This window comes from Paenarthrobacter sp. NPDC058040 (assembly GCF_042885775.1).
Taxonomy (GTDB): Bacteria; Actinomycetota; Actinomycetes; order Actinomycetales; family Micrococcaceae; genus Arthrobacter.
The window spans coordinates 173,015-228,168 of the sequence record NZ_JBHVRN010000005.1 but is presented as its reverse complement, the minus strand read 5'-3'; the positions used below and the strand labels follow the sequence as shown (position 1 = coordinate 228,168).

Sequence of the window (55,154 nt, the reverse complement as noted above, 5' to 3'; positions counted from 1 at the left end):
ATGCAGTGTTCACCCCGGTGTTCGACCAGGCACCGTTCATCGAGAAGTCCATCAAGGACCTCACCACCGAGGGTCTCCTCGGATTGGGCTTTGCCGTTGCCGTGATCCTGGTGTTCCTCATGTCGGTCCGGTCGACGCTGGTCACCGCAGTATCCATCCCGCTGTCCCTGCTGATCACCTTCATCGGCATTTCAGCCACCGGGTACTCCTTGAACATCCTTACTCTTGGCGCGTTGACCATCGCCATCGGGCGCGTCGTGGACGACTCGATCGTGGTGATCGAGAACATCAAGCGCCACCTGAGCTACGGCGAACACAAGCTGGCGGCCATTGTGACCTCCGTCCGCGAAGTAGCGGGGGCCATCACCGCTTCCACCCTCACCACGGTTGCCGTGTTCCTCCCCATCGCATTTGTGGGGGATCTCGCAGGCGAGCTGTTCCGGCCGTTCGCTTTGACGGTGACCATCGCCTTGTTGTCTTCGCTGCTCGTTTCACTGACCATCGTCCCGGTGCTGGCCTACTGGTTCCTGGCCGCACCCGCACGGGACAAGGCGGAGCAACACGCCACGGAAAGCGCCCGAGCCAGCACGCCCCGGCAAGCCACCACGGCAGAGCAAGCCAGGGAGGCCGAGCAGCGGACCCGGCTCCAGCGCGGTTACCTGCCCATCCTTGCCAAAACGCAGAAGCACCCGGTAATCACCCTGTCCGCCGCTGTCCTGATCCTGGTGGCCACAGCCGCAGCGTCTCCCCTGCTGGCGACGGACCTGCTGGGGCGGTCCGGCGAAAACAGCATGACGGTGCGCCAGGTCCTTCCGGCCGGCACCAGCCTCGAGGCCACCAGCCAGGAAGCCGGGAAGGTAGAGGACATCCTGCGGGGCACGGAGGGCATCAAAGACGTGCAGGTAACCTCGGGCAACGCCCAGACAGGTTTCGCGGCCCTGACATCCACGGGCGCCTCGAATTCGACCTACACCATTGTCACGGACGAGAAGGCCAACCAGAAGAAGCTCCAGGACGAGGTCCGGGCCAAGCTTGCCGATGCTGCGGGCAAAATCACGGTGGGCTCCCAGCAAGGTGGCTTCGGCACCTCCTCCACCGTGGATATCACCATCAAGGCCGCCAACTCGGCCGACCTGCAGACAGCGAGCGATGCCATGGTCAAGGCCATGGAGGGCGTTCCCGGCAGCACGGAAGTCTCCACCAACCTGGCCGCCAGCCAACCGGTGGTGCAGGTCCGGGTGGATCGGGCCAAAACCGTAGCGGCGGGCCTGACCGAAGAACAAGTGGGGGGCTTCCTCGCCTCGACGGTCAGCCCCGTTCCGGCCGGCACCGTCCGCATCAGCACCAACGACTTCCCCGTCCAGATCGGCAAGGGCACCCGATTCACGAGCATCGCAGCGGTCAAGGCAGTCCAGCTCCCCACGGCGCGTGGGCCGATCGCTCTTGAGTCCATTGCCGCCGTCGAGCAGGTGGACACACCGGTGTCCATCACCAGCAGCAACGGCCAGCGCACCGCTAAGGTGACCGTGACGCCGTCGGGCTCCAACCTGGGCAGCGTCAGCACAGCGGTCCAGGAGCGCCTGGCCTCCGTGCAGCTGCCGGCCGGCGTCACGGCGGCCGTTGGCGGGGCCACCACGCAGCAGGCTGAGTCCTTCAGGCAGTTGGGCCTTGCCCTCCTGGCCGCGATCGCGATTGTCTATGTCATCATGGTGGCGGCCTTCAAGTCGCTCATCCAGCCGCTGATCCTGCTGGTCTCGGTTCCGTTCGCGGCCACCGGGGCCGTGGGGCTCCTGCTCCTGACGGGTGTTCCCCTGGGCCTTCCTTCCCTGATCGGCATGTTGATGCTGGTGGGCATTGTGGTGACCAACGCGATCGTGCTGATCGACCTGATCAACCAATACAGGAAACCGCACGACGGAAGGCCGGGAATGAGCGTTGCGGACGCCATCACCCATGGCGCCCGGCAACGCTTGCGGCCCATCCTCATGACGGCATTGGCCACTGTCTTCGCGCTGACTCCCATGGCCCTGGGACTGACCGGCGGAGGCGGCTTCATTTCCCAGCCGTTGGCCATTGTGGTGATCGGCGGGCTGGTCTCCTCCACCGCGCTGACCCTGGTACTGGTACCGGTCCTCTACAAGTTGGTGGAAGGCCGCCGCGAGCGGAAACAACTCCAGAAAGCCCTGCACCAGAAGCCTGAAGCGCCCGCCCGGGGCAATGGGGGCGACGACTTCGGCGACTGGACCACTGGCGCCGTGCCGCGCGTCACCGGCAGGCGGGCTGCCCACAACCCCGCGGAATAGCGCCACTGAACCCACTGCAGGGCCGGGAACATTTCCCGGCCCTGTCCTGTTACAGGCAGTGATAGATGCAAATGCATCTACTTTCAGGTACACTGTTGAGCAGAGCCCGGGACCACGGGCAGGGAGAAAGGCACATCATGCAGATCGGCGTTTTCAGCGTCAGCGACATCACCACTGACCCCACCACGGGCCGCACACCCACGGAGAACGAGCGCATCAAGGCCTCCGTGGCCATTGCCAAGAAGGTCGAAGAAATCGGCATGGACGTCTACGCCATCGGCGAGCACCACAACCGGCCGTTCTTCTCTTCCTCCCCTACCACCACGCTCGCCTACATCGCAGCCCAGACCGAGCGCATCACGCTCTCCACGGCCACCACGTTGATCACCACGAACGATCCCGTGAAGATCGCCGAGGATTTCGCCATGTTGCAGCACCTGTCCGATGGCAGGGTGGACCTGGTCCTTGGTCGCGGCAACACCGCCCCCGTCTACCCCTGGTTCGGCAAGAACATCCAGGACGGGATTGAGTTGGCGATCGAGAACTACAGCCTGCTCCGCAAGCTGTGGGACGAGGATACGGTCAACTGGTCCGGCAAATTCCGGACGCCGCTGCAGAACTTCACCTCCACGCCCCGCCCGCTGGATGGTGTTGCACCGTTCGTCTGGCACGGCTCCATCCGCACACCGCAGATCGCCGAAGTGGCCGCGTACTACGGCGACGGGTTCTTCGCCAACAACATCTTCTGGCCCAAGGAGCACTACCAGCAGTTGATCGGCCTTTACCGTGAGCGCTTCGAGCACTACGGCCACGGCAAGGCAGACCAGGCGATCGTCGGCCTGGGCGGCCAGTTCTTCATGAGGAAGAACTCGCAGGATGCAGTGAAGGAGTTCCGTCCGTACTTCGACAATGCACCGGTCTATGGCCACGGTCCGTCCTTGGAGGACTTCACCTCGCAAACCCCGTTGACGGTGGGCAGCCCGCAGGAAGTCATCGAGAAGACGCTCACCTTCCGTGAGTTCTTCGGCGACTACCAGCGGCAGTTGTTCCTGATCGACCACGCCGGCCTGCCGCTGAAGACCGTCCTGGAACAGCTGGACCTGTTCGGCGAGGAAGTCCTGCCGGTCCTCCGCAAGGAATACGAGTCCCGGAAGCCTGCCCATGTACCGGACGCTCCCACGCACGCCTCCCGCGTCGCCAAGGCCCTCGAGGCCAGCGTCAGCGAGTCGGCACAAGCCGGGGCTGCGGGACAGGAGTCCTGATGTCCAGCCCCTCGGCATCCTCTGCCGTCCGCCTCGCCGCCGAAACCTGGGAGTCGTTGTTCCGTTCCCAGGTGGCGGTGATGCGGAAGCTGCAATCGGGTCCCGCCTTCAAGGCCCTTCCAGTCAAGGAGTACGACGTCCTGTTCACGCTCTCGCGCTGCCCTTCGGGCCAGCTGCGCCAGAACGAAATCAACGACAAGGTCCTGCTCAGCCAATCCAGCCTCAGCCGGCTGGTGGACCGCTTGGAGAAGCGCGGGCTGGTGGAGCGGACGGCAGCGCCCGACGACGGCCGGGGAGTCCTGCTGTCCCTCACCGAAGCCGGGCGCGAGTTGCAGAAAACGATTGGACGCGAGCACGTACGGGACATCGCCCATCTTGTCGCCCCGGCCCTGACCGCTGACGAACAGCGCGAGCTGCTCCGCCTGACGGAGAAGCTCCGCGCATCCGTCGCCGGGCACCCGGCAGGGGTCAAATAGTCAACGCAACACGATGAGTTGCCCGGGGTCTTCCCCGGGCAACTCGCCGTTAACGGACGCGCTGACTTTGAGGGTCTTGAGGGAAAGGCTGCCTCCGACAGTGGACAGGAAGGCCGTATCCGAGGAGTCCCTTCCTGCCGTAATCCGGAGCATGGCGTCGCGCGGGGCCAGGCCTGTTGGATCGATGACGTGCCAACCACCGTTAAGGTAAGCCTCGGCGACGGCGTGGAAATCCATGGGGCTCAGGCCCGGAGCGTACACCGCGGCCAAACGCGCGGGCACGTCCTTGGACCGCAAGAGGGCGATGGCCAGGTGCGCGAAGTCGCGGCACACGCCGCGCCGGTGCAGGAGCGTCTCCACCGCGCCGTCAGTGCCCCGGGACGATCCGCTGACGTAGCGCAGCTCCCCGTGGACCCAGTTGCGCACGGCTGACAAGAGTTCGGTCCCGTGCAGCCCTCCGAATTCGGCGTAGGACGTGGGCAGCAACCTGTCCGATTCCGCGTAGCGGCTGGGGCGGACGTAGCGGATAAGTTCCATCGGCTCGGAGGCATCGGGCACTCCCCTGCCCACTACCGTGGCTTGGTAGTCCACCGTGACTTCGCTCGGCTCCGTGAACTCCATGTACTGGAACCGGCCGCCGTGATGGTCCGCCAGTTCGGCGAACGGGACGTCATTGCCTTCGCTGGTGATGGAGAGCGTCTCGGTCAGGGAGTCGTAACCGGGGTTGCGGGCCACGGCGACGGCCATGGCAACCTTGGTGTTCGCGACGGTCTTGAAAACGAGCTTGGCAGCTACGTTGCGTTCCATTAATCTCCGGGTTGGTTGCGGCGGGACAGCCCCCATGCCGCCGTGCGTGGATCGGCCAACAGCAGGACTACAGATTGACCTTCAGAGACAGTAGCATCCGCTGGACGTTCGCGAATTCGGAGCCATGGGCGACGTACTTCGCAGCGAGGTCCAGGGTGTCAAAGGACTTGGCGGGAGCCACCTTCTCATCCGCGGCGAACGCATCCAACGCCGTGACGTCCCCGAAGGCAATGTCCCCCTTGCCGGATGGACCGAGGACGCGGTTGCGCAGCTCACAGGATTGGCCCTCCGCGCCGGCCACCACATTGGTGATTCCATAGGAGCCGAAGAACTTGTAGCCCTGGATCACCCTGAACACCACCCTGGGGTCGATGGTCCCGGCACCGTCCGAATGCGGCACGTCGAGGGGAATGCTGCTGATCACCACATAGGGCTTGGCCTGTCCAGCGGGGCAATCGGCGGGAGCGGCAGCAGGCAAGCCTGTTTGCAGCGTTGCCACGTACTTTCCGGCTGCGTCCTTCACTTCGACCTTCAGGGCACCTGGAAGCGAGCCTGCGTCCGGAGCAACCGACTGGACGATCCACTCCTGGGGCAGCTCGAAGCTGACGCTCCTGGCCGGGTCGGTGTAGGTCTTCCAGGACGATGCCGTGGGCACGGCATCCGGAGAACCGGATCCTTCGGGAGTCGCGGAAGCCTGGCTGCTGCCGGAAGGAGGTGCCGGCGTCGTGCTTTCACCCGACGGCGTCGCCGGTACGGTGCCGGACTCCGAGCTGTTGGGCCGTGCCGTTGCGGTGTCCGAAACCTGCGGCCCCTTGTTCTGCGCCGTGCAGGCCGTGGCACCTGCCAACAAGACCACGACGGCAGCAGCCAGGGCGGTGATCCGGCCGGGGACGGTGATGGGTTTTGTCATGCCCTTCATGGGGAAAGCCTATCGGCGGAGGTCCCGCGACACGCACAGGACTAGGCTGAACACATGGCTCCCGAAAGTACCGACGAATTCTCTGGCTTCGAGGACAGCATCCCCACAATGTCCGCCGTGGACATCGCCGACTGGCGGATGCGGACCTTTGCGCTGTACCACCACGTGCGGCAGCTGGCGGCCCAGGACCCGTTCGATGCCCACAACTATTGGCGGCAGGAGCGGGACCGGATGTTCGGAACGCATCCGGCCTCGGCCCTGACGGATGCGGTTAAAGCCTCCTTCTCCGGGCTGCGGACGGCCGACTACGATCCTGCTTTCCGCCTCTATGTCCCGTTGTCGCCGGAGGGCGAGGGCCAGGAAATGAAGGTGGCCACAGGGACGGACGGCGTTGTCCCGTTCGTGCGGATGGGCACCTTTGAGCTTCCGGGACTCGGCTCACTGGCCGCTTGGCGGCTGCGCAGCTACGGTGGCGGCATCTTCGTCCCCTTCCGTGACGCCACTGCCGGCAAGGAGGGTGGAAGCTACGGGGCTGGCCGGTACCTGCTGGACACCATCAAGGGCGCGTTCCATGGAGTGCGCCGAAGTGGTGAGGAACAGGAATTCGTCCTGGACTTCAACTTCGCGTACAACCCGTCGTGCGCCTACAACGAAGCGTGGGCCTGTCCACTCGCGGGGCCGGCCAACCGTCTCGCCGCGGAGATCCCTGTCGGGGAGCTGTACACGCCTTCGGAGTAGCTACGGACTGTCCTTGCGACGGGGGCCGCCGGGGTGGTGAGGGCCGCCGGGGTGCTGCGGTCCGCCGGGTCCCGGCGGGCCTCCAGTCGGGGGTGGCGGCGGACCTGGCGGCCTCCCCGCGCTTGGCACGTGCTTGTGCAAATGCGGAGGGGGTGGAACGGGGTGGTGCTGCGCCGGCGTTTCGAATGCGCCGTCCCTGGATTCGGCATTCTCCCCGTTGGCCGTTGATGCCCCGCCATCCTCGCCCGATCCGGAAACCAGTCCAAAATAGTCGTAGAGTTCCTTTTCCTGGCTCTCACTGATGGATCCCCGGTCATTGTCGATCCGGGGTCCCTTTTCCACGCGCTCCTTGGCCACTGCCAGTTTGATGGTGGAATCCTCAACGTGGGCCCCAGCCAGTGGCGCAAACGATTCCGACATGCCAAAGAACCCCGTCCGGACCGTCACGAAGGCAGGATCGCCCGAATCACCGCTCAGGAACACCTGCTCGACGGAACCGATCTTCTCCCCGGCAGAGTCCACAACGATCCCGCCGTTGAGGACTATCTGGTCCAGGTCCTGGAGACTGAGCATGGTTCATTGTGCCGCACCAATGGCCGGAGCCGCAGCAACGGCCAAGGCCAGGGCCGCCACGGCGGCAACAATGGTCAGCGGCGCCACGATCAAGCCGAACAGGGCGTACCCCCTCCAGCTGATGAGCACGTTCATCTTGGTCAGCCGGTCATGCCACAGCAGGGTGGCCAAGGAGGCCCACGGCGTGATGAGCGGCCCCGCATTCACGCCAATCAGCAGCGCGCCCGTCCGCAGCGGAGAACCAGCCAACGGCTCGGCCAGCAGGTACGCCGGAAGGTTGTTCACGACGTTCGACCCCAAGGCTCCCGTTGCCGCCAGCCGGAGCAACTCAAGGAAACCCTCCCCCTGGCCGGCGAACTGCCCAATCAGCGCGGGCAGGCCAACGTAGCGGGTCGCCTCCACCACCAGGAACAGCCCTGAAGTGAACAGGAGCAAGGACCAGGGCACCAACTGCACGGTGAGCGAGCGGCGTCGCCGGACGGCGAAGAGAACCAGCAGGACACCTGCCGCGACCGTGGCGGAGAACCACAACGGAATTCCGGAAACCAGCGCCGGAAGAAGCAACGCCAGCACAATGGCCGTCGCAAGCAAGAGCACGCGGTCCGTCCGCTGCCCGGAAGCTGCCGGCGTTCCGGCGTCGGGCTTGATCCTGGTGACGGGAACGCGCGCGTAAGTGCGCCGCAGGTCGCGTCGGAACACGATGGCGATGAAAGCCAGGGGCACTACGATGGCCACCAGCGACGGCGCCCACATGAGCGCCGCGAAACCACCCGGGCTGATGCCGCCCAGGTTGTGCTGCGCCAGGAGGTTGGTCAGGTTGGAGACCGGCAGCAAGAGGCTTGCGGTGTTTGCCAGCCACACCGTGGCCAGCGCAAAGGGAAGAATGGGGAGCCCGGCGCGCCTGGTCACTGTCACCACAACGGGCGTCAACAGCACTGCCGTGGTGTCGATGGACAGGAAGATGGTGCACAGGACCGCGAGCACGGCCAGGAGCACCCACAGCACAGAGCTTCGGCCACGGCCCCAGTGGCGCAGCCTGCCCGCAATCCATTGGAAGACCCCTGCTTCGCTGGCCAATTCGGTGACAACCGTCATTGCCGCCACGAACCCCATGATGGGTGCCACGCGCTCCACAAGAACGCCCACCTCGGCCCACGGCAAAATTCCCGTTGCCACAGCAATTGCACCGGCCACAAGGAGGACCGCCCCTATGATCGCCAGACGCATGATCGGATTCTATGCTCCCGCATGCCGGCACCCGTGACGGCGCGGTCCACCGCAGTCGGCGTCACGGGATGGTAAGCATTGCAGGCCCCATGTCAGAGGGCCGGAGCCTAGCCTTGAAGCATGAACCGACAGGTAGGGATGGTCCGGCAGCACAGGATCATCGCGGGCGTCACCGTGCTCCTGGTGGCTGCGATGGTGGCGGTCGGAGCCGCGTTGCTGCAACCGTGGCGCCTGTTCACCAGCAGCACCCTTAACGAGGCGTTTCCCGTCGCCCCCGCTTCGGTGAAACCCGCTGCTTCCGCGCAAGCCTCAGTCGATCCGACGGCGCCGTCCACCCCGGCCGCAAACCCATCACCTGCTCCGGTGGTGCTTGGCACCGGCAATTTCCAATCCCAGGAACATGGGACCAGCGGCACCGCCCAACTTCTGCGGCTCCCCGACGGCAGCCACGTGGTCCGGCTGGAGAACCTGGCCAGCAGCGACGGCCCGGACGTTAAGGTGTGGCTCAGCAGTCTCGAGGCCGGCGGTGACTGGTTCAAATACCGCTCGGGCCGCTACGTGGATCTGGGTCCGGTCAAGGCAACGCATGGCAACCAGAATTACGCTGTCCCCGCCGGCGCTGATATTACGGGCCTGAGCTCAGTGGTGTTGTGGTGCGACCGCTTCAGTGTTGCGTTTGGCTCGGCGCCCCTTGCCTGACGCCTTGCGGGGCCCGCTCTGCGCGCCAAGACCACGACGTGGGGCGTAAAGCGGGCCCCGCAACGCATGGAAGGACGTAGGATGTCATCATGACTTCCACACTTCCCCGCCGCATCGCGCGCGTCCGGCCCGTCGAATCGCACACTCCGGACGAGCAATTCTTCGTGGCCAACGATGCCCGGGACTTCGACTCGGACGCCGGGCGGCAGTGGACGCTGGTGGAAACTCCGTTCCCGGGATCCCGGGCCAATGCCTCGAGCCCCGCCCGGCCCGGCTGGGAAACCGGTGGCGTGGTGGACCAGGCCAGCTTCGCGTTCCTGGCCCCGTCTGTGCCCGCCAACGTCTTCGGCATGGCCCACAACACCGGCCAGCCCGGACGGGACCTGCCACCCCAGGCCTTCCACAAGGCGGCCTCAAGCGTGATCGGGCCAGGGGACGCCATTGAGTTGAGCTCGACGGTTGGCTATGTGGACCCGGAAGCGGAACTGACCGTCGTCGTCGGCCGTACCGCGCGGGGACTGACGCTGGAAACGGCGCGGAACGCAGTCCTCGGATTCACGATCGGAAATGACGTCTCGGCACGCGACCTCCAAAAGTCCGACGAACTCTGGATCAGCGCCAAGAGCCAGGACACCTTCACACCCGCGGGTCCCTGGATCGTCACCGGCCTTGATGACTCAGACCTGGCTATCGGCATCGTCCACAACGGCAGGGAACTGAAGGCAGCGAGCTCAGCGGACCTCGGCTGGAAGGTGGACGAGATCCTCGTTTACCTGACATCCTTCATGACGCTCCATCCGGGCGACCTGGTGCTGACGGGATTTCCGGCGGAGTGTGCGCGTATCCAGCCAGGAGACGTCGTCGTGTGCCGGGTGGAAGGCATCGGAGAGCTGCGCAACCCGGTGATCGAGGCCACGTGGGAGAACCCGTCGCCTTAATGTGTCAGGCTTAAGGCATGGAGACAGCCGCGGATGCCACTGGACTGCGCCCGTCTCCCTCGGACAACCCAGCAACCAAACCGCCCCGCAAACGGCACCGCGGCATCCTGAAGTACCCCATGGTCCGCCAGCTCATCCGCTTCACGGGCGTGGGCATTATCTGCACCGCGAGCTCGCTGGCCATCTATGCGCTGCTCCGCCCGTGGATCGACCCCCAGCTCGCCAACGCGATCGCCTTGATCCTGACGTCGCTGATGAACACGGCCCTGAACCGCCGCTTGACCTTCAAGATCACCGGTGGCAGGAAGCGGGCGCAGGACCACCTCAACGGCGTGATCGTGATCGTCATCGCCTTGGTCATCACGGGCGGCAGCCTGGGCGTCCTGCACATCTTCCGGCCCGAGGCGACGGTTTCCGAGGAACTCTGGACCACCACACTCTCAGGGTTCGTTGCCACGGGGGTGCGGTTCACGCTCCTGCGGCACTGGATCTTCCGCCGCGCCCGCCACGTCTAGCTGCGCATTCCACGCCTGGCCCGAACCCAACTGAGTCGCATTTGTGCGCGTTTTGAGGGGTCAAAACGCGCACAAATGCGACCTAGTTGGGCTGGTTCGAGAGGTTCCGGACACGCCCGACGGCGGTTTCCACGGCTGCTGCCGCCTGATCCAGTTCAGCGTCGGTGACAGCGGAGGTAAAGCTGAACCGCACTGCCGTCTGGGCCGTTTCCGGGGCGATTCCCAGGGCCAGGAGCACGGGCGACGGCGCGTCGGAACCAGCCGCGCACGCCGATCCGCTGGAGCACACCACCCCGAGCCGTTCGAGTTCAAGCAGCACGGACTCGCCGCTGGTCCCGGGGAAGCAGAAGGACGCCACTGACGGCAGGCGCCGTTCAGGGTGGCCGGTCAGGAAGGCCCCGGGAACCGCTGCCAGGACTGAGGTCGTGAAGGCTTCCCGGAGCCCGGCGACCCGGGCAGCCACGGCGGCTTGTTCGGCGTGGCTCAAGGCCAGCGCGGTGGACAAGGCAACGGCTCCAGCCACGTTTTCCGTTCCGGACCGTCTCCCCCGTTCCTGGCCGCCGCCATGGACCAGGGGTTCCACACGCAGGCGCGCCTTCGTGAAGAGGACGCCGGAGCCTTTGGGCGCCCCAAGCTTGTGGCCCGAGATGCTCAGCGCATCCACGCCGAGTGCCTTGACGTCGAGGTCCAGCCAACCGGCCGCTTGGACGGCGTCGGTGTGGAAGGGGACGCCGGCTTCATGGGCCGCCGCGGCGAATTCAGCCACGGGTTGGATGGTGCCAACCTCGTTGTTGGCATACATGATGCTCACCAGCGCTGTTTCCGGGCGCAGCACTTTCCGCAAGGCGTCGACGGTGACCAATCCGGTGCCGTCGACGGGAACCACATCAACGGCAAACCCGTGGACCCGTTCCAGATACCTGGCGGATTCTTCCACCGCAGGATGCTCGACGGCGCTGATCACCACCCGGTTCAAGTTTCCGTCCGCGGCGTTCCGGGCAAGCGCAATGCCCTTAACCGCAAGGTTGTCCGCTTCCGTCCCACCGGAGGTAAATGTCACCTCGCCGGGGCGGCAATTCAACACTCTTGCGACGGCGGAACGCGCCTCTGCGAGCGCCGTTGCGGCCGCTTCACCCAGGCTGTGGTGGCTCGAGGGATTCCCGAAGTCGCCGCTGAGGTAGGGCCACATGGCCTCGAGCACCTCCCGGCGCACAGGCGTGGTGGCGGCTGCGTCCAGGAAGATCACGGCTGGTTCAACTCGAGCTCAACGTCCAAGCCCAAATCCAGTGCCGTGACACTGTGGGTGAGGCCACCAACGGAAATCACGTCCACTCCCGTCGCCGCGATTTCGGCAACGGTGTGGAGGTTGACGTTGCCGCTGGCTTCAACGATGGCCCGGCCGTCTACTTGCTTGACGCCAGCACGGAGTTCGTCGGTGGTGAAGTTGTCCAGCATGATGGTGTCCACCCCGGCGGCGAGCACGGGTTCGATCTGTTCGGCGCGGTCCACTTCCACCTCGAAGTGGGTGGTGTGGCCCAGTTGTTCCTTGGCCGCGAGCAGCAGTCCGGTCAGCTTGGCGGAGTCGCCGCCGGTCATGACTGCCAGGTGGTTGTCCTTGGCCAGGACGGCGTCGGAGAGGCTGTAGCGGTGGTTGGCTCCCCCGCCGCAGCGCACGGCGTAGCGTTCCAGCACACGGAGACCCGGGGTGGTCTTACGGGTATCGGTGATCCTGGCACGCGTTCCTTCAACCAGGCCGACGAACTCTGCGGTCTTCGTTGCGATGGCACTCATGCGCTGGACCAGGTTCAGGCCTACCCGTTCGGCCAAAAGGACCGAGCGGGCACTGCCGCTGACGCGCGCGAGGTGGGTACCGGCGTCGAACGTTTCGCCGTCGGCCACCAGGGGGTGGACGTCGGTATCCGGGTCGATAACTTTCATCGCGTCACGGAACACCGTTCCGCCGCTGAGGACACCCGGAACCCGGGCGTTGAGGACGGCCGTGGCGCGGGCGTCTGCGGGGATCAGCAACTGCGAGGTGATGTCCCCGTTGGGTGCGTCCTCGGCGAAGGCCCGCTCCAGGATGTCCCGGACAGCTGCGGCGGGGAGGGTCAAGTTAGTCATGGACGAGGCTCGCTTTCCGGCTCATGGTGTAACGCTTGTCAAAATCGTCGACGGCGGCTGGTTCAGCCACGCTGTCGCTGCGGTAATGCGCCCCAAGGGACCCACGCCGCTCCCGCGCGGCATGGACCAGCAGCTGCGCGGCCAGAAGCAGGTTGGAATCCTCATGTTCCCCCACGTTCACGGACCCAGCACCGACCAAAGGAAGGATCTCCTCGGCCCAGGCATCGAGAACAGCCTCGGCTTCCGCCAACAACACCCCGTTCCGCAGGACCCCGGCCTTGGCGGTCATGAGCCGCTGGAGTTCCTGGCGGGAGAACCCGCTGGACGAGGCAATGCTGGCGCGCGGACGACCTTCCACGTCAACCAGCGGTGCTGGAGGCCCCGCGGCAGGCGACCACAAGATCGCCCCTACGGCCCGCCGCGCAAACACGAGCCCCTCGAGCAACGAGTTGCTGGCCAAACGATTAGCGCCCTGGACTCCCGTACAAGCAACCTCACCTGCAGCGAACAACCCCGGGACAGACGTCCGGCCGAACAGGTCCGTCACCACGCCACCCATCCAATAGTGCGCCGCCGGCGCCACGGGAACGGGTTCGCTGGTCCAGTCGATCCCGGCCTGGCGGGTTCGGTGGCTGATGGTCGGGAAGCGTTTCTCCAGGAAGCCCGCACCCCGCTCTTTTTCGACGACGGTCGCATCGAGGTAGACATGTCCGTTGGGGTCTCCGAGGGCAGCCAGGTGCAGGGCGATGCTGCGGGACACGACGTCGCGCGGGGCGAGTTCGGCGTCGGGGTGGTAGTCGGGCATGAACCGCTGGCCGTGGACGTCCACCAGGATGGCCCCTTCACCGCGGACGGCTTCGGAGATCAGCAGCGGATCGGCACCTGCCGGGGTTCCGGCTGGAGGAACCATGCACGTGGGGTGGAACTGGAAGAATTCGAGGTCTGCCACTGCGGCGCCCGCACGCCAGGCGAGGGCCAGTCCATCGGCGGTGGCAACGGAGGGGTTGGTGGTCTGTGCGAAGAGCTGTCCGGCACCGCCGGTGGCAAGGAGTACGGCGTCGGCCATCAGCGTGAACTCGTGCCCGTCGCGCAGGTAAGTGAGGCCTGCAATCCTGCGTTCGGGCGTACCGTCCTCGGGGAGGAGCGATGTGACCTGCGCCCGGCCAATCACCGTAAGCCGCCCCTCCGCTTGGAAGGCAAGCACGGAGCGGATCAAGGCTTCTGCCACGCGGGCGCCCGTGGCGTCGCCGCCGGCGTGGAGGATACGGGGCGCCGAGTGGGCGGCTTCGAGTCCCAAGGCGGGGTCGCCGTCGTCGTCCAGGTCGAACCGGACGCCAAAGCGTTCCAAGCCGGCCATGTCGAACCGCGCCTCAGTGCACAAGACGCGGACCGCTTCCGGATCGCAATGGCCCGCGCCGGCCTTGAGGGTATCGGCAATGTGGGCAGCCACGGTGTCGCCCGGGGCGGGTTCTTCCAGGACTGCCGAGATACCTCCCTGGGCGAAGTACGTATTGCTGTCCTCCAGGGCACCTTTGGTCAGCAGCACGACGTCGCTCCCCGCCTCGGCGGCCAGCAGCGCGGCGTAAAGTCCTGCGATTCCGCTCCCGACAACGATCAAACGCTGCCGGTCGGCGTGGCCGGAAAGGGCGGCCGTGGGGTGGGTGGAGGTCATGTGGGCTCGATTCGGCTGGTCCGGTGAACCGGTGTTCCTGTGCCGCGCAGAAATGCGGCTCGTTACGCGGGCTTGGCGGCCAACATGCGCTCGAGGGCGATCTTGGCGTTGTCCTGCACGGTGTCGTCCACGGTGATGCGGTTGACGATGCGTCCTGCCACGAGTTCCTCAAGCACCCAGGCCAAGTAGCCGGGGTGGATGCGGTACATCGTGGAGCACGGGCAAATAACGGGGTCGAGGCAGAAGATGGTGTGCTGCGGGTTTTCCGCGGCGAGCCGGTTCACCATGTTGATCTCGGTGCCGATGGCGAACGTGGTGGGTTCCGTGGCGGCGGCGATGGCCTTCTTGATGAAGTCGGTGGAACCGGCCGAGTCGGCGGCGTCCACCACTTCCATGGGGCACTCGGGGTGCACGATCACGTTGACGCCCGGGAAGTCCTGGCGGGCCTTCTCGATCTGGCCTACGTTGAACCGCTTGTGGACGGAGCAGAAGCCGTGCCAGAGGATCACGCGTGAGTCCAGGAGGGTTTGCTCGTCGTTGCCGCCGAGTTCCTTGCGCGGGTTCCACATGGGCATCTGTTCCAGGGGTACGCCCAGGGCTTTTGCGGTGTTCCGGCCAAGGTGCTGGTCGGGGAAGAACAGGACCCGCTGGCCGCGTTCGAAGGCCCATTCGAGCACGACTTTGGCGTTGGACGAGGTGCAGACGATTCCGCCGTTGCGGCCGCAGAAAGCCTTGAGGGCGGCGGAGGAATTCATGTACGTGACGGGGATGACCGGAACGCGGCCCTGCCCGTCAACGTCGGTTCCGAAGATCTCTTCGAGCTGTTCCCAGCATTCCTCTACCGAGTCCTCGTCTGCCATGTCCGCCATGGAGCAGCCTGCGGCGAGGTTGGGCAGGATGACGGCCTGTTCGGGCGTCGAGAGGATGTCTGCGGTCTCCGCCATGAAGTGCACGCCGCAGAAGATGATGGCTTCGGCGTCAGGCTTGGTGAGGGCCGCGTTGGCGAGCTGGAAGGAGTCGCCCACGAAGTCCGCGTACTGGACAACTTCGTCACGCTGGTAGAAGTGGCCCAGGATCACGGCACGGTCTCCCAGGGTTTCTTTGGCGGCCCGGATGCGCTGGTCGAGTTCGGCCTCGGACGCCAGTTTGTATTCCTCGGGCAATTGGCCTTGGCGCGGCGTTGCTTTCGGGGCGACGTCGCCGCTGGAGGCACCGGGACCGTAGGCGGGCGCCCCTGCGAGGGCCTCGGCGAGGTCGTACTCCCACGGGCCCTTGGCCAGGGCGGGGCTGCAGGTGGCTCCTGCGCGGGACAGGCCGTTCTCGGCTTCCTCGCGCGTAATCAGCTGGACGGCAGTGTTGACGCTGCTCATGGTGTACTCCTGTTATCTGGCCCGAGGCCGGGCGTGCCGGTGAAGCGGTAGAGGCGTGGCGGACGATGCTTTCCGCCCTGCAGGTATTCACCGGTTTCTTCGATGTCCGGTGTGGCTTTGATCTGCCGGCGGAAGTTCGCCGGGTCGAGCTGGCGGTCCAGGACGGCTTCGTAGACCTCCCGGACCTGCGCCAGGGTGAAGAATTCGCCCAGCAGGTGGTAGGCGATGGAGCCGTAGGCCATTTTGTTGCGGAGCCGCCACAAGGCGTAGTCCACAATCGCGTTGTGGTCGAACGCCAGTTCCCCCAACCGGTCTGCCCGGAACCACTTCACGTTCTCGGATTCATCTGCGAGCGCAGCCTCCGTCGGTTGGACCAGGGCCCAATAGACGATCGAGACAACGCGCTGACTGGGCGAGCGGTGCAGGCCGCCGAAGGCGTACAGCTGCTCAAGGTACTCGGGCGCCAGGCCGGTTGTGTCCCGCAGGTTGCGGGAGGCCGCATCCTGGAGGGATTCGTCGTGGGCCAACGGCCCGCCTGGCAGGGCCCACTGGTCCTTGTATGGTTCGCGGATGCGTCGCACCAGCGGCAGCCACAGCGTGGGGCGGCCGGTCTTCTCGCTGGGCCTCAGGGCGAAAATCACCGTGGATATGGCCAACGACGGCGGTGCGAGCCGCCGCTCGGCGACGTTGGCTGAGTTGACGTTCACGGCGTTCACCTCGCTTCATCGCCGCTGGAACCGTTGGATCCCATTTAGTTAAAGTCAGATTGACTAGAACTAATGGTACGACTCGGCAGGCGCAGCGCAAAATGCTTTTCGTCACACAGGCTTGGCGGCCGACTCCATGAGCGGCAGCGTGCGGCCCTGGATGTGGCTGTTGAGGACGATCACGGAAGAACACCGGACCACGGATTTGGTGGCGATCATGGCATCGAGCACCCGCTGCATATCCGGGTTGGAACGGGCCACAATCCGGACCATGAGGTCCGAATTTCCCGTGACCGTGTGGACCTCGATGATCTCCGGTATGGCACTGAGGCTTTCGATGATGGCGTCGTGCCCGATCTCCTGGGTGATGGTGACCGAGCAAAAGGCCACAACGGGAAATCCGAAGTTCGCCGGGTCCGGCTGGGGCACCCACGAGCCAATGACGCCGTTCTCGATCATGCGGTCAATGCGGGACTGCACCGTAGCCCGCGCAACCTTCAGGACCCGGGACGCCTCCAGGACGGAGGATCGCGGTGAATCCGTGAAGAAACGTACAATTTTTGCATCAAGAGCATCGACCAGCATCAAAGTTCCTGTCCCCGGGGAGCCTTACCCATCACATCGCCACAGCAAAAAGTGATGTATCTTACAAACTGCGAGAATTATTCCACGGCTCTTGCTGCGTCGTCGACGCCCTGCGCGCCCAGCCCACAAAGCGGGTACGCCAACGCCAGTATGAAATCCATAGAAGGTAGACACGTATGACAACGAAGTCCATCGCGGCTCCTGCACCAACTTCCGGCCTCGGCCATTCCCTCAAACCCCGCCAGCTCACCATGATGGGCCTTGGCAGCGCGATCGGTGCGGGCCTGTTCCTGGGTTCCGGCGCAGGCGTGCAGGCAGCAGGCCCGGCGGTCCTGATTTCCTATCTCGTCGCGGGCACCCTGATCATCCTGGTGATGTGGGCCCTCGGCGAAATGGCCGCGGCCAACCCGAACAGCGGCGCCTTCTCTGTCTACGCCGAGAAGGCCATGGGCAAGACCGCAGGCGGCACCATCGGCTGGCTCTGGTGGCTGCAACTGGTGGTGGTGATCGCGGCCGAGGCGCTCGGGGCAGCCGGGCTGCTCTTCTCCGTCTGGCCGGTCATTCCAGTGTGGGTCCTCGCCCTCGTGTTCATGGTGGTCTTCACCGGCATCAACCTCGTGGGCGTGCGCAACTTCGGCGAATTCGAGTTCTGGTTCGCCATCCTCAAGGTGGCCGCAATCGTGATCTTCCTGCTCATCGGAGCCGCGCTGCTGTTCGGCTGGCTGCCAAACGTTCCCACCCCCGGCTTGTCCGCCTTTGGCAACTTCGCGCCCAACGGCATCGGCGGCATCGCTGCGGCACTCTTCGTGGTGATCTTTGCCTTCGGCGGCACGGAAATCGTCAGTGTGGCCGCAGCCGAAACAGAGAACCCCGCCCACAGCGTCGGCAAGGCGATCCGAACCGTCGTATGGCGCATCCTCGTGTTCTACATCGGATCCGTATTTGTCATCGCAGCCGTGCTCCCTGTTGGCTCGGACGGACTGAAGTCGCCGTTCGCCGGCGTCCTGGACCTGGCCGGAATCCCCGGTGCCGGTGCGGCAATCACCCTTGTTGCCGTCGTCGCGCTCTTGTCCGCCCTCAACGCCAACCTGTACGGCGCGTCCCGCATGGTGTTCTCACTCTCCGAACGCGGCGAAGCACCCCGCTTCCTTTCGCGCCTCAGTGTGTCCAAGGTGCCGGTTGCCGCCGTCGGGGTTTCTGTCGCTTTCGGCTTCATCGCCACTGTCCTGGAGCTGCTGTTCCCGGACCGCGTGCTGCCCGCCCTCCTGAACCTGGTGGGCTCCACGTGCCTTGTTGTCTGGGGCACGGCACTGGTATCACAACTCATCCTGCGCCGCCGGGCCGACCGTGAGGGTACGGAACTGCCCCTGCGCATGAAGGGCTTCCCCGCCCTGACGATTGTGGGACTGGTACTCCTGGGCATCATCTTTGCGGTCGGCTTCGCCAACCCGGAGAGCGCAGGACAACTGTTCGGCACCCTGGTACTGATCCTCGTCATCGCCCTCGGCTGCTTCCTGAATGCCCGGGCGAAGTCGGCCAAGGCAGGCCACCCGGCCCGGTAGCGGCTTGCCATGCGAAATGAAGAGGCTCCTTGCAGTTTGTATTGCAGGGGGCCTCTTTTTCTATCCAGTTTGTACAAAGTGTTTGGTTGGAACTGAGCTGATTGCGCAGCACCGAACCGGGTGATTACTGTCACAGCCATGACAAGTACTCCAGTGATTGCCGCCGTCGAGGATGACGCGGCCCCACTCACGCACCAGCAGCTGCGCGAGCTGTACACACTCATGGCTTCGGTCCGCCATCTGGACACCGCGGCCGTAGCCTGGCAGCGGCAGGGAATCATCCCCGGCTACGCTCCGGAGCTCGGCCAGGAAGCTGCCCAGGTCGGCAGCGGCTACGCCGTGGACCGGAGCCGGGACTTCGTCTTCCCCACCTACCGCGAGATGGGCGTCGCCCGGGCCATGGGGCTGGACATGGTGGGCTACATGGCCACGCACAAAGCCACGTGGCACGGCGGAATGTACAACGCGCTCGAGTCCCGCTTCGCCCCCATCCAAGCCGTCGTGGCCGGCTCGGTCCTGCACGCTGTCGGCTGGGCTCACGGCCAGACGCTCTCCGGAAAGCCTGCCGGTGAACTCGGCGTGGCCATGACGTACTTCGGCGACGGCGCCTCCTCCCAGGGCGACGTCCATGAAGCCATGAACTTTGCGGCGGTCATGAAGGCACCCGTGGTCTTCTTCATCCAGAACAACGGCTGGGCTATTTCGGTGCCCACCGAACGGCAGGTGGCGGGCGGTTCCGTGGCGGCACGGGCTGCCGGATACGGCATCCCGTCAATCCAGGTGGACGGCAACGACGTCGTCGCTGTGTTCGAGGCCACGCGCTCGGCGTTGGCGCACTGCCGCGGTGGTAACGGTCCCGTGGTGGTGGAAGCCATGACGTACCGCCGCGGACCGCACTCCACCGCGGACGACCCCGGGCGTTACCGGACCTTGGACGAAGAACGGCTCGACGCCGGCGAGGATCCTTTGGAGCGATTCCGCCGCCACCTCCTCGCAGCGGGCGTAGCGGACCAGGAATTCTTCGACCAGGCACAGCGCCAGGCCGAAGGAGAAGAAGCCGCCATCCGCGCCGGCGTCGAAGCCTTGGGACCACGGCCCGGCGCGGAGATGTTCAGCCTGGTTTTCCAGGAACCCACCCCCTCCCTGCAATCCCAGGCCACTGCGTGGCGAGAGGAGTCGGACCATGTCTGAGGCGCTGATCGAAACCAGCAGCGAAACCCGCGTGGAGCAGTTGTCCATGCAGCAGGCGCTCAACCGCGCCCTGGACGATGTCCTGGCGGAGAACCCGAAGGCCGTCATTTTCGGCGAGGACTGCGGGAAGCTCGGAGGCGTCTTCCGGATCACCGACGGCCTGCAGGCCAAGCACGGCGAAGACCGGGTCTTCGACACCCCGCTGGCCGAGTCCGGCATCCTGGGCATGTCCGTAGGCCTGGCGATGGCAGGCTTCCACCCGATTCCCGAGGTCCAGTTCGACGGCTTCGCCTACCCGGCCATCAACCAGATCGTCTGCCAGATCGCGCGAGTGAACTACCGCAGCCGCGGAACCCTGGCCATGCCCATCACGCTGCGTGTGCCCAGCTTCGGCGGCATCCGCGCCCCCGAGCACCACGGTGAGAGCCTGGAGGCGCTCTTCGCGCATGTGCCCGGGCTCAAGGTGGTCTCGCCCTCCACACCGCATGATGCTTACCACCTCCTCAGGTACGCGGCTTCCCGACCGGATCCGGTCATCTTCATGGAGCCGAAGTCCCGTTACTGGCAGAAGGGGCCGGTGGACCTCACCACTGACGCTCCGGACGAAGAAGCGAACGACGGCGGCAGGCTCACCGGCGCCCGCGTGGCGCGGAGCGGCCGCCATGTAACCCTCGTGGCATGGGGCGCCATGGTGGCCCGCTGCCTGCAGGTGGCCGAACTGGCCGCAGAAGACGGAATCGACGTCGAAGTCCTGGACCTGCGGTGGCTTAAACCCATCGATGCCGAAGCCCTGGCGACGTCCGTCGCGAAGACGCGTCGCGCCGTCGTCGTCCATGAAGCGCCACTGACCTCGGGCCTTGGCGCCGAAGTCGCCCAACTCATCACGCAGCACTGCTTTGGCACGCTGAAAGCTCCGGTGGAACGCGTGACCGGCTTCGACGTGCCCTACCCCTCCGGCGACCTGGAAGACGAATACATCCCCAACATCGACCGCATCCTCTATGGGATCCAACGCGTACTGGAGTACCGCCGTGGCTGAACTTTCCTTCCCTCTCCCGGACCTGGGTGAAGGCCTCATCGAAGCAACCGTGCTGGACTGGCTGGTCGAACCCGGCCAGCAGGTGGAACGAAACCAGCCTTTGGTGGAGCTGGAAACCAGCAAGTCGTCCCTCGAATTGCCCAGCCCCCAGGCGGGTAAAGTGGTGCGTATTCACGGGGAGCCGGGTGAGACCATCAACGTCGGCGAGCCGCTGATCGTGTTCGAGGTACCGGATGACACCGCCGGGATCGTGGGCACAGTTCCAAAGGACGAAGCACCCAAGCGCCGGGTCCGCCTGAGCGCCGTACTCGATGAGGACTGACATGATGACCGGCAGGCACACCGTGGAACAGCGACACACCGTGGAAGGCACTGATCCCGAATTGTTCGTGGAAGTCCATGAACCTGCCAACGACGCCGGCTTGCGGCCCGTCCTGCTGATCCATGGCTTCTCCTCCTCCAGCAAGCTCAACTGGGCTGACAGCGGCTGGATCACCAGGCTTCAGGACGCCGGCCGCAGGGTGATCACCGTGGACTTGCCGGGACACGGACGGAGCCACTCCCCCGAAGACCTGGACTCGTACACGCCCAGCCGGATCCGCGCGGACCTCCTCCAGATAGTTTTCGACGCCGGAGCGCGGCCACTGCGCGACGGCGATCCGTCAACGGGCCTGGACATCATCGGATACTCGCTCGGTTCGCGGCTGGCCTGGGAGTTCGCTGCCACCCAGCCGGATCTGGTCCACCGTGTGGTGCTCGGCGGACCCAGCGCTGCCGACCCGCTCGCCGCCTTCGATCTCGCGGCCGCCCAACGCTACCTGGCCGACGGAACGCCTATTGAGGACGAGTCCACGGAAGGGCTGCTGAAGATGGCCCGTTTGCTGCCCAGCAACGATCTCTTCGCCATGTTGTCCCTCATCGAAGCGATCAAGGGTGAACCCTTCGATCCCGCCGAGGCCGCGCCGCATGTTCCCTTGTTGCTGGTGGCCGGCGAGAAGGACGAGCGGGCTGCCACGATGCCGCAACTGGCAGAACTCGCAGGCAAACGCGGCGGGTTGGTGGAGATCCTGGTAATTCCCGGGCGGACGCACACAAACGTCATCACCAGCCGCGCCTTCAAGGAAGCAGCCGTCGGGTTCCTCGGAGTGTAATGCGCCGTCTTAGCGTGCGAGCCGTTCAGCGTTCACGCTCATCCGCTCCAGGACGCTGACGGCCATGGCGTATTCGTCAATGCCAATGCCCATGGACAAGTCCAGCCGGGCCTCTTCAACCAGGCGTTGTGCTTGGTGGAAGGTCTCGCGGCCGCGTTCGCTGAGGGTCAGCCTGTCATCAATCATGGTGATCAGCCCACGGCCAACCAGGGAGGCCAATTCCCGCTCGCGCAAACGGACATCATTGCCCCAGAACGGGCGCAACACCTCCTCGAGTTCCTCCGGCTTCATGGTTGCCTCAGCCAAGGTGTTAAGCGTCTGCCACTGGCGCCGGCTCAGCTTGACCCGCGCAAGCGTACTGTCCAGCTGCACTTCCAAGGCGGCATCGAGCCTTTTGATCCAATAACCGATTGGCTTGTTCACAAGCCCATGCTTCCAGTGTGACAACCCTCCGGCAAGGATGAACTGTAGGCTTGAACCAGCGCCGGACAACATGGGAATGGGAGCAAATGGGCATGCGTTTCAGGGACCGGGCTGAGGCCGGGCAACGCCTGGCCCAGGGACTCCCCCAGTTCAGGGAACGGCCGGACACCATAGTGCTTGGCCTCGCCCGCGGCGGCATCCCCATCGCGGCCGCGGCGGCAGCTGAACTCTACTTGCCCTTTGGAGCCGTGTTGGTGCGGAAGCTAGGCATTCCCGGCAGGGGCGAGACCGCGTTCGGAGCGCTCGCCTGGTGCCAGGGAGACGTGGTCCGGATCGTGAACAGGCAGTTGAAGGATCTCCTCCTGGCCCGCGGCATGGGCGAAGCCGCCCTCGATGCCGTGGAAGCTGCCGAACGCGCCGAACTGCACCGGCGCGCCGCAGAGTATCCGGGCATCGACCAGGACCTCCGCGGCAAGAACGTCATCCTGGTAGACGATGGCCTGGCCACGGGCGCAACCATGCGGGCCGCCGTCGAATCCGTCCGCGCGGCGGGCGCGGCCAAGGTTGTGGCCTCCGTGCCCGTTGCCTCGCTCGAAGCCTCGACATCCCTGTCCCGCGTGTGCGACGCCGTGTTTTGCCTGCACATTCCGGGCAAGTTCCACGCAGTTGGCGCTTTCTACCGGCACTTCGAGCAATTGGCCGACCAGGATGTGATGGAGTTGCTCAAGGGCGCGGGACCAGGGAGTAGACCCCAAGGGCATAAGGGAGGCGCTGTCCCTTGAGGAACAGCGCCTGCCTTCCCGGAGCCGTTAGTTAGTGGTGCGTGCTGAAGCCGAGCGGGCGGCCCTTCGTTTCCTTGGCAAGGATCACGCCGACGGCGGAGATGACGCAGAGGGCCATGATGTAGATGCCCACGGAGCCGGACCACTTGGTCTGGTCGAGAAGGGCCTGTGCGATGGTCGGTGCAAAAGCACCACCCAGGATCGCGCCGAGGGCATATCCGATGGAAATACCCGAGTACCGGACCTGCGGCGGGAACATTTCGGCGTACATGGCGGACATGGGTCCGTAAGAAAGACCCAGGCCGATGGTCAGCACGAACAGGGCAATGCCATACAGCAGGATGTCCTTGCTGTCGATCAGGGCGAACAACGGGATCATCCAGGCGAAGACCAGGGCGTAGCCAAGCAGGAACGTCTTGACCCGGCCGATCTTGTCCGAGAGCCAACCGCCCACCATGGTAAAGATGAGCCAACCGAAGGAAGCAACGGTGGTGGCCAGGAGGATCTGCGGAGTGGGCATCTTCAGGGCCTTGGTGGCATAGGAAATGAAGAACGCGATCAGGAGGTACCCGGCAGCGTTGTTGGCGATGAAGATCAGGGCCGCAAGGACAACTTCCTTGGTGTTGTGGCGGAACAGTTCACCCAGGGGCGCCTTGCTTTCGGCCTTGCGCTGGGCGATCTCCTTGAAGACCGGGCTTTCACCAACTGCGCGCCGGATCAGGTATCCCACCACGATCAGCACCACGGAGAGCAGGAACGGAACGCGCCAGCCCCAGGCCGCGAAGTCTTCCTTGGACATGCCCGACTGCAGGAAGAACAGCAGGCCGGTCGCGAGGATCATGCCAATGGGAACACCGATCTGTGGGTAGGCGCCGAAGAGCCCACGCTTGGTGATGGGAGCATGTTCCACGGCCATCAGTGCGGCACCGCCCCACTCGCCTCCGGCGGAGAAGCCCTGGACGACGCGCAGGAAGATCAGGAGCACGGGAGCCCACAATCCGATGGTTTCGTACGTCGGCAACAGGCCGATCAGTGCGGTGGCAGCGCCCATCATCACCAGGGTCATGACCAGGACTGCCTTCCGGCCGACCCTGTCCCCCAGGTGGCCCGCAATGGTTGCCCCCAGCGGACGGAACAAGAAGCTGATACCGATGGTGGCGAACGACAGGAGCTGCGCGACTCCGGGGTTGGACTTCTCCAGCGGAGTCAGGAACAACGGCGACAGCAATGTGGCCGTGAGCTGGGCAAAGATGAAGAAGTCGTACCACTCGATGGTGGTGCCTACCAGGGTCCCGGCAAGGACTCGGCGCTCTTCGCGCTTACTGCTGGGACCTGACAGGGAGTCGACAGAGGAAGTTGCGGTCATTGAAACTCCAGTGGGTGTGAGTGTCTGCTCGGCGTTTGACTTGCATTAACCGACAGAACGGTCAGTTAGGAAACTGTACTACACGCTGTGACCGGAAGCACAGACCTCATGGGACATAGGATTGGTGGCATGGATTCCCGCAGCGACGTCAAAGGCCCGACGGAGGCACCAACCCAGGCTCCGCCGTCGCAAACCCTCTCCCGGGGGATCCGCGCCCTGGAGATCCTGGCGGCGGCCGACCGCCCGCTCACCATCGCCGAACTGGCCGAAGCGCTGGGCGTCCACCGCTCCATCGCGTACCGCATCCTTCGCACCCTCGAGGACCACTCGCTGGTATTCCGCGATGACTCGGGCCGGGTGCAGCCCGGGGCCGGACTGGCCGTGCTGGCCCGCGGCGTGTCACGGAATCTGCAGTCCGCCGCGCTCCCCGAGCTCACCCAACTGGCCAATTCGCTGCACATGACGGCCTTCGTCGCGGTGTGGGACCACCAGGAATGCGTCACCCTGGTCACCGTGGAGCCCCGGCAATCCGGGGCAGCGCTCGCCCAGCACCCCGGCACCCGCCACCCCATCAGCACGGGCGCACCGGGAATAGCCATCCAATCCACCATGACCGAGGAACGCTGGCAGCAGGTGGGTCCGGGCGTTCCTTACCGGCCCGAAGCACACGAAGCCAAGCGCGTGGGCTACGCCATCAGCCACGACGAAGTAATTGCCGGGCTGTCCTCCTTGGCCGCACCCATCCACGTTCCCGGCGGACGGCCGGCCGCGATCGCCGTCGTCTATATCCGCCTGGACCAGGACGCCGACGCCGTTGGCAAGGCGCTCGCGGCCAGCGCGGGGCGGATCGAAAGCCAACTCGCCTGAGGTCATTCCTTCCACGGCAAGGAGTGTGCCCCAGCACACAAGACTGGGGGCCAGCGGATCTCGAATACTCGAAGAAGGACAGGACCGCTTTGGCCTGGCCTTGCCGACTTTCGGAAGGAACCCCATGAGCCTGAATCTTCTTGACACCTCCAACTGGCTGCCCCTGGACGGCCTGGCGCCCGGCTTCGATGCCAACAAGGCGCCCACCGTCCAGGATTTGGCGGGCAGGGAACTGACGGTAGTCGGCGACGGCGGCCCCATGACTTTCAGCTTCGACGACGAAGAAGTCACGTGGACAGCCGCAGGCTACTCAGGCACCTCGGCCTACGAGGCCTTCAAGGTTGCCGAGGACCTTTACTATGCGCAGTGGCACAGCAGTGTTGATGCTGGACTCGCGGTCTCGCTCATAGCGGACCTGGCCAACGGCCGCGCCCTGTACGTTGGTGCGCACCTGGGCCGGGCAACCCCGGGGGCCACGGCCGTGCAGCATGATTTCCGGGTCGGCACGCTGGAGGGCTTCACAGCCAAGGGTGACGCCATCCAGGAAAGCACCGGCCTGATCGGGCGCCGCGTCGAATGGATTTACAGCCCGGTCCACGCGTACGAGCACGTCTACCTCAGCCCCACCTGGTACACGTGGCAATGCCTGGCAGGTCCGGAGCGTGGCTTGGCAGACACCGATTCCAACACCGTTTTCCAGGTCAGGCCGGGCATTTTCGTGTTCACGTGGCGCGAGAAGGTGATTCCGTGCGGATCGGTGACCATCGCCGATCACCGCGACGTCAACGCCATCCGTTCCCACGGCAGCCTGTTCGGTTGGGACGAATCCGGCGTCGATCCCGTCCATTTCACGTTCGGAGCGCATGGCCGCCTGATCAGCGTCAGCCACCACAGCCCCGAATTGAACCCCGCGCTCTAAGCGCCCTCAACGCAGAAGCGTCCCCGGCAGAACCTGCCGGGGACGCTTTTTTGCGGAACGGTTCAGTCTTCCGAGCCGTGCCCGATCCGTGCATAGAGAGCCGGCTGCGAGCGCCTCAACCGCAAGCCCCACAGAACGCCAATCACACCGGGAAGCAGCACGACGAGCGGCAGGACAAACGTTGCGGAGGTAGAGTCCGTTTGCCCCAGGAGAACGTTGAAGTTGGCCAGGATCAACACGAAGACCACGGCCAGGAGAATGAACCCGAGGCCCGGAGCCACCACCCGGACCCAGAGGCTTGCACCGTGCGACTCCTTGCGGAAGAAGCCGATCACGGCCAGGGACACGACGGTCATCAGCAGCACCAGCCCCATCGCGCCGCTGTTGGTCAGCCACGTGAACATGGTCAGGACGGGGTACAGTTCGCCGAGTTCGGAACCGTTTCCGGCGATCGCGAACGCCACGGTGACGACGACGGCGATCAGCGTCTGGGCGAGCGAACCGGCGAACGGCGCTCCGCTGCCTGGACGGACGGCGGCGAGTGCCGACGGAATGACCTGCTCGCGGCCCAGGGAGAAGAAGTACCGGGCCACCGCATTGTGGAAGCTGACCAGTGCGGCGAATAGACTGGTGACGAACAGGACCTGCGCGATGTCGCTGAGCAGGACGCCGCCGTTGGCGCCGAGGAAGGAAAAGATCATGTCCGGACCACTGGTGGTGGCGGTTTCAACGACGGCGGACGGCCCGGCTCCGACGGTCATGGCCCAGGCGGAGACGGCATAGAAGAGGGCAATGATGGCGACGGCGGCAAATGTTGCCCGGGCAACAGTGCGCTTGGGGTCCTTGGACTCCTCGCCGTAGATGGCTGCCGATTCGAACCCCATGAACGCAGCAATACCAAAGGACAGCACCGCCCCGATTCCCGGAACGAAGAGGCTCTCCGGGCTGAACGTCGCAGCGTTCACGCCTTCCGGCGCGACGGCCAGGCTCATGATGTCGTAGACAATGACCACCAGGAATTCGAGGGCCACCAGGATGCCCAGGACTTTGGCTGAGAGATCCACCCGGTTGACGCCGAGCCAACCCACGATGGCGATGCAGACAAGCACGGGGATCCACCACGGGACAGCGATGCCCAGCCGCGCAGAGAGCAGGGAGGATACGGTGAATCCGAAGAGTCCGTAGATGCCTACTTGCATGAGGTTGTAGGCCATCAGGGCAACCAGCGAGGCACCCACGCCTGCCGGGCGGGAGATGCCTTGCGCGATGTAGGCGTAGAACGCCCCGGCGTTGGTGACGTAGCGGCTCATGGCGGCGTACCCAACGGCAAAGAGGGCGAGGATACCCCCGAGGATGAGGAACGAAAGTGGTACCCCGGTGACGCCAGTGACGGCGAACGTGGTGGTCACGCCACCCGCCAGGACGGTCAACGGGGCCGATGCCGCGATGATCATGAAAGTCACGGCCGGGACGCCGAGACGCCTCTTGGTGCTGACGGACCCAGTAGTCCGGCCCTTCACGGGATTGTCCACGCTCATAAGTGTGCTCCTGCCTCGGTACCGCGGGAGATGGCGCGGTAGGTGTCGGTCATTCCGCAATCTTCCATCGGGCGGGGCGCGCGTGACTTGTCTCACACGGCAAGGTGTTTGTCTGTCCACGCACGCCGCAGCGCCGCAAGGCCGCGGTGTAGAATCGTGGGCAAGCTCACGTCCCCCTGGTGCCCTCCACCACCAGCGCCAAGCGGCACGGCGGGCCCTTGAAAAGGAGTTTGATGACCGTCGCGGCTGAGACCGGGCCCGCTACCGTGCAAACCATCGTCGCGGAGTCGTTCCAGGAATGGAGCCGCGCTATTTCCGCGTCCTTTGTGCCGTTGCTGGCCCAAGGTCCCCGCGGTGCAACGTTCCACGGCACCATGCGGGCCAGGGTCCTGGGACAGATCTCGGTGGTTGAAGTCACCGCCGGCCCCCACACCGTGCTGCGCACTCCAGAGTTGATTGCCGGATCCACGGGACGGTTCTTCAAGCTGAGCATCCAGCTTTCCGGCACCGGGAGACTTGTCCAGGATGAGCGCGAGGCACTGCTCAAGCCGGGCGACCTGTCGATCTATGACACCTCCCGCCCCTACCAGTTGACGTTCGACGACGACTTCCGCACTTTGGTGCTGATGTTTCCGCACGTCCTGCTCGACTTGCCGGCCGAAGCCATGGGCCATGTGACAGCCCTGCGGATTCCCGGCGATGAAGGCCTGGGCGAACTGATCAGCCCCTTCCTTGTCCGCCTCGCCGACAACCTTGAAGCGCTCAGCGGCACCAACGGGCTCCGATTGGTCCACAACGCCCTGGACCTCGTGACCACTCTCTTCAACGGCGAGCTGGACCAGTTGATTGAAACCGGCCGTGATCCGCACCTTCTGCTGCTCGGCAGGATCCACGACTACATCGAGGCCAACCTCGGCGATCCCGAACTCTCCCCCGGAACCATTGCTGCCGCCCATTACATCTCCACGCGTCACCTCCATGACCTGTTCCAGGAAATCGGCACCACCGTGGCGGCCTCCATCCGGCAGCGCCGCCTGGAACGCTGCCGGAGGGACCTGCTGGATCCCGTCCTGGCGGACCGCGCCGTGACCACCATCGCGGCCAAATGGGGATTCACCGACGCGGCCCACTTCAGCCGGATCTTCCGTGCCGCCTTCGGGAACTCCCCTACCGGCTACCGCAGCAGCCACTGAGGTTCCACGGACCGCCGTCGGAGGCTGCCGCCGTCGAGCGTCCCGGCCGCGTTACTGCTACGCAGCGGCGGTGGGCGCCGTCCCTTCGTCCGCCACGCCGGCCATCTCCTCCAGCATGGTCCGCAGCAGCCTGTCTTCCAGCCCGGCGGCTGATGGATTCCCGGAAAGGTTCACCAGTTCGCCCGGGTCGGAGCGGTGATCGTAGAGTTCCATGATGTCCGTCCCGAAATAGCGGGTCAGTCGCCCTTCCTTGGTGATGACCGTCCGCATGCGGACAGGGCCGGGCAAGCCGTCCAGGCCGAAGGGCTGTTCTTCCTCGACGAGCAGAGCGCTGCGGTGCTGGGCGGTTGCGCCGGTCAGCAGAGGTACGAGCGAGCGTCCCTGGATGCCACGGAACCCCGCGGAACCGGTCAGTTCCAGCAAGCTTGGCGCGATGTCCGCGCTGGAAACCAAGGCATCGGTGCGGCCCGGGATCCCACCGGGGACGTGCACCACGAGCGGCACATTGGTCACCGCACGGTAATGGACAAAGTGCTTCAGCATGAGCCCATGGTCACCAAACAGATCGCCGTGGTCACTGGTAAACACGACGATCGTGTCCTCGGCCAGGCCTTGCCGCTCCAGCTCATCGAGGATCCGGCCAATGTGTTCATCCATCATGGTGATGAGGCCGTACTGCGCGGCCGCGGCGTGCCGGTACTGCTCCGGCGTAGCGGCCCACGTCATGGTCGGATCCGGGTTGGGCGTTCCCCGGTGCTCAATCATGGTCCGGATGTGCTCGGGCGACCGTCCATGGTCCTGCTCGAAGCCGAGAGGCAGCGGCAGTTCGGCGGGATCGTACAGCTCCGAATACCCGGCGGGCGGGGAGAACGGATGGTGCGGATCCGGGAAGGACACGAACATGAAGAACGGCTGGTCCTGCCCCGCCGCGTCCTTGAGGTGCTCGATGGCCTTCTCGCTCACGTAACTCGTGGGGTGGGCTTCGGCGGGGATTGCTGTTTGGTACACCTGGTCCCAGCCGCCGTACAGGCTCCCGGATTGTTCAGGTCCACCCAACGCTTCCGGATCCACGCCGCGTTCGCGTGCCCAATGGACGTAATGTCCTCCGGGCCGGTCCCCGTGGCCGATCACCAGGTCAACCTGCTGGTAGCCGTAATAGTCCGCCGGGAGGGCAATGAAGCGCTTGTCGTGCGCTTCCCGGTTCTCCCATTGGTCCCAGCCCGGTGCCAGGTTGCGAATGTGCGCGTCTCCCACCGCCGTGTCGAGGAGCAGGGGATCCGTGGACCGGATCTCCTCGGCCTGGTGCGGCTCGAACTCCCAGCCCATGTTCTGGTGGTGGAGCTTTCCCACTCCCACTGTCCGGTAGCCGGACGAGGCCAACGAGCCCGGGACCGTCTGCGTGAGCGGGTCGAGGGTGATGCCGTTGCAGCGGGTGCCGTGGGCCGAAGGCCACCGGCCGGTCATCAGGCTCGCGCGGTTGGGCATGCAGGTCGGGTTGGCCACAGTCGCGTTGGTGAACACCGTGCTCTTGGCTGCGAGCGCATCCAGGTTGGGTGTGCGGACAATGTCGTTGCCGCCGAAGCCTACGTGGTCTGCCCGCAGTTGGTCCGCGATGAAGAACAGGACATTGGGCCGACGACGGGCACCGGCCGGGTTGGGGGCCGTCATGCGGGCCTCTTGATCATGGACAACACCTCGGTGCGCTGCTGGGCGAACCCTGGCAACGAGCGCGTGGTGATCTGGTCCCGCGGGGAAGGCAGGTGGACGTCGACAATCCGGTGCACGCGCGCCGGACGGGAGCCCAGGACCACCACACGGTCCGCAAGGTAGACGGCCTCGTCGATGTCATGGGTCACCACCAGGATGGTCATGTTGAAGTCCCGGCGGATCTTGAGGCATAGGTCCTCCAGGTCGAACCGGGTCTGCGCGTCCACCGAGGCAAACGGTTCATCCATGATGAGGATTTCCGGCCGGTACGCCAGTGCTCTGGCGATCGCAACGCGCTGCTGCATGCCGCCGGACAATTGCCACGGGTACTGGTTGTCGGCGTGGGAAAGCCCGACGGCGGCCAGCGCACTGTCGCAGCGCTCCTTCAGTTCCGCTGCGGGCAGCTTGAGGTGTTTCAGGGGCAGGACGAGGTTCTTCCGGACGGTCAACCACGGCATGAGGGAACGGTTGTAGTCCTGGAACACCAGGGCCATCTCCGGTGGTGGTCCGCTGATGGTCCGCCCATCAATGGCGGCCCGGCCACTGCTGGCGGGGTGCAGGCCGGCGAGGCACTTAAGCAGCGTCGTCTTGCCCACCCCCGAAGGCCCCACAATGCAGACAATCTCGCCGGCGTCCACCGTGAACGTGAGGTCCTCAATGACCGTGCGGGCTTTCTCGCCACTGCCGTAGGTCTTGGCCAGGTGGGAAACATCCAGCCTCGGGATGGCGGGGCGTTCCTGCTGCTGGGCGGTTCCTTGCCGAGGGGTAGCTTCTGGTTGCTGGGCAGCTTCGGATTGCCGTGTTGATTCTGAATGCTGGGGCATGACGGACTTTCTGTTCTGGAGGGGAAGCTTTGGTGACTGCCGGATGCTCACGCGGCACGCGCCATGGCCCGGGAACCGATGTACCAGGACAAGACCTTGCGTTTGATCAGCGCAAAGGCCACGTTGACAACGAAGCCGATGACGCCCAGGAGCAGGATCCCCGCCCACATATCGGCCGTCATGAAGCTTTGCTGGGCCAGGAGCGTCATGGCCCCGATGCCTTGGGAGCTGCCCAGCATTTCGCTGGCAATCATCACGATGAACGCCACTTGCAGGCTGACCTGGAGGCCCGAGAAGATCTGCGGTGCAGCCGCGGGAAGGAGGACGTTGAGCAACCTTTCCTTCCGGGTGAGCCGGTATACACGGGCCACATCCTTCAGGTCGTTGCCCACACCGCGGATGCCATCCACGGTGGCGATCATGGTGGGAAACAGTGCGGCCAAGGCGATGCTGGTGACGCGCATCTGTGTTCCGAATCCGATCAGCGAAATGAAGATCGGAACCAGGGCTACCGGTGGAATGCCACGCAGGAAGTGGATGAGCGGATCAACCATCCACCGGACCTGCGGTACCAGCGCGGTGGCAAATCCCAGGGCGACCCCGCCTGCGGCCGCAATCACGAATCCGATGAACAAGTTGCCCAGGCTCAGCAGGACGTCCGACTGGAAATGGTCAAAGAGCCAGAGTTGCTGGAACCGCAGCAGGATGTCCTGCAGGGGTGGAAAGAAAGGGTCGATGGACCCGGCGGACAAGAGCCACCACGCCAACAGCAGGAGTACCGGGGTACCGGCGCCAAGCAACCAGTTTCGAAAGGTCAGGGATTTCATCAGGGCACCACTTCCCGGTAGGACTCATGCCAGTGCAGCACCCGGCGTTCGGCAAGCCGGGTGGCACCTTGGAACAACAGGCCGAGAATCCCCAGCACGATCACCAACCCGTAGAGGGTGGCGTAGTCGCCGGCCGCCTGGGCTTGGTAAATGCTCTGGCCGAGGCCGGGACCACCCCCAAGCAGCCCAGCCACTACCGTGACCACCAACGCTGCCGGAGCGGCCACGCGCATGGCCGTCCCGATGTATGGCAGGGCACTGGGCAGGGTCACGCGGAACAGGATTTCGGCGCCGGACATCCCATAACTTCGGGCGGTATCGCGGGCCACCGGATCCGTGCTTTGCACCCCGTCGACCGTCTGCATGACGATCGGCAGGAAGCAGCCGAACACCACCAGGAAAAGGGACATTTCCGCAGTGGGGCCAAGGACCAGCACGGCCAGCGGCAGCACCACGATTGGCGGCACGGGTTTGAGGAACTCAAGGACCGCCAAGGTGGCGTACCGGATGGTTTCGAAGCTGCCTACGAGCAAGCCAAGGACGACGCCCGCCGCGGCAGACAATGCCAAAGCAAGGAGGGCTATGCCGACGGTGGAGCCCAGCGCGAACCAGAACGTGCCCGTTCCCAGGATTCCCGCCAACGTGGTGAACACTGTGCTTGCCGCCGGCAGGGCGTTGCCGGCAACCTTGGCCGTGGCCAGGACTTGCCAGGCAAGCAAGGCTGCTGCAACTCCGGCGGCACTGAAGGCCAACGGACGCATCGACATTTTCATGGTGAATCTCCCATGGTCAGCCGGCACCTACTTTCCGAAAATGAGGTCGCCCGGCAGCTTCACCGGCGAGTTGAGGAACCCGAGGTCGGCGAGGTTCTTGTTGGCCCTGTCGATGTCCTCGATGCGGACTTCTTCCGGCCAGTAGTTCACTGCCCCGGACTTCACCACGTCCAAGGGAGTCTTGGTGATCTCTGCGCTGACTTGCTGGGCTTCGTCGGTGTGGCCGTTGGCGTAGGCGTTGGCCTTGTAGATGGCGGTCCGGAAGCCCTCCAAAGCCTTTTCCTTGCCTTTCACCGTGTTTGCCCCGGCCACCCAGAGGCCGATTGCACCTTGTTCGAAGAACTTGACGCCGGGCGAGGCAAGCAGTCGGTTCCCGTCAGAGACGGCTTTCGACGTGAACGGCGCAATGAGCGAGGCCGCGTCAACACGGCCGGAGTTCAGGGACTGGAGTGCGGAAGAAGGATTCAGGACCATCCAGTTGACCTTGGCGGGATCGCCGCCGTCGTCCTTGATGAGCTTGCTGACCGTGACTTCAAGCTGCGCCTTGCGCGCCGGAACACTGACATTCTTGCCTTCGAGGTCCTTGGGCCGGGAGATGGCCGAAGCCTTCTGGACAAGGAGTCCGGTGTCATCCACGCGGTTCAGCTCAGCGCCTTCACTGGCACCGTCCTTGTACCCGTCGGCCGCTGCCACCACCTTGAGCGGCACGTTCTGGCTCAGCGCGTTCAGCAGCGGAATCGATGGCGTGTAGGTGAGGTCGAGCTGGCCGCTTTGGGCTGCCGCGATGCCGGCGGGCGGGTTGGCAATGACAGAGAGCTCCACGTTGAGTCCCTGTTCCTTGAAGTAGCCCTTGTCGATGGCGAGCTTGATTCCGGCGTCCGATCCAATGCCGATGGTGCCCACTTTGAGGGTGATGGTCCCGTCGGCGGCGGCCGTTGCCGACGAGCCGGACGAATTGCCGCACGCAGCAAGGGAAAGAGAGAGGACGGCGGCCAAAGCCAACGGAAGAGTGCGTTTCATAGGGGTGCTCCTTGGGTTACGAACGGTTGGAGGAACTGGTGTAGTGGTCAGAATGGGAGTCTGACGTGGAGGCCTGGTGGACGATGCGTCCGCCCGCCACGGTGAGCCTGATCCCGGTGTGGAGGAGTGCTTCGATCTCCCCATCACTTGGCCAGGGCTTGGACAAAAGGCAAAGATCCGCCACCATTCCGGGCAGCAGGGATCCTTTGAAGTGTTCGGCGTGGTCCTGCCAAGCCGCTTTACATGTCATGGAGGCAAGGGCCTGAAGTCCGGTGATCCGTTCCGGGTCGGCTGGATCTCCGGGAGTGGAAGCTGTTCCCCTGCGGACAGCGGCAACGATGGTGCGGCGCCAGTCCGGGCTGGTGACGGGCGCATCCGAAGCCAGGTTGAACTCCACACCGGCTTCCAGTGCGGAGCGGAGGGGCTGGTGGCGGATGAAGCGTTCCTCACCCAGGACGGCGCGCATGATGTCCCCGGCCTCGGAACGGATGAGCGGATTGGTGCTGTAGCCGATGCCGTTGTCCGCCATGGTGGCCAGCGTTGCCGAATCGTTGAAGGATCCGTGGATGATGTAATGCCGCGGATCGCCCGTGCTGGGACCAGCGGCCAGGATGGCCTCGACGGCGGCGCCGGTGGCTGCGTCCCCCGTGGCATGGATGCCGGCCTGGAGCCCAGCGCCGTCGATGAGGCGAAGGATCCTGTGCAACTCGGCGACCCTCTCGGCGTCGCTGCCGCCCTGGATCACCAGCCGCCCATGCGTGCAGGCCTTTCCATACGGTTCAGTCATCCAAGCAGTGCCGCTGCGGGGAATGCCGTCCGCGAAAACCTTGACGCCAGCAATCCGCAACTGGCGGGGGTCGATCCCCCTGGCCGAGTAGGCATCGGCAAGCCCGCTGGCCAAGCCTTCCTCGACTGCCCGCGCTGTGGCCCCACCCGTCCCCGCGAAGAGCATGAGGACGTTGATCCGCAAGGTGAGCAGCTCCGCGGCGGCGAGGTCGCCCAGCAGGCGGAGGGCCGCCGTCGACCCTGCCCCGTCCATCAACCCCGCGCTCGCGGGACCCAGCCCGGGGTCTGTAAGGGAGGTGATGCCGAGTGAGTGCAGCTGTTCCTGCAACTGAAGCAACGCGGGGCGGAGTGTCTCCTCCGGAACCGGTGGCAAGGCCCGGGAAACGAGTTCCATGGCGCCATCCTGGAGCAGGCCAGTGGGACTGCCCTCCGGGTTCCGGACCACTACGCCGCCGTCGACGTCCTCAGTTGCCGCAGTGACTCCGGCCAGCCGCAGCGCTTCCCGGTTGGCCAGCAGTTGGTGGCCGGTTTGGTCGAACGCCACCACGGGCGTCCCGGGGCGGACGTCAAGCAACTGGTCGCTGGCTGCTCCCAGCGCGACTTCATCCCAGCCATGGGCACGGACCCACCCGTCGGCGCCCACCGGCGCAGCCTCAATGACACCGACGACGGCGGACCAGTCGGGTGCCGCGGTGGCGTCGAGCCGTACGTAGCCGTAGGAAGCCATTGCCGCGGACACGAAGTGCAGGTGGGCGTCGTTGATGCCGGGGAGCAGTGCGCCACCCTGCGCATCCACAACCTGCGTGGCCGGGCCTGTCAGCCGGGCAGTATCTTCAGCTCCGAGGCCCACCACCACGCCGTCCTTGACGGCAACAGCATCGGACATTCTTCCGGGGTTGCTGGGGTCCATGGTGTGGACCTCTGCATTCACGATCACCAGATCGGCGAATTCTTGCATGGGGTCTCCTCAGGTATCTGCGTCCACAAATGTGATGCAGGCAACGTTCCTGAAAGAAGTATGTCGCTTGACTAGGTCACTTGACTAGGTTTTCGGCTAAAATTTCTTTTGGAGGTCATTTCCACCCTCCCCGGCGGCGCCGAAAGCGGCCCCGGGCGGACACCGCCTAGGATCGATGGGACCGGCATGACCGGTCAGTACATAAGGAGAGGTGCGCGGATGGCCAGGGTTCCCGCCGAGGAACGGCGATTGCAATTCGTGGAAGCAGCAGCACGGGTCATAGCCCAGGATGGCCTCGCCTCGGCAACCACACGGCGGATTGCGAGCGAGGCCGATGCCCCCTTGGCCGCGCTGCACTATTGCTTCCGGAACAAGGACGAACTGCTCGAGGAGGTCTACAACTTCCTCAGCAGGGACTACGCCAAGGCCCTGGAACCCGTAGCGGACCCGGGGTTGGGCCTGCGCCACATGATTGGCGCCCACGCCCGCCGGATTTGGAGCCGGATGTTGGAAAACCCGCACGAGCAGGTGACCACCTTTGAGCTGCTGCTCAGGCGGTACCGCGTGGAAGCGGTGGATCAACCGCAGGCGCTCCTGATGAACCGGTCAATGTACGACGGCTGGGTCAATTCGACGTTGGAGTTGTTCCGGAACGCCGCCGACGCCTCCGGCGAGCCCCTCCCCCACAACCTGGAAGACATTACCCGGCTCTTCATCTCGGGCATCGACGGCATCAGCATGCAACATCTGGCGGATCCTGACGAGGACCGCTCCTTGCGGCTGGTGGAACTCATGGCCCGTTCGTTGGCGGCCGGGCTGGACTACAGCTGAGTCAGGCCTTGCCCTTGCGGCGCATGACCAGCCACGTCACCAATCCCAGCACCAGCAACCCCAGTGCCGCGGCCATGGATACCAGGAACGCTCCTGCAGGTCCCTGGTCCTGCGCCAACTGCCCGCCCAGGTAGGCACCCAAGGCCGTACCGGCAACGATTCCGCTCGCGAGCGCCGTCATGACCGTGGCCATCCGCCCGTTGGGCGCCACCACTCCACCGATGCTGAAAACGGTGACCATGACCGGTCCTACGGGGATACCGAGGACCAGCAGCGCGAAGACCATTGACCAGATACCGGCGGGGAGAAGCAACAAAAGCGTCAGCAGGGACATGGCGGCTGCCGCTGCCACCCACCGGGCAGCAAGGCCAAACCGTTGCGGCCAAAACGCCACCGACAACGCGGCCACTGCCGAGCTCAGACCCATCACGGAGTACAGCAGACCTGCGATCTCGGACGTGGCAAACTCGGCACCAAAGGCACTCAGGCCATTCTGCGTCGCCCCGAAGAAGGTGCCCATGCACACCATCGCCAGCACGGGAACCGCCACCACTGCCATCGCCGAACGCCCTTTGCGTTCCCGAGGTTCAGAACCAACGACGCCGGACCGCGGCTTCCGCGGATGCGGAACCACCGTGTGGTGGCTGGGGTGGATGGCGAACGCCGGTACCAGGGTGATGGTCATGAGGGCCGCGATCGCCAGGGGAAGCCATGGGGCCAGCAGGCTCGCGAGGAGGCCTACGAGGGCCGGGCCAAGGACGAACGTGATTTCGTCAGCTGTTCCTTCGTAGGACAACGCGGTGTCCAGATCAGCACGGTTGGCTGCAACGCTTCTTTGGCCCGCTCCGGCGGATTGCAGGTTGCGGGTGGTGAGGGCCATCCACCGCACGCGGGCCATGGGTCCTACTTGGGGACAACTCGCACCGGCGATGAAGGCCGTCACCAGCACAGTCAGAGCATCTGCCGGCGAATCGTAGGTGCGAGTGAGATAGGCGGCGGCCAAGAGACCTGCAACAGCCAGGGTATTGATCACCGCGGCGATAAGCAGGACGGTCCGTTGGCCTGCGCGGTCAGCCAATGAACCCAACACAGGCGCACCCACGGCCGAACCGATGCCCACGGCGCCGGCAGCCATCCCGCCGATGGCATAGGAATGGCTCACCGCAGTCATCAGGGTCAGCGTTCCCACCGTCAGCATGGCGAGGGGAAGCCGGGCAAAGAGAGCGATGGGCAGGAAACCGGGACCGGCAAGCTCGGGGAGCCGGGCAAAACGGCCCGGCAAGCGGGAAGGCCGCGACGTGGGAGTGGTGCTTGGAGCGGGCATCGATTGGGAGGCCAAAGAAGATTTTTCCATCATTCCGGGTTCGCTAAAGTTTGCGCATCGTCCCTCCTCCCGATGCGCGCGACCCGGTGTAACGAATCAAGTCTATCGGATGGCTTTCAGACAGGCACAGCTTCCACGATCTTCACGGTGGATCCGTGCCTGCCTTTGACCACCTGCAGTTGCCTGGTGATCCGTTGCTTCATTTCGGCCACGTGGCTGACCAGGCCCACTACCCTGCCACCGTCCCGAAGGCCTTCCAAAGCGTCCATGACCTGCTCCAACGCCTGTTCGTCCAGGCTGCCAAAGCCCTCGTCAACGAAGAGCGTTTCAATGTCCACTCCACCGGCCTCGTGCTGCACGACGTCGGCCAGGCCGAGCGCCAAGGACAGCGACGCCATGAAGGATTCACCGCCGGACAACGTTGACGTATCGCGTCGTTGGCCGGTCCACTCGTCCACCACCTCAAGACCCAGCCCGGACTTGGCGCCTCTCGCTGCCTTGGCGTCGGTGTGGTGAAGGGTGTACCGGCCGTCGCTCATCATCACCAAGCGCTCCGACGCCGCGATGGCCACTTGCTCCAAGCGCGCGGCCAACACGTAACTGTTCAGGCTCATGTTGAAAGTGTTGTCACCGGCACCGCGGGCCGTGTCTGCCAGGTCCTTGAGCAAGCGTGCCCGCTCACGGGGTTCCTGGCCCGTCCGGGCAAGCGCCACGTAGTCGGCCCGGATCCGGACCAAGGTGCTGACGGTTTTCCCTGCGAGGCTGGCCGACAAAGCCAGATCCTTCGCAGCTTTGGCTGCGCGTCCGGCCTCCGCAGCTGCCTCGGCCAACTGCTGTTGGTTCATGGGGAGTTCACCGATGCCGGCTTCCTTGCCCGCCAGGATGATGTCCTCCCCGGCAAACAATTCCTCGAGCTTGGCGGCTTCATTCTCATAATCGGTGAGCGACTTCTCCAAGGCTACGACGTCGGCGGCCGGGAGAATTTCCTGGCGGGCTTCGTCCGCAGAAACGAACCCGGATTCCGGCAGGGCAGCTTCCAACGCGGCAAGGGCTTCGTGGCTGGCCTGCTGTGCGTGTTCCGCGTCCTGCGCGGCATCCACTGCCGCCTGCAGGAGGTTCCGTTCCTCCGTCAGCGCTTCAAGCCGGGCGCGCAGGCTGGGAAAGTCCAGCCTGAGGCCCGCGAGCTCCGCTTCGAGCCCCGAGTGCTGTTCCTGCAGCAGCTCCGCGAGGGACGAGGCCTGCTCCGCAGCCGCGGTAGACGTCGCGGCTTCCTCACGGAGTGCATCCTTCCGAAGTGTGAGCTGATCCATCCTGCCCCGCAGTGCAGTGAGGTTCTTCTGGGCTGCCCGGGCGGCCAGGGCTTCTGCCTTTGCCGACGCTGCGTGGACTTCGGCTTCTGCTGCATCCGCGGCACCGCCACGGGCGGCCAGGCCGGCCAGAACTTGTTCAGCGGAAGACAACTCGGTGGCCAGGCGCGCAAGGACCTTCTCGCTGGCTTCAAAACGCCGGCTTGCGTCCTCCTCGTCGTGGGCAAGGGACAGTGCCGAGTGGGCGGCTACCGCCGGGTCCGGGTGCTCCGGGCTGCCGCACACGGCGCACGCCTGGCCATCCACCAAGGCTGCGGCCAGCTCGCCCGCCGCGTTGGCCAGCCTGGCCTCACGAAGGTCCAGCCACTTTTGGCGCAGGTCCTGGGACGCCGTCCGTGCTTCGGCATGCCGCTCGGCAACGCTGTCCCGTTCTGTCGCCGCACGGGCGTAGAGCGAAACCAGTTCCACGACGTCGGCGGCAGCAGCTGCTTCGCGTTCAGCGTCCTCCAGCCTTGCCGCTTCGGGCTCCAGCGGATTCATGTCCGCGAGCAGGGCGGCTTCCTCCGAGGCCAGCGCTTGGAGGATTTCCTGAGCCCTTTCTGCTGCGGCTTTGTTAAGGGCCCCCTCGGCGAGCCGGGCAGCGAGCCGGGCAGCGATCCCGTCCAGGCGCTGCTCGTCCGGAACACGTGCCTCCACCGTGGCCATGGTGGTCCTGGTGGTTTCGAGCGCCACCTCCGGAACCGAGCCTCCGATGCCGGCCCGGTGGAGCCGCTCACGGATCTCTTCCAATCCTGCCCTGGCAATGCGGTACTTGCGCGCCGAGGAGTCCACAGCATCGAGCTGCCCCTTCAGAACGGTGGCCCGGCGGTGTCTTGCGAGCTTGTCCTTATCCTCCGAGGCCCGCGGCGCAGCCAGTTCCAGAAGCACGCGACGCTGCGTGGCCGAGGCAAGCCGCCCATGGCGGCGGGCCTTGTCCTGGTCCTCCTGGAGCCTTTCCGCCAAGCGCGCGGACTGCGCCTCAGCGGCGTTGGCGTCGGCTTCGCGGCGGTCACGCTCAGCGGCAATCTCCGCTTCCAACACTGCCAGCCATTCCTCCGCGTGGCCGGTGGCCGGATCCGGCACATCGGCGGCGGACGCCGATGGATCCCCGGCCTCGGCAAGCTCCAGACCGAAGTTCTGCCGCTCGGAGGCGGCTCTGCCCAGCAACAGCCTCAGTTCGGCCGCGTTGTCTTCCACGGCGCGGGCTGCTTCCGCGGCCTGGCGGGAAAGCTGCTTCTCCACGGCTTCAAAACGCTGGGTGCCAAACAGTTTCTGGAGCAGTTCCAGGCGGTCCGTGGCTTTTGAACGAAGAAAGGCGGCAAAGTCGCCCTGGGGCAGCATCACCACGCGGGTAAACTGCTCCCGGTCCATGCCCAGGACATCCGAGAGCTCGGCACCTGCCTCGTCATTTCGCGACGACTTCTCCAGCCATGCTCCCCCCACGCGTTCCCGCAGGAGGGTTTTGGCCTGCTGGTTGGTGAACCCGTTCCGGCCGCGAGCACTCGGCCGGTCCCACGCGGGCGAGCGCGTTACTTCGAAGCGGCGGCCACGGGCGGAAAACTCGCAGACCACACGGGGTTCGGCCCCCGGCGTAGCGTGATCGCTCCGGAGCCGTTTGCCTTCCTGGCGGGCACCGGGCACGGAACCGTACAGGGCAAAGCAGACGGCATCGAGGATACTCGTCTTGCCCGCACCCGTGGCACCGTTCAGCAGGAACAATCCCTGGGCACTCAAGTGATCGAAATCGATGTGCTGGGGTTCCGCGAACGGCCCGAAGGCTTCGATCTCCAGTCGATGGATTCTCACAGTTCCGCCTCCTCAAGACGCACAGCTTCAAGAGCTTCGCGCAGGGCAGCGTCCTCGACGCTCCCCGGACCGCGGCCTCGGACGTGCTCCAGGAAGCCACAGCAGACACCAAGATCGTCCTCGGCAGCTGCCAACCGGCTGCTATAGGTGGCAGAATCCGCCGCTTTGGCGCCTTGCGGATCGAAGGCCAGGACCAGTGTGTCCGGGAAACGCGTGCGGAGTTGCTCCATGGCCTGGGCCGGACGCTGGGCATCCGTCAGGGTGATCTGGCAGAACGCGGCTTCCGCCCACTTGTGGTCCACGGACTCCAGCAATTCGGCCAGCGTGCCACGAAGCACCGCGAGAGTCCGCGGAGCTTCCCAGACCACCTCCCGGACCTCCAGGCGTCCCCCGGCGTCCACGTCAACGAGCCAGGCCCCCTTGCGGTGATTGGCCTCGGAGAACGAGTAGGCAAGCGGCGAACCGGAGTAGCGGACATTCGGCGCAAGCTCCTGCCTGCCGTGCAGATGGCCCAGCGCGGTGTACCCAAAGTCCTCGAAAAGGTCCAACGGCACGGCACCGAGACCGCCGATGCTGAGGTCCCGTTCGCTGTCCGAGGTGATGCCTCCGCTGGCAAAGGTATGCGCCAACACCACCGGGAAGACGCTGCCTGCTTTCCGGCGGCGTTCAACGTCCCGGCGGATCCGGTCCGTGGCTTCCTTGGTCACGTCAAAGTGGTTGGCACCCTCCACGCCGAGCCTTTCGGCCACCAGCCGGGGCTCAAGATAAGGGATGCCATAGATGGCAACGAAGCCGTCAGCACCGCTTGGCAGCACCACGGGGACATCCAGGTCCTCGACCCGCGTCCGCAGGTGCACTCCCCCGCGCTCCATCAGCCGTGAAGCGAAGCCGAGCCGGATGGCGGAGTCATGGTTGCCGCTGGTCAGCACCACACTGGCTCCGGCCGCGGTGATACGGACCAGGGCCTCATCCAACAAGCTCACGACATCGAGCCCGGGCAGCGCACGATCGTAGACGTCGCCTGCGATCAGGACGACGTCCACGGACTCCGACTCGACACAGGCCACCACTTGGTCGATGAAATGACGCTGGGACTCGAGCATCCCTACGCCATGGAACGAGCGCCCGAGATGCCAATCCGAGGTATGAAGTAACCGCATATTTTCAAGCTAACGGTGGGCACCGACAATAAAGCGAAGGCTGGCCGCCCCGCCGTCGAACCCGTCCGGTACCTAGCCCTTCTTGCCGTCGAAAAAGTCGCGGGCATCATCGGCCGGCGCCGTCTTGCGGACCGGTTCCGCCGGAAGCTCAACGGGTGCAACCGCGGCGGCGTCGTCGATGTCCGACTCCTGCTCAGCGTCCTCGAGGTCCGCTCCATCGTCGCCCGCCGGGCGGGCAGCAGTGGCGTCGCTGAAGCCCCGGAAAACGAATCCGGCGAGCGCGGCACCCAGCAGTGGGGCAACCCAGAACAGCCACAAACCCTCAAGCGCCCAGGAGGGGCTGAAGAACGCCACACCAGTGGCGCGGGCGGGGTTGAAGGGGAGGTTGCCCACAACCTCGCCGAACTGGAGCAAGACGGCCGTGGCGAGGCCAACAGCGATGGGCGCAAGCGCCAGGATCGCCCGGCGTCCGGCGGTGGCTCCCAGGAAAACGCCTACCAAAATGGCCGTACCGATGACCTCCACCAGCAGGACACCGGCCAATTGGGTTTGCGCAGCGGAGTGCTCGCCGAAGCCGGCCGCCACAGTGCCAAGCGCGGCGCGGGGATCGGACAAGACCGGAGTAGCAAGCACCACGAAGTAGACCAGGGCGGCACCAATCACGGCACCCAAAACCTGGGCCACCACATAGGCCAATGCCGCGACAGCCCGGATGCGTCCTGCGATGAGGTTTCCGAGGGTGATGGCCGGGTTGAAATGGCCACCCGAAACGTAACCGAAAGCGATCATCGCGGCGGCCACGGCGAGGCCGGTAGCAAGGCTGGCCGGCATGGGTCCGGACTGGGGGTTCAGGAAAATCTTCACACCCGCCGCCACCAGCACCAGGAACAGGCTTCCCAAGGCTTCGGCACCCAGCCGGGCTATCAGACCGGGTGAATGCTCTGCAGGGACTTGGACGGAGGAGGACATGGCGAAGGATTCCTTACGGTTGGGGGCAAAACCTTGAGTATCTTGCCAATGAAAACTGGGGAGTTGCTGGATCCCGGCTGGGTGGTCCGGGCCATGGTGCCGTTTTGAGCCTACCCGCCCAGGGCAATGGCGGCGATGGCAGAAGCGCCAAGGCCCACCACGGCTGCCGTACTCGCAAGCATCAGCCAGGCAGGAGCGGCCGTGTTGCCCGCATGGAGTTCCCGTGAGCGGACCCACACCGCGCAGCCCCAAACGATGGTCGCCGCGGCGGCCATGAGCGCGCAAATGCCCTCGTAATCGAGGCCGGGAATTCCGGGAACATGCGGGCCGGGGGCAGCGGACAGCCAGCGGCGCCAAATGAACAGGTCCACCACCACCAGCGAGATCAACGTCCGCCGCCATGCCAGGGTGGTCCGCTCGGGCTGCAGGCCGGGGTCGCGGGTGTCCATGCTCACAACAGCGCCCTCGGGGCAGCAGTCACCGTGCCACCAGGATCAGAACGGCAAATGCGAAGGCTGCAACCGCAACCACGATGGTCATGAAAAGCATCACGCGGGAAAACGGCAAGGCTTGGTCGTTCCGCATGGCGGCTTCCATCTGGCCCCACCGGCGGTAGGACAGGACGGCGAGTCCGGCTCCGATCACGGACAGCAGGACGCAGAGCACAAGCCGGACAGGCTGCGGGGCGATGTTGGGCGCCAGCTGGTCGATCGCCACAGCGCCGGCAAGGAGGGCCAGCGACGTCCTGATCCATGCCAGGAAGGTGCGTTCGTTGGCAAGGGAGAACCTGTAATCGGGTGTTTTGCCTGTCCGTCGCCAAGCCGGTTCTCGCACGTTGTTACTCCAGTTTCCCTAGTGCTGCGCAGCCTCCCCACCATATCAGCGGCAGTTCGCGGGCACGGTAAGTTACTGGCATGACTGTTGAAGCCCCCTCCTTCGAATCCCGCGTCCACGCCACCCTGTTGGGAGGAGCCCTGGGCGACTCCCTGGGCTATGCCGTGGAATTCGACGCCATTGGCGCGATCCGCACCAAGTTCGGCGAGGCGGGCCTCACCTCATTCGACCAGCTCGACGGCGGCAGCCACTTCTCGGACGACACGCAAATGACCCTGTACACCGTGGATGGCCTGGTGGAAGCCCTGGAATGGGCCAACGACGGGGTTGCCGCCGACGAGATCGCGTGCCTCTGGCTGGCCTACCTGCGCTGGCTGGCCACGCAGGATGTTACCGTGTCTGCAGCGGCGCCGGTCCCCCAGCCGCGGTGGATCGATGGCCAAGAGGTTCTCCGGCACCGGCGCGCTCCGGGCAACGCCTGCCTCAGCGGCCTCGCTTCCGGGGAAATGGGAACCGCGGCCCGGCCCGTCAACCCTGATTCCAAGGGCTGTGGCACCGTGATGCGCTCAGCCCCGTTCGGCTTGATCCCCCACATTTCGCCCGAGGCCGTGGCCAAGCTCAGCATGGACGCTGCCTCCCTGACCCATGGCCACCCGTCCGCCCGGTTGGGCGCTGCCGCCTTCAGCCTCCTGATCCACAACATCGTGGCCGGGCAGGATGTCAGGTCCGCCGCCACCATGGCCCTCGCCCACGTGGACGCATTTCCCACGAAAGCGCCTGAACTCCCGGAACGCGTGCAACTGGCGCTGCGGCTGTCCGCCGATGGCACCCTGCTCAGCCCGGAAGACCTGACTGCGACACTCGGTGAGGGGTGGGTGGCCGAAGAAGCCCTCGCCGTCGGGCTTTACTCGGTGCTGGCCACCGCGGGCGGTGCTCCGGCGGAGCACTTCCGCAAGGCCATTAGGGTGGCCATCAACCACAGCGGGGACAGTGACTCCACAGGTTCCATCGCAGGCAACATCCTTGGCGCCCTCTATGGCGAAGAATGCCTCCCGGCGGAATGGCTGGAAGCCCTCGAGGCGCCGGAAGTCGTCCGAGGCATGGCCGCACGCCTGCTGGCGGTGACTACCGGCTGACGTTGCCTTGCGGCTGGCGGAGGCTGATGTTGTTGCAGGCTTCGCAAACGTCGTCCGGGATCAGCCCCCGGTTCTGGAGGAAGCCGAAAATCACGCACCCCAGGCAGAACCCCACAAACGATTCCAGCGACGCCGCCACAATCAGCAGTCCCAGCAAAATCCAGGCTCCCAGCGGCAGGCCAAGGAAGAAAAGCACGACGGCGGCACTCGTCAACGCGGCGCCCATGCCTTGGGCAAAGCGCTTGGGTGGGCCCGCCACGAGTTTGGCATGGCCGATGCGCGGGGCCAGGACTTTGACGGACAGCACGGCGAACGGGGAGATCCTCGGCCCGAAGAGGACACGGAGCCAGAACCCAATGGCCAACGCCACCAGCCCCAGGCCCGAGCCCGTCACCAAGGTCACTACGGCAAGGGCCACCACCAGCCCTGCGGTGATGCGGGCCGCGTACTCGTTGACGGGGTTTGGGAAAGCGAAAACGGCCCGCCAGTCGATGCCCGGAGATTGTTCCTTGGTCATGTCCCAAGGCTAGGAGGGCGCCTCGCGTCGCCGGAAGCATTGTTGCGCACTATGACCCACGGGAGTCCTAGCGTCCGCCCACCATCTGCAGGAATTCGCCCTCGGAGACCACTTCGATCTGCTGGCCTTTGGCGTGCAGCTCCAGCACGCGTTTGGCTTTGCCGGTCAGCCGCCCGGCCCGCAGGTCGCCGGCGTCGAACCCGTCGCCCACCACCAGCACGGTGGTGCGGGCCGTGACCCGGCTTTCGGGGCGGGCGCCCATGTCCGCAGCCCGTGATTTGGCCTCGGGACGGGTCATGGCGAGGTCGCCGGTGAACACCACGGTCTGGCCAAACAGCGGATGTCCGGGCTCGGCGACGGGATTGGGAAGCGGGTTGGGGCCTTCCTCGGGCCACGCGGACCAGGCCCGGCCGCCATTCAACGCTTGTTCGGCCGGACTGCCGCCTGCTGCCTTGCCTGCGAGCGCCGCCAAAGTTGCCTTCGAAAGGGTCTTGGCGGGATCGAACGCCGGCTGCTTGGGCAATGCCAATCCAAGGGACAGATACAGCTCGGCGATGCTGTTGGCGTTGTTGCGCCGGGCAATATCGATCAGGATCCCGGCGCAGGCCCGGGCGTCCTCCGTGGCGTCGTGGTGGTTGACCAGCGGAACGCCTGCCTCTTCTGCCGCATAGGGCAGTGAGTTGGAGACGAGCGAGTAGCATCGGCGGGACAACATGACGGTGCAGACGTACTCGTAGGCCGGTCCGGGAAGGCCCGAGACTTCCAGCCCCGAGCGGATGACGCCCAGATCGAACGCGGCATTGTGGGCGGCGAGGACATCGTTCCCAATGAATGCGCCGATTTCGGGGAACAGTTCACCGAACCGCGGCTTGCCGGCAACATCTTCGGCACGGATCCCATGGATGCGGGTGTTGTGGAACTCGAAGTGGTCATGGTTCTCCGGGGGACGCATGAGCCAGGAGGCTTCTTCCACCACCACACCGCCGCGGACTTTGCTCAGTCCCACCGAGCAGGGCGACCCCCTGAAGCCGTTGGCTGTTTCGAAGTCGATCGCCGTAAAGTCCAATGCCACTGGTCAAGGTTACAGGCGGATAGGGCCGCCCCCTGCCGTGTGACCCGCGGGGGCGGCCTTTCCGCCGTGACTGTGGTGAACGCTACATTCCGCTGCTGTACCTAGGGGGTGGCGCGCCGCAACGTTGAGTAGGAACCTGCGGCCAGCACAATGCACAGCAGCGCTGCCCAGCCGCTGAGGGTCAACGGGGTTTGCTGCATGAACCAGGAGCCGATTCCGCCCCACCACTCCAGGACCGTGGACAGCGCCGCGATGCCGATCAGGACCACCACTGAGCCCAGGGTGGAAACCAGCACGCCTGTGGTCCCCCAGCGCTTGAAGATCGTCGCGAACCAGAAACCAATGATGAACATGAACATCATCACCACGAAGAAGAATGCGGCCGTCGAATACCAAGGCCCATCGGTGACCCAGGGAATCGAGAAGAAGAAGCCATAGACGCCCCAACCGTTGGTGGCCTTCTCGATGATCCCGCCCACCAGGTACAAGACGGTCATCCCGAGGGCGATCAGCGAGAACAGGCCCAGCGAGCCGAGGTAGAACGCGCGTCGGCTGATGCTCAGGCCCTGGGAGAACGGGAACACCAAGGTCATGCTCTGGATCCCCAGGACCAGGAAATACCACAGGGGCGCCTGGCTCCCGCCGCCGTATTTGCCTTCATTGACGGGGATCAAGGCAAAGATCGCCAGCGACATCAGGAAGGAGGCACCCAGGATGGTCAACGGCCACCCGATGAAGGTCCACTTGTTGATCAGTTGCATCCTGGCAACTGCAATTGCCCGGCTCATCGCGTTGCCTCCATGCTGCCATCGGCGAAATCTGTGGTGCCCGGCTCGGTGCCGGATTGGCCTGCCCCGGCCATGGTCTTCCGGACCACCAGCTGCTGCAGGGAAACCGGCGCCAGTTCCAGCCCCAGTTCCTGGGCTTCTGCCCGCTCACGGGCACCCAATGCTTCGTCCACCGTGACCGATGCCAAGGAACCGAGGGTCTCGCGGTGGAGGATCCTGCGTCCGGAAAGGAAGGCGTCAACCTTGTCCGCGGATCCGGAGACGGTCGCTGCCGAGCCACGGATGTCATCGGCGTCGGCGTCCATGATGATCCGGCCCCGGTCAATGACCACCACATGCTCCAGGAGGTTGGCCACCTCGTCGATCAGGTGAGAGGACAAGATGATGGTGCGTGGATGCTTGGCGTAGTCCTCCACCAGCCGGTCGTAGAACAACTGCCGGGCCACGGCGTCCAGTCCCAGGTACGGTTCGTCGAAAAATGTCAGTTCAGCGCGTGAAGCGAGTCCGATGATGACTCCGACGGCGGACAACTGGCCTCGGGACAGCTTCTTGATCCGCCGCTTGACCGGCAACTGGAAGTCCTCCGCCAAGCGGTCGGCAAAATCCTGGTCCCAGTTCTTGTAGAACAAAGCGGCCGAGCGGAAGGCGTGGCGCGGCTGGAAATCGTCAGGATACTTCTGCGACTCGCGGATGAAGCAGAGCCGGGAAAGGACGGCGTCGTTCTCGTACGCGCCGGCACCGAACACGAGGGCTTCCCCGGAGGTGGCGAAAGCCTGGGCCGTCAGGATGGACATCAAGGTGGTCTTGCCGGCGCCATTGCGGCCCAGCAGGCCGTAGATCCGGTTGGCCGACAGCTTCAAGTCGACGTTGTCCAGGGCGTTGAGATCTTTGTAGCGTTTGTTCAGGTTACGGGCCTCGACGACGATCTCGTTCACAGGGCCGCGCTCCTTTCCTTATCGGTTCCGGCGTCCGGAGCCAGCCCCGCGCCTCGTTCGATCATGCTGTTGAGCTGCTGCGCGGAGATTCCGAGCTTGCGGGCTTCGGCGGTCAGCGGCCTGACGTACTGCTCGAAAAATTCCTCGGTGCGCCGGGCCACCACGTGGGCGCGCGCTCCGGTGGCAACAAACATGCCTATCCCCCTGCGTTTGTAGAGAATTCCTGAATCCACCAGCACGTTGACTCCCTTGGCCGCAGTGGCCGGGTTGATGCGGTGGAAGGCGGCGAACTCGTTGGTGGACGGCACCTGGGATTCCTCGGGCATGCTGCCGTCCACTATGCCGTTCTCGATGAGTTCGGCGATCTGCATGAAGATCGGCTTGCTGTCGTCGATCATGAGCACCACCGCCTCACTGGTTCATTACTCATGTAACTAACCATACAAGCAATCAACGTGACGTCAAGGTTTTTCCCAGGATTTCCGACGGCGGCAGTCCAGTAGGCTTAACGGGTGATTCTTTCTGCGATGAGCGACTTTGCCGTATCCACTTTTGGGGGCGCGGGACCGGTGCGGCCGCCCATGGCCTCGTTCCTGCCGGACTGGCTGAACCCCCAGATCTTCCTGGCGGACCCAGCCCTTGCTCCGTGGGTTGTCCTGCTGGTCTGCGGGATCGTCTTTGCCGAGACGGGCCTGCTGGTGGGCTTCTTCCTGCCGGGCGACTCGATGCTCTTCACGGCAGGACTGCTCGTCGCCACCGACACCATCAAGTTCAACATCTGGGGACTCGCCGGCCTCATCATCGTGGCCGCCATCATCGGCAACCAGACCGGCTACCTCATCGGCTCAAAAGCCGGCCCTGCCATCTTCAACAGGCCCGATTCCAAGCTCTTCAAAAAGGAAAATGTTGAAAGCGCCCACGCTTTCTTCGAGAAGCACGGCGGCAAGGCGCTCATCCTGGCGCGCTTCGTTCCCATCATCCGCACGTTCGTCCCCGTGATCGTTGGCGTGGCCCAGATGGACAAGCGGAAGTTCTTCCTCTTCAACGTCATCGGCGCCGTACTTTGGGGCGGCGGCGTGACCCTCCTGGGCTACCTCCTGGGTGACCGGGTTCCGTGGGTCCGGGACAACCTGGACATCATCTTCATTGTGATCGTCCTGATCTCCGTGATCCCCGTGGGCATCGAGGTGCTCCGCGGCATCATTGCCAAGCGCAAGGCGGCCGCCCAGGGCACGGACCCGGTGGAGGAATTCATCGACGAACACGAAACCGAAAAGCACGGCGAGCACTAAGCACCGCCACCACAGAAGCAAAAGGCGCCCCGCGTGATCACGCGGGGCGCCTTTCCTGTGTGGTTCGCCTGCTTAGCCTGCAGCCTCGGAGAGGGCCGCGATGACCGACGGGAGCAAGGCACGGAAGGCCTGCCCCCTGTGGCTGATCGCGTTCTTTTCCTCGAAGCTCAGCTCGGCGCAACTGCGGTCCATGCCTTTGGGCCGCAGGACGGGGTCGTAGCCGAAGCCCCCTTCACCGCGGGGCTCGCGCAGCAGGGTTCCTTCGAGCTCGCCATACTCCACGGTTTCCCGGGCAATCCCATCAACACCTGGAACCGCCAGGGCGGCGGCGCAGACGAACGCAGCCCCGCGCGAAGCGTCGGGAACATCGGAAAGCTGGGCGAGCAGCAACTGCAAATTCGCCGCGTCGTCACCATGCTTTCCGGACCATCGGGCGGAGAAGATGCCGGGCGCGCCACCCAGGACGTCAACGGCAAGGCCGGAGTCATCCGCAATGGCAATCAGCCCGGTTGCCTCGGCAACTGCGCGAGCCTTGAGGAGGGAGTTCTCGGCGAAGGTCACCCCGGTTTCCGCGACGTCCGGGGCGCCGGCCGCAGCTGCGTCCACCACTTGGGTGTCGACGTCGAGCCCTGGAACCTGGCCCCGCAGCAGTTCCCTGAGCTCCTTCAGCTTGCCTTGGTTGTGCGTGGCGAGAACCAGGCGTGCGGCACCCGTGGAGGCGCTCACGGAGCCTCCGCCAGCGTCTCGCGCTGGATGGCTGCCAACTGGCCCGTGCCAATGAGGGCGAGGTCCAGCAGCGCGTTGAGTTCGTCACGGTCAAAGGGAGCGCCTTCGGCAGTGCCCTGGACTTCCACGAACTTGCCCGAACCCGTGACCACCACGTTCATGTCCGTCTCCGCCCGTACGTCCTCAACGTAGGGCAGGTCCAGCATGGGTACGCCGTCGATGATGCCAACGGAAACCGCGGCGATGGTATCAACCAGGGGCTCCGCGTTGCGCGAAATCAGCTTGTTGTCCCGGGCGAAGCGGATCGCCTCGGCGAGGGCCACGTAGGCCCCGGTGATCGCGGCGGTGCGCGTACCGCCGTCGGCCTGCAGTACGTCGCAGTCCAGGACGATCGTGTTCTCACCAAGTGCCTTGGTATCGATGATCGAACGCAGCGAGCGACCGATCAGCCGGGAAATCTCGTGCGTGCGTCCGCCGATCTTGCCCTTGACGGATTCGCGGTCCGAACGGGTGTTGGTGGCGCGGGGCAGCATGGCGTACTCGGCCGTCACCCAGCCGCGGCCTTCGCCCTTGAGCCAGCGCGGCACGCCCTCGGTCAGCGAAGCGGTGCACAGGACCCGGGTATTGCCGAACTCGATGAGGGCCGAACCTTCGGCCTGCTTGGACCAGCCGCGGGTGATGCTGATGGGCCTCAGCTGGTCGGGGGTGCGGCCATCGGCTCGGATCACGGGTGTTGCGGTTGCTTCTGAAGTCATGGCACAAGCTTATCGATGATGGCCAGCAGTCCGGCTCCCGGCTAGATCGTGTAGTGGACTCCGGCGACAGCCACGGCAACATCACCGGCGAAGACAGGTTTCGCTTCCGACATCACCTTGGTTTGCGAAGTCCACACCGGGATGTGCGTCAGGAGCAATCTCTTGGCTCCCGCGTTGGTGGCCGCCTCGCCTGCTCGCTTGCCCGTCAGGTGCACGTCCTTGATGGCGTCATCGCGGCCTTCCTCGAAAGCCGCCTCGCACAGGAACAGGTCGGCGCCCTTGGCAGCGTCTTCGAGCCCCTGGCAGGAATCGGTGTCGCCCGAGTAGGTCAGCACCCGGGTCACCGGCGTCCCGTCCTTGCCCGGTTCGGTGGCGGTGACCCGCAAGGCGTAGGCCTCCTCCACGGGGTGGTTGACGCCGTAGGGGGTAACTGTGAACGGGCCGACAGTGACGGGCTTCTGTTCCGCCCAGTTGGTGAAGTCGAATTCCTCATGCATGCCCGGGTCCAGGTCCAGCCCGTAGGCGGTGGCCATCCTGTCGGCAGTCGCCGCGGGACCCCACACGGGGAGACGGTCGCGGCCCCAACCGCCCGGCTTCCAACGGACTGCGACGTGCAGGCCGCAAAGATCCATGCAATGGTCCGGGTGCAGGTGCGTGAGGAAGATCGCGTCGATGTCCTCAAGATCGGTGTAGCGCTGGATGGCGCCCAAGGCACCGCTGCCCAGGTCCATCACGATCTTCCACTCGCGCTCACCGTCGTGCGCCGTCACCAGATAGCACGACGCCGGGGAGCCGGGACCGGGAAAAGAGCCGGTACAGCCCACGATGGTCAGCTTCACAGTCCACGCTCCGCGTCTGCCCCGGTGCCGGTTTCCGGCTGGACGAAATAGGAACGGCGGGACAGCCCGGTGCCGGCGCGCGCGGCTGCCAGCATCTCCGGGGTGATCCGCGCCAGGCTGCCGGTAGGGTACTGCGCCGAGACGTGGTCAACATGTTTCACGGACAGCACCTCTGGGCCCAGGAAGCGCCGGGCGAGGGTTTCAAACTGTACCGCGTCGCCGGTGGCTATGAACTCGTGGCTGGGCGCAGAGGGCTCCGTCCGCTGGATGCCGCCGTTGGCCAGGGCACGGTAGACGTCCTTGGCCGTTTCCTCGGCGCTGGACACCAGCGTCACGTCCTCGCCCATGACGAAGGAGATGACCCCCGTGAGCAGCGGGTAGTGGGTGCAGCCCAACACCACGGTGTCCACACCGGCTTGCTTGAGCGGTTCCAGGTATTCGTTGGCTGCGGCCAGCAAGTCCGGCCCGGTGGTGATGCCCGCCTCGACGAAGTTCACGAACGCGGGGCAGGCCACGGAGGTGATCGATAGGTCCGGGGCGGCAGCGAAGGTGTCCTCGTAGGCACGCGATCCCACTGTTGCCGAGGTTCCAATGACGCCGATCCGGCCGGACCGTGTGGCGGACACAGCGCGGCGGACCGCAGGCTGGATCACTTCGATCACGGGAATGCCGTACCGCGCGGTGTAGCGTTCACGGGCGTCCCGCAAGACGGCCGCGGAGGCGGAGTTGCACGCAATGGTCAGCAGCTTGACGCCCGAATCAACCAGTTCGTCCATGACGCCGAGCGCGTTGGCCCGCACCTCGGCAATGGGGAGGGGTCCGTACGGCCCGTTGGCGGTGTCACCCACATAGAGGATCGACTCGTTGGGCAGCTGGTCGATGATGGACCGGGCAACAGTGAGGCCCCCCACGCCGGAATCGAAGACTCCAATCGGACGCGCGCCCATGAGCTCATTGGAGACGCCTGTTGAGTTGGCCGTGGCTGTTGTCATGATTATTCGAGAATAAGGCTTCCCTTGGGTTGCGGCCATTAGCTGCGTCTCCCCCATCGTGTCTGATTTGTCACACGGCAGGGGCCAACGGCGGGCGGCCGGATCAGGATTTTGCCTGCCTGGCCGCCATCATGGACTGCACCAAGGACTCCTGCAGCCACGTGGTGAAGTTGTACACGAGCGCCAGGTAGCTTTCCACATCCTCCGCCTGGCTCCAGTCCTGCATGCTGTGCACGTGGTCGGCATCGGCTTCGTCGCGGATATCCAGGCGCTCCGAAAGGACCAGCCGCACATCGTTCAGGGCCATGGCCCAGCGGTTGGCATCCTCGGGAGTGAGGACCAGTTCGTCCTTGTCCAGGCCCATGGCTGTGGCCCTCAGGGCGCCGATCTTGCTCTCCCTGACGGAGCGTTCGGTGAGCTGACGGAACTCCAGTGAGCCGGCGTCGTCGTCCTTCATGACGTTGGGCAGCAAGCGCAAAAGGGCCCGGTCCGTGGGCTGCTTCACGTCCATGTCCAGGCCGATCAGGGCCGCCAGCGGATCCTCGTTTTCCCGGGCATCGGAGTCGAGCATGGAGATCACATCGGCCAGCAGCCCCCGGAGGAGGTCCCGCTCGGCCGGTTCCAGGTAGCCGCTGATTCCCTTGAGTCCGTACTTGAATGCCTTAGCCACTCTGGCGGCCGCCCTTTCCGGGTGTCTGGTTGCCGCTCGCGGCCTTCTCCACGGTGGCCCACAGCCCGAAGCCGTGCATGGCCACGGCGTGCTGCTCCACTTGCTCCTTGCTGCCGTGCGCCACAATGGACCGGCCCTTCCGGTGGACCTCCATCATGAGCTTGTGCGCCTTGGACTCGGAGTAGCCAAAGTAGCTCTGGAACACATAGCTGACGTAGCTCATGAGGTTCACGGGATCGTTCCAGATCACAAGGTTCCAGGGAATGTCCGGGGCGGTCAGGACATCGGTGGAGGTCAGCTCTGCAGCTTCCGTCCGCTCGTCAATGTCCGTACCAAACGCAACGCTAGGGGTCATCTGTCCATTCTATGGCGGCTCGCACTAGAGTGAATTCGTGAGTAGAGCCACGTCTTGGGATCACCCCGCCACTTCCTTGTATACCGACCACTACGAGCTGACCATGCTTCAGGCTGCCCTGCATTCGGGCGCCGCGCACCGCCGTTCGGTGTTTGAAGCCTTCGCCCGCCGGCTGCCGGACGGCCGCCGCTACGGCGTTGTAGGCGGCACGGGACGCCTGCTGGAGGGCATTGCCGATTTCTCTTTCGGCGAAGCCGAACTGGAGTTCCTTGCGGAAAACAAGGTGGTCAACCAGGAAACCCTCGACTACCTCGCCAACTACAAATTCAACGGCGACATCTGGGGATATGCGGAAGGTGACGCCTACTTCCCCAATTCCCCCATCCTCATCGTGGAGTCCACGTTCGCCGAGGCCTGCATCCTTGAGACGTACATCCTGTCCGTCCTGAACCACGACAGCGCCATTGCCTCCGCGGCCTCAAGGATGACCTCCGCGGCGGGCAACCGCCCCTGCATCGAGATGGGCTCCCGGCGCACCCAGGAGGAATCGGCGACGGCGGCCGCCCGTGCCGCTGTCATCGCCGGCTTTGCCAGCACCTCCAACCTCGAAGCCGGCCGCCGGTACGGCATCAAGACCGTCGGTACGGCTGCGCACTCCTTCACCCTGCTGCACGACACCGAGCGTGAAGCCTTCGAGGCGCAGATTGCCGCTTTCGGCCCCGGAACCTCGCTGCTGGTGGACACCTACGACGTCGAAACGGCGGTGCGTACCGCCGTCGAACTCGCCGGCAACAAGCTCGGCGCGGTCCGCCTGGACTCCGGCGACCTCATAGCCCAGGCGCAGTGGGTCCGCCAGCTGCTCGATGACCTCGGCAACGTGGACACCCGGATTGTGGTGACGTCCGACCTTGACGAGTTCGCCATCGCGGCGCTGCAGTCGGCCCCCGTCGACTCCTACGGGGTGGGTAC

Annotated in this window: 56 protein-coding genes (2 of these 56 running past the window's edge); 20 read left to right on the top strand and 36 right to left on the bottom strand. The window is 65.0% G+C overall.

Features of this window, described 5'->3' with window-relative positions; genetic code table 11:
• From ACFVSJ_RS08860 to ACFVSJ_RS08850, 3 genes are all read left to right on the top strand, one after another.
• A protein-coding gene (locus ACFVSJ_RS08860; protein WP_387435999.1) for an efflux RND transporter permease subunit crosses the window boundary here: on the top strand, window positions 1–2,303 show its 3' portion. Its footprint begins 931 nt before the window's first position; only the last 2,303 of its 3,234 coding nucleotides appear in the window; its start codon lies beyond the left edge, outside the window; the stop codon is at window positions 2,301–2,303.
• A 137-nt stretch (window positions 2,304–2,440) separates the two neighbouring features.
• On the top strand, window positions 2,441–3,565 hold the full coding sequence (locus ACFVSJ_RS08855) for an LLM class flavin-dependent oxidoreductase (RefSeq protein WP_387435997.1): 1,125 nt from the start codon (window positions 2,441–2,443) through the stop codon (window positions 3,563–3,565).
• Entirely contained in the window at window positions 3,565–4,041 is a 477-nt protein-coding gene (locus tag ACFVSJ_RS08850) for a MarR family winged helix-turn-helix transcriptional regulator (protein ID WP_387435995.1), read from the top strand. Before ACFVSJ_RS08855 ends, ACFVSJ_RS08850 begins: the two co-directional genes overlap by 1 nt.
• Here the strand turns inward: ACFVSJ_RS08850 and ACFVSJ_RS08845 are convergent, their stop codons facing one another.
• Both ACFVSJ_RS08845 and ACFVSJ_RS08840 read right to left on the bottom strand, forming a co-directional pair.
• Complete coding sequence (locus tag ACFVSJ_RS08845) at window positions 4,042–4,848, bottom strand: transglutaminase family protein (protein WP_387435993.1); 807 nt, start codon at window positions 4,846–4,848, stop codon at window positions 4,042–4,044.
• A gap of 67 nt (window positions 4,849–4,915) precedes the next feature.
• A complete protein-coding gene (locus tag ACFVSJ_RS08840; protein WP_387435991.1) occupies window positions 4,916–5,767 on the bottom strand; it encodes a hypothetical protein in 852 nt (283 codons plus the stop codon).
• A gap of 54 nt (window positions 5,768–5,821) precedes the next feature.
• Here ACFVSJ_RS08840 and ACFVSJ_RS08835 point away from each other — a divergent pair, with 54 nt between their 5' ends.
• Complete coding sequence (locus ACFVSJ_RS08835) at window positions 5,822–6,505, top strand: DUF1684 domain-containing protein (protein WP_387435989.1); 684 nt, start codon at window positions 5,822–5,824, stop codon at window positions 6,503–6,505.
• Here ACFVSJ_RS08835 and ACFVSJ_RS08830 read toward each other — a convergent pair whose 3' ends face one another.
• On the bottom strand, window positions 6,506–7,078 hold the full coding sequence (locus ACFVSJ_RS08830) for a PRC-barrel domain-containing protein (RefSeq protein WP_387435987.1): 573 nt from the start codon (window positions 7,076–7,078) through the stop codon (window positions 6,506–6,508).
• Window positions 7,079–7,081: 3 nt separating this feature from the next.
• On the bottom strand, window positions 7,082–8,305 hold the full coding sequence (locus tag ACFVSJ_RS08825; protein ID WP_387435985.1) for an SLC13 family permease: 1,224 nt from the start codon (window positions 8,303–8,305) through the stop codon (window positions 7,082–7,084).
• Window positions 8,306–8,425: 120 nt separating this feature from the next.
• Between ACFVSJ_RS08825 and ACFVSJ_RS08820 the strand changes: the two genes are divergently transcribed.
• The 3 genes from ACFVSJ_RS08820 (at window position 8,426) to ACFVSJ_RS08810 (ending at window position 10,457) form a co-directional block, all read left to right on the top strand.
• Window positions 8,426–9,004 (top strand): DM13 domain-containing protein, encoded by a 579-nt coding sequence (locus ACFVSJ_RS08820; RefSeq protein WP_387435983.1) that lies wholly within the window; start codon window positions 8,426–8,428, stop codon window positions 9,002–9,004.
• A gap of 89 nt (window positions 9,005–9,093) precedes the next feature.
• The gene (locus ACFVSJ_RS08815) at window positions 9,094–9,942 is read left to right on the top strand and encodes a fumarylacetoacetate hydrolase family protein (RefSeq protein ID WP_387435981.1); all 849 of its coding nucleotides are present in this window, start codon (window positions 9,094–9,096) and stop codon (window positions 9,940–9,942) included.
• Window positions 9,943–9,959: 17 nt separating this feature from the next.
• Complete coding sequence (locus ACFVSJ_RS08810) at window positions 9,960–10,457, top strand: GtrA family protein (RefSeq protein WP_387435979.1); 498 nt, start codon at window positions 9,960–9,962, stop codon at window positions 10,455–10,457.
• Between the two features lie 82 nt (window positions 10,458–10,539).
• Here the strand turns inward: ACFVSJ_RS08810 and ACFVSJ_RS08805 are convergent, their stop codons facing one another.
• From ACFVSJ_RS08805 to ACFVSJ_RS08780, 6 genes are all read right to left on the bottom strand, one after another.
• Entirely contained in the window at window positions 10,540–11,703 is a 1,164-nt protein-coding gene (locus ACFVSJ_RS08805) for a cysteine desulfurase family protein (protein WP_387435977.1), read from the bottom strand.
• Complete coding sequence (gene nadC / locus ACFVSJ_RS08800; protein ID WP_387435975.1) at window positions 11,700–12,578, bottom strand: carboxylating nicotinate-nucleotide diphosphorylase; 879 nt, start codon at window positions 12,576–12,578, stop codon at window positions 11,700–11,702. Before nadC ends, ACFVSJ_RS08805 begins: the two co-directional genes overlap by 4 nt.
• Complete coding sequence (nadB, locus tag ACFVSJ_RS08795; RefSeq protein WP_387435973.1) at window positions 12,571–14,250, bottom strand: L-aspartate oxidase; 1,680 nt, start codon at window positions 14,248–14,250, stop codon at window positions 12,571–12,573. Before nadB ends, nadC begins: the two co-directional genes overlap by 8 nt.
• 62 nt (window positions 14,251–14,312) lie before the next feature.
• Window positions 14,313–15,620 (bottom strand): quinolinate synthase NadA, encoded by a 1,308-nt coding sequence (nadA, locus tag ACFVSJ_RS08790; RefSeq protein ID WP_387435971.1) that lies wholly within the window; start codon window positions 15,618–15,620, stop codon window positions 14,313–14,315.
• Window positions 15,617–16,336 (bottom strand): NUDIX domain-containing protein, encoded by a 720-nt coding sequence (locus ACFVSJ_RS08785; RefSeq protein ID WP_387435968.1) that lies wholly within the window; start codon window positions 16,334–16,336, stop codon window positions 15,617–15,619. Before ACFVSJ_RS08785 ends, nadA begins: the two co-directional genes overlap by 4 nt.
• A gap of 102 nt (window positions 16,337–16,438) precedes the next feature.
• Window positions 16,439–16,912 (bottom strand): Lrp/AsnC family transcriptional regulator, encoded by a 474-nt coding sequence (locus ACFVSJ_RS08780; RefSeq protein WP_387435966.1) that lies wholly within the window; start codon window positions 16,910–16,912, stop codon window positions 16,439–16,441.
• Between the two features lie 176 nt (window positions 16,913–17,088).
• Here ACFVSJ_RS08780 and ACFVSJ_RS08775 point away from each other — a divergent pair, with 176 nt between their 5' ends.
• The 5 genes from ACFVSJ_RS08775 to ACFVSJ_RS08755 all read left to right on the top strand — a co-directional run bounded on the left by ACFVSJ_RS08775 (window position 17,089) and on the right by ACFVSJ_RS08755 (window position 21,855).
• Window positions 17,089–18,474: an amino acid permease gene (locus tag ACFVSJ_RS08775; RefSeq protein ID WP_387435964.1), complete on the top strand. Its 1,386-nt coding sequence runs from the start codon at window positions 17,089–17,091 to the stop codon at window positions 18,472–18,474.
• A gap of 138 nt (window positions 18,475–18,612) precedes the next feature.
• A complete protein-coding gene (locus ACFVSJ_RS08770) occupies window positions 18,613–19,665 on the top strand; it encodes a thiamine pyrophosphate-dependent enzyme (RefSeq protein ID WP_387435962.1) in 1,053 nt (350 codons plus the stop codon).
• The gene (locus tag ACFVSJ_RS08765; RefSeq protein WP_387435960.1) at window positions 19,658–20,704 is read left to right on the top strand and encodes an alpha-ketoacid dehydrogenase subunit beta; all 1,047 of its coding nucleotides are present in this window, start codon (window positions 19,658–19,660) and stop codon (window positions 20,702–20,704) included. Before ACFVSJ_RS08770 ends, ACFVSJ_RS08765 begins: the two co-directional genes overlap by 8 nt.
• Window positions 20,697–21,026 (top strand): biotin/lipoyl-containing protein, encoded by a 330-nt coding sequence (locus ACFVSJ_RS08760; RefSeq protein WP_387435958.1) that lies wholly within the window; start codon window positions 20,697–20,699, stop codon window positions 21,024–21,026. The genes ACFVSJ_RS08765 and ACFVSJ_RS08760 overlap by 8 nt, the downstream gene beginning before the upstream one ends.
• 1 nt (window position 21,027) lies before the next feature.
• A complete protein-coding gene (locus tag ACFVSJ_RS08755) occupies window positions 21,028–21,855 on the top strand; it encodes an alpha/beta fold hydrolase (protein ID WP_387435956.1) in 828 nt (275 codons plus the stop codon).
• 9 nt (window positions 21,856–21,864) lie between these two features.
• Here the strand turns inward: ACFVSJ_RS08755 and ACFVSJ_RS08750 are convergent, their stop codons facing one another.
• Window positions 21,865–22,278 (bottom strand): MarR family transcriptional regulator, encoded by a 414-nt coding sequence (locus ACFVSJ_RS08750; protein WP_387435954.1) that lies wholly within the window; start codon window positions 22,276–22,278, stop codon window positions 21,865–21,867.
• An 86-nt stretch (window positions 22,279–22,364) separates the two neighbouring features.
• On the opposite strand from ACFVSJ_RS08750, the gene ACFVSJ_RS08745 reads away from it, so the two are divergent.
• Entirely contained in the window at window positions 22,365–23,060 is a 696-nt protein-coding gene (locus ACFVSJ_RS08745; RefSeq protein ID WP_387436167.1) for a phosphoribosyltransferase, read from the top strand.
• A 31-nt stretch (window positions 23,061–23,091) separates the two neighbouring features.
• Here the strand turns inward: ACFVSJ_RS08745 and ACFVSJ_RS08740 are convergent, their stop codons facing one another.
• Window positions 23,092–24,426 carry an MFS transporter gene (locus ACFVSJ_RS08740; RefSeq protein ID WP_387435952.1) on the bottom strand — a complete coding sequence of 445 codons (1,335 nt, stop codon included), beginning with the start codon at window positions 24,424–24,426 and terminating at the stop codon, window positions 23,092–23,094.
• Window positions 24,427–24,555: 129 nt separating this feature from the next.
• Here ACFVSJ_RS08740 and ACFVSJ_RS08735 point away from each other — a divergent pair, with 129 nt between their 5' ends.
• Window positions 24,556–25,293: an IclR family transcriptional regulator gene (locus ACFVSJ_RS08735; RefSeq protein ID WP_387435950.1), complete on the top strand. Its 738-nt coding sequence runs from the start codon at window positions 24,556–24,558 to the stop codon at window positions 25,291–25,293.
• 124 nt (window positions 25,294–25,417) lie between these two features.
• On the top strand, window positions 25,418–26,212 hold the full coding sequence (locus ACFVSJ_RS08730) for a MoaF C-terminal domain-containing protein (RefSeq protein ID WP_387435948.1): 795 nt from the start codon (window positions 25,418–25,420) through the stop codon (window positions 26,210–26,212).
• Window positions 26,213–26,274: 62 nt separating this feature from the next.
• Here ACFVSJ_RS08730 and ACFVSJ_RS08725 read toward each other — a convergent pair whose 3' ends face one another.
• Window positions 26,275–27,750 carry an APC family permease gene (locus ACFVSJ_RS08725; RefSeq protein WP_387435946.1) on the bottom strand — a complete coding sequence of 492 codons (1,476 nt, stop codon included), beginning with the start codon at window positions 27,748–27,750 and terminating at the stop codon, window positions 26,275–26,277.
• A 233-nt stretch (window positions 27,751–27,983) separates the two neighbouring features.
• Between ACFVSJ_RS08725 and ACFVSJ_RS08720 the strand changes: the two genes are divergently transcribed.
• A complete protein-coding gene (locus ACFVSJ_RS08720; RefSeq protein WP_387435944.1) occupies window positions 27,984–28,943 on the top strand; it encodes a helix-turn-helix domain-containing protein in 960 nt (319 codons plus the stop codon).
• Window positions 28,944–29,000: 57 nt separating this feature from the next.
• Here ACFVSJ_RS08720 and ACFVSJ_RS08715 read toward each other — a convergent pair whose 3' ends face one another.
• From ACFVSJ_RS08715 to ACFVSJ_RS08690, 6 genes are read right to left on the bottom strand one after another with little or no spacing between them, the layout of a single operon-like run.
• Entirely contained in the window at window positions 29,001–30,611 is a 1,611-nt protein-coding gene (locus ACFVSJ_RS08715; protein ID WP_387435942.1) for a sulfatase, read from the bottom strand.
• A complete protein-coding gene (locus ACFVSJ_RS08710; RefSeq protein ID WP_387435940.1) occupies window positions 30,608–31,525 on the bottom strand; it encodes an ABC transporter ATP-binding protein in 918 nt (305 codons plus the stop codon). Before ACFVSJ_RS08710 ends, ACFVSJ_RS08715 begins: the two co-directional genes overlap by 4 nt.
• Window positions 31,522–32,301, bottom strand: coding sequence for an ABC transporter permease (locus ACFVSJ_RS08705; RefSeq protein ID WP_387435938.1), 780 nt, complete (start codon window positions 32,299–32,301; stop codon window positions 31,522–31,524). Before ACFVSJ_RS08705 ends, ACFVSJ_RS08710 begins: the two co-directional genes overlap by 4 nt.
• A complete protein-coding gene (locus ACFVSJ_RS08700) occupies window positions 32,301–33,074 on the bottom strand; it encodes an ABC transporter permease (protein ID WP_387435937.1) in 774 nt (257 codons plus the stop codon). Before ACFVSJ_RS08700 ends, ACFVSJ_RS08705 begins: the two co-directional genes overlap by 1 nt.
• A gap of 27 nt (window positions 33,075–33,101) precedes the next feature.
• A complete protein-coding gene (locus tag ACFVSJ_RS08695; protein WP_387435935.1) occupies window positions 33,102–34,094 on the bottom strand; it encodes an ABC transporter substrate-binding protein in 993 nt (330 codons plus the stop codon).
• Window positions 34,095–34,110: 16 nt separating this feature from the next.
• The gene (locus ACFVSJ_RS08690; protein WP_387435933.1) at window positions 34,111–35,838 is read right to left on the bottom strand and encodes an amidohydrolase; all 1,728 of its coding nucleotides are present in this window, start codon (window positions 35,836–35,838) and stop codon (window positions 34,111–34,113) included.
• Between the two features lie 219 nt (window positions 35,839–36,057).
• Here ACFVSJ_RS08690 and ACFVSJ_RS08685 point away from each other — a divergent pair, with 219 nt between their 5' ends.
• Window positions 36,058–36,669, top strand: a complete 612-nt coding sequence (locus tag ACFVSJ_RS08685; protein WP_387435931.1) for a TetR/AcrR family transcriptional regulator — start codon at window positions 36,058–36,060, stop codon at window positions 36,667–36,669.
• A gap of 1 nt (window position 36,670) precedes the next feature.
• On the opposite strand, the gene ACFVSJ_RS08680 is transcribed toward ACFVSJ_RS08685, so the two are convergent.
• The 6 genes from ACFVSJ_RS08680 to ACFVSJ_RS08655 all read right to left on the bottom strand — a co-directional run bounded on the left by ACFVSJ_RS08680 (window position 36,671) and on the right by ACFVSJ_RS08655 (window position 44,108).
• Complete coding sequence (locus tag ACFVSJ_RS08680; protein WP_387436165.1) at window positions 36,671–38,023, bottom strand: MFS transporter; 1,353 nt, start codon at window positions 38,021–38,023, stop codon at window positions 36,671–36,673.
• An 86-nt stretch (window positions 38,024–38,109) separates the two neighbouring features.
• On the bottom strand, window positions 38,110–41,145 hold the full coding sequence (locus ACFVSJ_RS08675) for an AAA family ATPase (protein WP_387435929.1): 3,036 nt from the start codon (window positions 41,143–41,145) through the stop codon (window positions 38,110–38,112).
• Window positions 41,142–42,305, bottom strand: a complete 1,164-nt coding sequence (locus tag ACFVSJ_RS08670; protein WP_387435927.1) for an exonuclease SbcCD subunit D — start codon at window positions 42,303–42,305, stop codon at window positions 41,142–41,144. The genes ACFVSJ_RS08675 and ACFVSJ_RS08670 overlap by 4 nt, the downstream gene beginning before the upstream one ends.
• A 72-nt stretch (window positions 42,306–42,377) precedes the next feature.
• Window positions 42,378–43,274 (bottom strand): MIP/aquaporin family protein, encoded by an 897-nt coding sequence (locus ACFVSJ_RS08665; RefSeq protein WP_387435925.1) that lies wholly within the window; start codon window positions 43,272–43,274, stop codon window positions 42,378–42,380.
• A gap of 110 nt (window positions 43,275–43,384) precedes the next feature.
• Complete coding sequence (locus tag ACFVSJ_RS08660) at window positions 43,385–43,723, bottom strand: DUF202 domain-containing protein (protein ID WP_387436163.1); 339 nt, start codon at window positions 43,721–43,723, stop codon at window positions 43,385–43,387.
• Between the two features lie 28 nt (window positions 43,724–43,751).
• Window positions 43,752–44,108, bottom strand: a complete 357-nt coding sequence (locus tag ACFVSJ_RS08655; protein WP_387435924.1) for a YidH family protein — start codon at window positions 44,106–44,108, stop codon at window positions 43,752–43,754.
• An 80-nt stretch (window positions 44,109–44,188) separates the two neighbouring features.
• On the opposite strand from ACFVSJ_RS08655, the gene ACFVSJ_RS08650 reads away from it, so the two are divergent.
• On the top strand, window positions 44,189–45,244 hold the full coding sequence (locus ACFVSJ_RS08650) for an ADP-ribosylglycohydrolase family protein (protein ID WP_387435923.1): 1,056 nt from the start codon (window positions 44,189–44,191) through the stop codon (window positions 45,242–45,244).
• Here ACFVSJ_RS08650 and ACFVSJ_RS08645 read toward each other — a convergent pair.
• The 5 genes from ACFVSJ_RS08645 to ACFVSJ_RS08625 all read right to left on the bottom strand — a co-directional run bounded on the left by ACFVSJ_RS08645 (window position 45,234) and on the right by ACFVSJ_RS08625 (window position 48,954).
• The gene (locus tag ACFVSJ_RS08645; protein WP_387435922.1) at window positions 45,234–45,761 is read right to left on the bottom strand and encodes a DUF4395 domain-containing protein; all 528 of its coding nucleotides are present in this window, start codon (window positions 45,759–45,761) and stop codon (window positions 45,234–45,236) included. The genes ACFVSJ_RS08650 and ACFVSJ_RS08645 overlap by 11 nt on opposite strands.
• Window positions 45,762–45,828: 67 nt before the next feature.
• Window positions 45,829–46,833 carry an exonuclease domain-containing protein gene (locus ACFVSJ_RS08640; RefSeq protein WP_387435921.1) on the bottom strand — a complete coding sequence of 335 codons (1,005 nt, stop codon included), beginning with the start codon at window positions 46,831–46,833 and terminating at the stop codon, window positions 45,829–45,831.
• Between the two features lie 101 nt (window positions 46,834–46,934).
• Complete coding sequence (locus ACFVSJ_RS08635; protein ID WP_387435919.1) at window positions 46,935–47,621, bottom strand: hypothetical protein; 687 nt, start codon at window positions 47,619–47,621, stop codon at window positions 46,935–46,937.
• Window positions 47,618–48,556, bottom strand: coding sequence for an ABC transporter ATP-binding protein (locus ACFVSJ_RS08630; RefSeq protein ID WP_387435918.1), 939 nt, complete (start codon window positions 48,554–48,556; stop codon window positions 47,618–47,620). The genes ACFVSJ_RS08635 and ACFVSJ_RS08630 overlap by 4 nt, the downstream gene beginning before the upstream one ends.
• Window positions 48,553–48,954 carry a GntR family transcriptional regulator gene (locus ACFVSJ_RS08625; RefSeq protein ID WP_387435916.1) on the bottom strand — a complete coding sequence of 134 codons (402 nt, stop codon included), beginning with the start codon at window positions 48,952–48,954 and terminating at the stop codon, window positions 48,553–48,555. Before ACFVSJ_RS08625 ends, ACFVSJ_RS08630 begins: the two co-directional genes overlap by 4 nt.
• 129 nt (window positions 48,955–49,083) lie before the next feature.
• On the opposite strand from ACFVSJ_RS08625, the gene ACFVSJ_RS08620 reads away from it, so the two are divergent.
• Window positions 49,084–49,848 (top strand): DedA family protein, encoded by a 765-nt coding sequence (locus ACFVSJ_RS08620; RefSeq protein ID WP_387436161.1) that lies wholly within the window; start codon window positions 49,084–49,086, stop codon window positions 49,846–49,848.
• Between the two features lie 72 nt (window positions 49,849–49,920).
• Here ACFVSJ_RS08620 and rdgB read toward each other — a convergent pair whose 3' ends face one another.
• The 6 genes from rdgB to clpS form a co-directional block, all read right to left on the bottom strand.
• Window positions 49,921–50,574, bottom strand: a complete 654-nt coding sequence (gene rdgB / locus ACFVSJ_RS08615; RefSeq protein WP_387435914.1) for an RdgB/HAM1 family non-canonical purine NTP pyrophosphatase — start codon at window positions 50,572–50,574, stop codon at window positions 49,921–49,923.
• Entirely contained in the window at window positions 50,571–51,329 is a 759-nt protein-coding gene (gene rph, locus ACFVSJ_RS08610) for a ribonuclease PH (protein WP_387435912.1), read from the bottom strand. Before rph ends, rdgB begins: the two co-directional genes overlap by 4 nt.
• Before the next feature lie 41 nt (window positions 51,330–51,370).
• Window positions 51,371–52,168 carry an MBL fold metallo-hydrolase gene (locus tag ACFVSJ_RS08605; RefSeq protein ID WP_387435910.1) on the bottom strand — a complete coding sequence of 266 codons (798 nt, stop codon included), beginning with the start codon at window positions 52,166–52,168 and terminating at the stop codon, window positions 51,371–51,373.
• A complete protein-coding gene (gene murI, locus ACFVSJ_RS08600) occupies window positions 52,165–53,160 on the bottom strand; it encodes a glutamate racemase (RefSeq protein WP_387435908.1) in 996 nt (331 codons plus the stop codon). The genes ACFVSJ_RS08605 and murI overlap by 4 nt, the downstream gene beginning before the upstream one ends.
• 103 nt (window positions 53,161–53,263) lie before the next feature.
• On the bottom strand, window positions 53,264–53,830 hold the full coding sequence (locus tag ACFVSJ_RS08595) for a DUF2017 domain-containing protein (protein WP_387435906.1): 567 nt from the start codon (window positions 53,828–53,830) through the stop codon (window positions 53,264–53,266).
• A complete protein-coding gene (gene clpS, locus ACFVSJ_RS08590) occupies window positions 53,823–54,185 on the bottom strand; it encodes an ATP-dependent Clp protease adapter ClpS (RefSeq protein WP_387435904.1) in 363 nt (120 codons plus the stop codon). The genes ACFVSJ_RS08595 and clpS overlap by 8 nt, the downstream gene beginning before the upstream one ends.
• A gap of 37 nt (window positions 54,186–54,222) precedes the next feature.
• Here clpS and ACFVSJ_RS08585 point away from each other — a divergent pair, with 37 nt between their 5' ends.
• Window positions 54,223–55,154, top strand: partial view of a nicotinate phosphoribosyltransferase gene (locus ACFVSJ_RS08585; RefSeq protein ID WP_387435902.1) — the 5' portion only. Its footprint extends 397 nt past the window's final position; 932 of the gene's 1,329 nt are visible here — the first part of the coding sequence; it begins with the start codon at window positions 54,223–54,225; its stop codon lies beyond the right edge, outside the window.

Bases quoted from the DNA above. Each gene is read 5' to 3' on its own strand.
- ACFVSJ_RS08855 (WP_387435997.1), top strand. From the start codon at position 2,441: ATGCAGATCGGCGTTTTCAGCGTCAGCGACATCACCACTGACCCCACC.
- ACFVSJ_RS08850 (WP_387435995.1), top strand. From the start codon at position 3,565: ATGTCCAGCCCCTCGGCATCCTCTGCCGTCCGCCTCGCCGCCGAAACC.
- ACFVSJ_RS08845 (WP_387435993.1), bottom strand. From the start codon at position 4,848: ATGGAACGCAACGTAGCTGCCAAGCTCGTTTTCAAGACCGTCGCGAAC.
- ACFVSJ_RS08840 (WP_387435991.1), bottom strand. From the start codon at position 5,767: ATGAAGGGCATGACAAAACCCATCACCGTCCCCGGCCGGATCACCGCC.
- ACFVSJ_RS08835 (WP_387435989.1), top strand. From the start codon at position 5,822: ATGGCTCCCGAAAGTACCGACGAATTCTCTGGCTTCGAGGACAGCATC.
- ACFVSJ_RS08830 (WP_387435987.1), bottom strand. From the start codon at position 7,078: ATGCTCAGTCTCCAGGACCTGGACCAGATAGTCCTCAACGGCGGGATC.
- ACFVSJ_RS08825 (WP_387435985.1), bottom strand. From the start codon at position 8,305: ATGCGTCTGGCGATCATAGGGGCGGTCCTCCTTGTGGCCGGTGCAATT.
- ACFVSJ_RS08820 (WP_387435983.1), top strand. From the start codon at position 8,426: ATGAACCGACAGGTAGGGATGGTCCGGCAGCACAGGATCATCGCGGGC.
- ACFVSJ_RS08815 (WP_387435981.1), top strand. From the start codon at position 9,094: ATGACTTCCACACTTCCCCGCCGCATCGCGCGCGTCCGGCCCGTCGAA.
- ACFVSJ_RS08810 (WP_387435979.1), top strand. From the start codon at position 9,960: ATGGAGACAGCCGCGGATGCCACTGGACTGCGCCCGTCTCCCTCGGAC.
- nadC (WP_387435975.1), bottom strand. From the start codon at position 12,578: ATGACTAACTTGACCCTCCCCGCCGCAGCTGTCCGGGACATCCTGGAG.
- nadB (WP_387435973.1), bottom strand. From the start codon at position 14,250: ATGACCTCCACCCACCCCACGGCCGCCCTTTCCGGCCACGCCGACCGG.
- nadA (WP_387435971.1), bottom strand. From the start codon at position 15,620: ATGAGCAGCGTCAACACTGCCGTCCAGCTGATTACGCGCGAGGAAGCC.
- ACFVSJ_RS08780 (WP_387435966.1), bottom strand. From the start codon at position 16,912: ATGCTGGTCGATGCTCTTGATGCAAAAATTGTACGTTTCTTCACGGAT.
- ACFVSJ_RS08775 (WP_387435964.1), top strand. From the start codon at position 17,089: ATGACAACGAAGTCCATCGCGGCTCCTGCACCAACTTCCGGCCTCGGC.
- ACFVSJ_RS08770 (WP_387435962.1), top strand. From the start codon at position 18,613: ATGACAAGTACTCCAGTGATTGCCGCCGTCGAGGATGACGCGGCCCCA.
- ACFVSJ_RS08765 (WP_387435960.1), top strand. From the start codon at position 19,658: ATGTCTGAGGCGCTGATCGAAACCAGCAGCGAAACCCGCGTGGAGCAG.
- ACFVSJ_RS08755 (WP_387435956.1), top strand. From the start codon at position 21,028: ATGATGACCGGCAGGCACACCGTGGAACAGCGACACACCGTGGAAGGC.
- ACFVSJ_RS08745 (WP_387436167.1), top strand. From the start codon at position 22,365: ATGGGCATGCGTTTCAGGGACCGGGCTGAGGCCGGGCAACGCCTGGCC.
- ACFVSJ_RS08740 (WP_387435952.1), bottom strand. From the start codon at position 24,426: ATGACCGCAACTTCCTCTGTCGACTCCCTGTCAGGTCCCAGCAGTAAG.
- ACFVSJ_RS08735 (WP_387435950.1), top strand. From the start codon at position 24,556: ATGGATTCCCGCAGCGACGTCAAAGGCCCGACGGAGGCACCAACCCAG.
- ACFVSJ_RS08730 (WP_387435948.1), top strand. From the start codon at position 25,418: ATGAGCCTGAATCTTCTTGACACCTCCAACTGGCTGCCCCTGGACGGC.
- ACFVSJ_RS08725 (WP_387435946.1), bottom strand. From the start codon at position 27,750: ATGAGCGTGGACAATCCCGTGAAGGGCCGGACTACTGGGTCCGTCAGC.
- ACFVSJ_RS08720 (WP_387435944.1), top strand. From the start codon at position 27,984: ATGACCGTCGCGGCTGAGACCGGGCCCGCTACCGTGCAAACCATCGTC.
- ACFVSJ_RS08715 (WP_387435942.1), bottom strand. From the start codon at position 30,611: ATGACGGCCCCCAACCCGGCCGGTGCCCGTCGTCGGCCCAATGTCCTG.
- ACFVSJ_RS08705 (WP_387435938.1), bottom strand. From the start codon at position 32,301: ATGAAATCCCTGACCTTTCGAAACTGGTTGCTTGGCGCCGGTACCCCG.
- ACFVSJ_RS08700 (WP_387435937.1), bottom strand. From the start codon at position 33,074: ATGAAAATGTCGATGCGTCCGTTGGCCTTCAGTGCCGCCGGAGTTGCA.
- ACFVSJ_RS08695 (WP_387435935.1), bottom strand. From the start codon at position 34,094: ATGAAACGCACTCTTCCGTTGGCTTTGGCCGCCGTCCTCTCTCTTTCC.
- ACFVSJ_RS08690 (WP_387435933.1), bottom strand. From the start codon at position 35,838: ATGCAAGAATTCGCCGATCTGGTGATCGTGAATGCAGAGGTCCACACC.
- ACFVSJ_RS08685 (WP_387435931.1), top strand. From the start codon at position 36,058: ATGGCCAGGGTTCCCGCCGAGGAACGGCGATTGCAATTCGTGGAAGCA.
- ACFVSJ_RS08680 (WP_387436165.1), bottom strand. From the start codon at position 38,023: ATGGAAAAATCTTCTTTGGCCTCCCAATCGATGCCCGCTCCAAGCACC.
- ACFVSJ_RS08670 (WP_387435927.1), bottom strand. From the start codon at position 42,305: ATGCGGTTACTTCATACCTCGGATTGGCATCTCGGGCGCTCGTTCCAT.
- ACFVSJ_RS08665 (WP_387435925.1), bottom strand. From the start codon at position 43,274: ATGTCCTCCTCCGTCCAAGTCCCTGCAGAGCATTCACCCGGTCTGATA.
- ACFVSJ_RS08660 (WP_387436163.1), bottom strand. From the start codon at position 43,723: ATGGACACCCGCGACCCCGGCCTGCAGCCCGAGCGGACCACCCTGGCA.
- ACFVSJ_RS08650 (WP_387435923.1), top strand. From the start codon at position 44,189: ATGACTGTTGAAGCCCCCTCCTTCGAATCCCGCGTCCACGCCACCCTG.
- ACFVSJ_RS08645 (WP_387435922.1), bottom strand. From the start codon at position 45,761: ATGACCAAGGAACAATCTCCGGGCATCGACTGGCGGGCCGTTTTCGCT.
- ACFVSJ_RS08635 (WP_387435919.1), bottom strand. From the start codon at position 47,621: ATGAGCCGGGCAATTGCAGTTGCCAGGATGCAACTGATCAACAAGTGG.
- ACFVSJ_RS08625 (WP_387435916.1), bottom strand. From the start codon at position 48,954: ATGATCGACGACAGCAAGCCGATCTTCATGCAGATCGCCGAACTCATC.
- ACFVSJ_RS08620 (WP_387436161.1), top strand. From the start codon at position 49,084: ATGAGCGACTTTGCCGTATCCACTTTTGGGGGCGCGGGACCGGTGCGG.
- rph (WP_387435912.1), bottom strand. From the start codon at position 51,329: ATGACTTCAGAAGCAACCGCAACACCCGTGATCCGAGCCGATGGCCGC.
- murI (WP_387435908.1), bottom strand. From the start codon at position 53,160: ATGACAACAGCCACGGCCAACTCAACAGGCGTCTCCAATGAGCTCATG.
- clpS (WP_387435904.1), bottom strand. From the start codon at position 54,185: ATGACCCCTAGCGTTGCGTTTGGTACGGACATTGACGAGCGGACGGAA.